50 protein-coding genes and 1 tRNA gene (1 of these 51 running past the window's edge) are annotated in these 57,125 nt (G+C 63.3%); 19 read left to right on the plus strand and 32 right to left on the minus strand.

Translation table 11 applies throughout. From position 1 onward, the window contains the following. Positions 1–139 precede the first annotated feature (139 nt). Positions 140–1,837, minus strand: coding sequence for a sensor domain-containing diguanylate cyclase (locus VKR55_RS15445; RefSeq protein WP_324404771.1), 1,698 nt, complete (start codon positions 1,835–1,837; stop codon positions 140–142). Positions 1,838–1,948: 111 nt separating this feature from the next. Here VKR55_RS15445 and VKR55_RS15450 point away from each other — a divergent pair, with 111 nt between their 5' ends. Next, entirely contained in the window at positions 1,949–2,638 is a 690-nt protein-coding gene (locus VKR55_RS15450; protein WP_324404772.1) for a YggS family pyridoxal phosphate-dependent enzyme, read from the plus strand. 165 nt (positions 2,639–2,803) lie between these two features. On the opposite strand, the gene VKR55_RS15455 is transcribed toward VKR55_RS15450, so the two are convergent. Both VKR55_RS15455 and VKR55_RS15460 read right to left on the minus strand, forming a co-directional pair. Beyond that, positions 2,804–3,589 carry a 2-keto-4-pentenoate hydratase gene (locus VKR55_RS15455; protein WP_324404773.1) on the minus strand — a complete coding sequence of 262 codons (786 nt, stop codon included), beginning with the start codon at positions 3,587–3,589 and terminating at the stop codon, positions 2,804–2,806. Positions 3,590–3,593: 4 nt separating this feature from the next. Further along, positions 3,594–4,142, minus strand: coding sequence for a L,D-transpeptidase family protein (locus VKR55_RS15460; RefSeq protein WP_324404774.1), 549 nt, complete (start codon positions 4,140–4,142; stop codon positions 3,594–3,596). A 261-nt stretch (positions 4,143–4,403) separates the two neighbouring features. Between VKR55_RS15460 and VKR55_RS15465 the strand changes: the two genes are divergently transcribed. Further along, on the plus strand, positions 4,404–5,090 hold the full coding sequence (locus VKR55_RS15465) for a response regulator transcription factor (RefSeq protein ID WP_324404775.1): 687 nt from the start codon (positions 4,404–4,406) through the stop codon (positions 5,088–5,090). A gap of 50 nt (positions 5,091–5,140) precedes the next feature. Next, positions 5,141–5,584, plus strand: coding sequence for a cyclic nucleotide-binding domain-containing protein (locus VKR55_RS15470; protein ID WP_324404776.1), 444 nt, complete (start codon positions 5,141–5,143; stop codon positions 5,582–5,584). Between the two features lie 137 nt (positions 5,585–5,721). Here VKR55_RS15470 and VKR55_RS15475 read toward each other — a convergent pair whose 3' ends face one another. The 4 genes from VKR55_RS15475 to VKR55_RS15490 all read right to left on the minus strand — a co-directional run bounded on the left by VKR55_RS15475 (position 5,722) and on the right by VKR55_RS15490 (position 11,297). Further along, positions 5,722–6,537: an exodeoxyribonuclease III gene (locus VKR55_RS15475; RefSeq protein WP_324404777.1), complete on the minus strand. Its 816-nt coding sequence runs from the start codon at positions 6,535–6,537 to the stop codon at positions 5,722–5,724. Between the two features lie 138 nt (positions 6,538–6,675). Next, positions 6,676–7,449: an outer membrane lipoprotein carrier protein LolA gene (locus VKR55_RS15480; RefSeq protein WP_324404822.1), complete on the minus strand. Its 774-nt coding sequence runs from the start codon at positions 7,447–7,449 to the stop codon at positions 6,676–6,678. A 163-nt stretch (positions 7,450–7,612) separates the two neighbouring features. Continuing rightward, positions 7,613–10,063 carry a DNA translocase FtsK gene (locus VKR55_RS15485; protein ID WP_324404778.1) on the minus strand — a complete coding sequence of 817 codons (2,451 nt, stop codon included), beginning with the start codon at positions 10,061–10,063 and terminating at the stop codon, positions 7,613–7,615. 19 nt (positions 10,064–10,082) lie between these two features. Further along, complete coding sequence (locus VKR55_RS15490; RefSeq protein WP_324404779.1) at positions 10,083–11,297, minus strand: aminotransferase class I/II-fold pyridoxal phosphate-dependent enzyme; 1,215 nt, start codon at positions 11,295–11,297, stop codon at positions 10,083–10,085. Positions 11,298–11,469: 172 nt separating this feature from the next. Between VKR55_RS15490 and VKR55_RS15495 the strand changes: the two genes are divergently transcribed. Beyond that, positions 11,470–11,703: an AbrB/MazE/SpoVT family DNA-binding domain-containing protein gene (locus VKR55_RS15495; RefSeq protein WP_414642383.1), complete on the plus strand. Its 234-nt coding sequence runs from the start codon at positions 11,470–11,472 to the stop codon at positions 11,701–11,703. Beyond that, positions 11,700–12,098 carry a type II toxin-antitoxin system VapC family toxin gene (locus tag VKR55_RS15500; protein ID WP_324404781.1) on the plus strand — a complete coding sequence of 133 codons (399 nt, stop codon included), beginning with the start codon at positions 11,700–11,702 and terminating at the stop codon, positions 12,096–12,098. The genes VKR55_RS15495 and VKR55_RS15500 overlap by 4 nt, the downstream gene beginning before the upstream one ends. Before the next feature lie 51 nt (positions 12,099–12,149). Here the strand turns inward: VKR55_RS15500 and VKR55_RS15505 are convergent, their stop codons facing one another. The 8 genes from VKR55_RS15505 to VKR55_RS15540 all read right to left on the minus strand — a co-directional run bounded on the left by VKR55_RS15505 (position 12,150) and on the right by VKR55_RS15540 (position 24,226). Continuing rightward, positions 12,150–12,737 carry a L,D-transpeptidase gene (locus VKR55_RS15505; RefSeq protein ID WP_414642384.1) on the minus strand — a complete coding sequence of 196 codons (588 nt, stop codon included), beginning with the start codon at positions 12,735–12,737 and terminating at the stop codon, positions 12,150–12,152. Positions 12,738–13,051: 314 nt separating this feature from the next. Next, entirely contained in the window at positions 13,052–13,897 is an 846-nt protein-coding gene (locus VKR55_RS15510; RefSeq protein ID WP_324404782.1) for a carbohydrate ABC transporter permease, read from the minus strand. Then, positions 13,897–14,829 carry a carbohydrate ABC transporter permease gene (locus VKR55_RS15515; protein ID WP_324404783.1) on the minus strand — a complete coding sequence of 311 codons (933 nt, stop codon included), beginning with the start codon at positions 14,827–14,829 and terminating at the stop codon, positions 13,897–13,899. Before VKR55_RS15515 ends, VKR55_RS15510 begins: the two co-directional genes overlap by 1 nt. A 3-nt stretch (positions 14,830–14,832) precedes the next feature. Further along, positions 14,833–16,134, minus strand: a complete 1,302-nt coding sequence (locus VKR55_RS15520; protein WP_324404784.1) for an ABC transporter substrate-binding protein — start codon at positions 16,132–16,134, stop codon at positions 14,833–14,835. A 316-nt stretch (positions 16,135–16,450) separates the two neighbouring features. After that, positions 16,451–19,672, minus strand: a complete 3,222-nt coding sequence (locus tag VKR55_RS15525; protein ID WP_324404824.1) for an efflux RND transporter permease subunit — start codon at positions 19,670–19,672, stop codon at positions 16,451–16,453. 181 nt (positions 19,673–19,853) lie between these two features. Continuing rightward, positions 19,854–21,614, minus strand: coding sequence for an adenylate/guanylate cyclase domain-containing protein (locus VKR55_RS15530; protein ID WP_324404785.1), 1,761 nt, complete (start codon positions 21,612–21,614; stop codon positions 19,854–19,856). 275 nt (positions 21,615–21,889) lie between these two features. Next, a complete protein-coding gene (locus VKR55_RS15535) occupies positions 21,890–22,789 on the minus strand; it encodes a polysaccharide deacetylase family protein (RefSeq protein WP_324404786.1) in 900 nt (299 codons plus the stop codon). 24 nt (positions 22,790–22,813) lie between these two features. Beyond that, positions 22,814–24,226 carry an amidase gene (locus VKR55_RS15540; RefSeq protein ID WP_324404787.1) on the minus strand — a complete coding sequence of 471 codons (1,413 nt, stop codon included), beginning with the start codon at positions 24,224–24,226 and terminating at the stop codon, positions 22,814–22,816. A 300-nt stretch (positions 24,227–24,526) separates the two neighbouring features. On the opposite strand from VKR55_RS15540, the gene VKR55_RS15545 reads away from it, so the two are divergent. Continuing rightward, complete coding sequence (locus VKR55_RS15545) at positions 24,527–25,588, plus strand: ketopantoate reductase family protein (protein WP_324404788.1); 1,062 nt, start codon at positions 24,527–24,529, stop codon at positions 25,586–25,588. A gap of 164 nt (positions 25,589–25,752) precedes the next feature. Here the strand turns inward: VKR55_RS15545 and VKR55_RS15550 are convergent, their stop codons facing one another. From VKR55_RS15550 to VKR55_RS15575, 6 genes are all read right to left on the minus strand, one after another. After that, positions 25,753–27,147, minus strand: coding sequence for a cytochrome P450 (locus tag VKR55_RS15550; RefSeq protein ID WP_324404789.1), 1,395 nt, complete (start codon positions 27,145–27,147; stop codon positions 25,753–25,755). Positions 27,148–27,499: 352 nt separating this feature from the next. After that, positions 27,500–27,901, minus strand: a complete 402-nt coding sequence (locus VKR55_RS15555) for a GFA family protein (RefSeq protein WP_324404790.1) — start codon at positions 27,899–27,901, stop codon at positions 27,500–27,502. Between the two features lie 188 nt (positions 27,902–28,089). Continuing rightward, positions 28,090–29,592 (minus strand): ammonium transporter, encoded by a 1,503-nt coding sequence (locus VKR55_RS15560; RefSeq protein ID WP_324404791.1) that lies wholly within the window; start codon positions 29,590–29,592, stop codon positions 28,090–28,092. A gap of 38 nt (positions 29,593–29,630) precedes the next feature. Continuing rightward, positions 29,631–29,969: a P-II family nitrogen regulator gene (locus VKR55_RS15565; protein WP_324404792.1), complete on the minus strand. Its 339-nt coding sequence runs from the start codon at positions 29,967–29,969 to the stop codon at positions 29,631–29,633. Between the two features lie 305 nt (positions 29,970–30,274). Continuing rightward, positions 30,275–31,582, minus strand: a complete 1,308-nt coding sequence (locus tag VKR55_RS15570) for an ammonium transporter (protein ID WP_324404793.1) — start codon at positions 31,580–31,582, stop codon at positions 30,275–30,277. An 83-nt stretch (positions 31,583–31,665) separates the two neighbouring features. Beyond that, a complete protein-coding gene (locus VKR55_RS15575) occupies positions 31,666–32,004 on the minus strand; it encodes a P-II family nitrogen regulator (RefSeq protein WP_324404794.1) in 339 nt (112 codons plus the stop codon). Positions 32,005–32,234: 230 nt separating this feature from the next. Here VKR55_RS15575 and VKR55_RS15580 point away from each other — a divergent pair, with 230 nt between their 5' ends. Further along, positions 32,235–33,143: a DUF4339 domain-containing protein gene (locus VKR55_RS15580; RefSeq protein WP_324404795.1), complete on the plus strand. Its 909-nt coding sequence runs from the start codon at positions 32,235–32,237 to the stop codon at positions 33,141–33,143. Here VKR55_RS15580 and tesB read toward each other — a convergent pair. After that, the gene (gene tesB / locus VKR55_RS15585) at positions 33,140–34,006 is read right to left on the minus strand and encodes an acyl-CoA thioesterase II (protein WP_324404796.1); all 867 of its coding nucleotides are present in this window, start codon (positions 34,004–34,006) and stop codon (positions 33,140–33,142) included. The genes VKR55_RS15580 and tesB overlap by 4 nt on opposite strands. 181 nt (positions 34,007–34,187) lie before the next feature. Here tesB and VKR55_RS15590 point away from each other — a divergent pair, with 181 nt between their 5' ends. The 5 genes from VKR55_RS15590 (at position 34,188) to VKR55_RS15610 (ending at position 39,051) form a co-directional block, all read left to right on the plus strand. Further along, positions 34,188–35,408 carry a ubiquinone biosynthesis hydroxylase gene (locus VKR55_RS15590; RefSeq protein ID WP_324404797.1) on the plus strand — a complete coding sequence of 407 codons (1,221 nt, stop codon included), beginning with the start codon at positions 34,188–34,190 and terminating at the stop codon, positions 35,406–35,408. Between the two features lie 168 nt (positions 35,409–35,576). Continuing rightward, positions 35,577–37,253: a cell envelope integrity TolA family protein gene (locus tag VKR55_RS15595; RefSeq protein WP_324404798.1), complete on the plus strand. Its 1,677-nt coding sequence runs from the start codon at positions 35,577–35,579 to the stop codon at positions 37,251–37,253. A 32-nt stretch (positions 37,254–37,285) separates the two neighbouring features. Then, positions 37,286–37,756, plus strand: a complete 471-nt coding sequence (locus VKR55_RS15600; RefSeq protein ID WP_324404799.1) for an FMN-binding protein — start codon at positions 37,286–37,288, stop codon at positions 37,754–37,756. Further along, complete coding sequence (locus VKR55_RS15605; RefSeq protein ID WP_324404800.1) at positions 37,737–38,642, plus strand: FAD:protein FMN transferase; 906 nt, start codon at positions 37,737–37,739, stop codon at positions 38,640–38,642. Before VKR55_RS15600 ends, VKR55_RS15605 begins: the two co-directional genes overlap by 20 nt. Beyond that, the gene (locus tag VKR55_RS15610; protein WP_324404801.1) at positions 38,632–39,051 is read left to right on the plus strand and encodes a hypothetical protein; all 420 of its coding nucleotides are present in this window, start codon (positions 38,632–38,634) and stop codon (positions 39,049–39,051) included. The genes VKR55_RS15605 and VKR55_RS15610 overlap by 11 nt, the downstream gene beginning before the upstream one ends. A gap of 24 nt (positions 39,052–39,075) precedes the next feature. On the opposite strand, the gene VKR55_RS15615 is transcribed toward VKR55_RS15610, so the two are convergent. Genes VKR55_RS15615 through VKR55_RS15625 form a run of 3 tightly spaced genes read right to left on the minus strand, consistent with a single transcriptional unit; the run spans position 39,076 to position 40,816 of the window. Continuing rightward, positions 39,076–40,026, minus strand: coding sequence for an alpha/beta hydrolase family protein (locus VKR55_RS15615; RefSeq protein WP_324404802.1), 951 nt, complete (start codon positions 40,024–40,026; stop codon positions 39,076–39,078). Positions 40,027–40,029: 3 nt separating this feature from the next. Further along, positions 40,030–40,218, minus strand: coding sequence for a Trm112 family protein (locus VKR55_RS15620; RefSeq protein WP_324404803.1), 189 nt, complete (start codon positions 40,216–40,218; stop codon positions 40,030–40,032). Positions 40,219–40,276: 58 nt separating this feature from the next. After that, positions 40,277–40,816 carry a TetR/AcrR family transcriptional regulator gene (locus VKR55_RS15625; RefSeq protein ID WP_324404804.1) on the minus strand — a complete coding sequence of 180 codons (540 nt, stop codon included), beginning with the start codon at positions 40,814–40,816 and terminating at the stop codon, positions 40,277–40,279. Positions 40,817–40,896: 80 nt separating this feature from the next. Between VKR55_RS15625 and VKR55_RS15630 the strand changes: the two genes are divergently transcribed. From VKR55_RS15630 to VKR55_RS15640, 3 genes are all read left to right on the plus strand, one after another. Next, entirely contained in the window at positions 40,897–41,247 is a 351-nt protein-coding gene (locus VKR55_RS15630; protein ID WP_324404805.1) for a hypothetical protein, read from the plus strand. Positions 41,248–41,276: 29 nt separating this feature from the next. After that, positions 41,277–41,585 carry a hypothetical protein gene (locus VKR55_RS15635; RefSeq protein ID WP_324404806.1) on the plus strand — a complete coding sequence of 103 codons (309 nt, stop codon included), beginning with the start codon at positions 41,277–41,279 and terminating at the stop codon, positions 41,583–41,585. A gap of 110 nt (positions 41,586–41,695) precedes the next feature. Further along, the gene (locus VKR55_RS15640) at positions 41,696–46,609 is read left to right on the plus strand and encodes an autotransporter domain-containing protein (RefSeq protein WP_324404807.1); all 4,914 of its coding nucleotides are present in this window, start codon (positions 41,696–41,698) and stop codon (positions 46,607–46,609) included. Between the two features lie 99 nt (positions 46,610–46,708). On the opposite strand, the gene VKR55_RS15645 is transcribed toward VKR55_RS15640, so the two are convergent. Together VKR55_RS15645 and trxA are read right to left on the minus strand one after the other, a co-directional pair. After that, complete coding sequence (locus tag VKR55_RS15645; protein WP_324404808.1) at positions 46,709–47,383, minus strand: LON peptidase substrate-binding domain-containing protein; 675 nt, start codon at positions 47,381–47,383, stop codon at positions 46,709–46,711. 124 nt (positions 47,384–47,507) lie between these two features. After that, positions 47,508–48,431 carry a thioredoxin gene (gene trxA, locus VKR55_RS15650; protein ID WP_324404809.1) on the minus strand — a complete coding sequence of 308 codons (924 nt, stop codon included), beginning with the start codon at positions 48,429–48,431 and terminating at the stop codon, positions 47,508–47,510. 206 nt (positions 48,432–48,637) lie between these two features. Between trxA and VKR55_RS15655 the strand changes: the two genes are divergently transcribed. From VKR55_RS15655 to VKR55_RS15665, 3 genes are all read left to right on the plus strand, one after another. Next, entirely contained in the window at positions 48,638–49,105 is a 468-nt protein-coding gene (locus tag VKR55_RS15655; protein ID WP_324404810.1) for an SRPBCC family protein, read from the plus strand. A 163-nt stretch (positions 49,106–49,268) separates the two neighbouring features. Then, a tRNA-Gly gene (locus tag VKR55_RS15660) sits at positions 49,269–49,343 on the plus strand. Between the two features lie 367 nt (positions 49,344–49,710). After that, complete coding sequence (locus VKR55_RS15665; RefSeq protein ID WP_324404811.1) at positions 49,711–50,976, plus strand: PQQ-dependent sugar dehydrogenase; 1,266 nt, start codon at positions 49,711–49,713, stop codon at positions 50,974–50,976. Positions 50,977–51,077: 101 nt separating this feature from the next. On the opposite strand, the gene panE is transcribed toward VKR55_RS15665, so the two are convergent. The 3 genes from panE to VKR55_RS15680 form a co-directional block, all read right to left on the minus strand. Beyond that, positions 51,078–52,004, minus strand: coding sequence for a 2-dehydropantoate 2-reductase (gene panE / locus VKR55_RS15670; protein WP_324404812.1), 927 nt, complete (start codon positions 52,002–52,004; stop codon positions 51,078–51,080). A 99-nt stretch (positions 52,005–52,103) separates the two neighbouring features. Next, positions 52,104–52,721, minus strand: a complete 618-nt coding sequence (locus VKR55_RS15675) for a 2-hydroxychromene-2-carboxylate isomerase (RefSeq protein WP_324404813.1) — start codon at positions 52,719–52,721, stop codon at positions 52,104–52,106. A 75-nt stretch (positions 52,722–52,796) separates the two neighbouring features. Further along, the gene (locus tag VKR55_RS15680; protein ID WP_324404814.1) at positions 52,797–53,375 is read right to left on the minus strand and encodes a DUF2239 family protein; all 579 of its coding nucleotides are present in this window, start codon (positions 53,373–53,375) and stop codon (positions 52,797–52,799) included. A gap of 162 nt (positions 53,376–53,537) precedes the next feature. Here VKR55_RS15680 and VKR55_RS15685 point away from each other — a divergent pair, with 162 nt between their 5' ends. Further along, positions 53,538–54,203: a glutathione S-transferase family protein gene (locus VKR55_RS15685; RefSeq protein ID WP_324404815.1), complete on the plus strand. Its 666-nt coding sequence runs from the start codon at positions 53,538–53,540 to the stop codon at positions 54,201–54,203. Between the two features lie 185 nt (positions 54,204–54,388). On the opposite strand, the gene VKR55_RS15690 is transcribed toward VKR55_RS15685, so the two are convergent. Next, complete coding sequence (locus tag VKR55_RS15690) at positions 54,389–55,285, minus strand: SDR family oxidoreductase (RefSeq protein WP_324404816.1); 897 nt, start codon at positions 55,283–55,285, stop codon at positions 54,389–54,391. Between the two features lie 122 nt (positions 55,286–55,407). After that, positions 55,408–57,125: the 3' portion of a gamma-glutamyltransferase gene (gene ggt / locus VKR55_RS15695; RefSeq protein ID WP_324404817.1), read on the minus strand. 22 nt of this gene lie beyond the right edge of the window; only the last 1,718 of its 1,740 coding nucleotides appear in the window; the start codon falls outside the window, past its right edge; it ends in the stop codon at positions 55,408–55,410.

Consider the following 57,125-nt stretch of genomic DNA (forward strand, 5'->3'; position numbering starts at 1 on the left):
GACATAGTCTTCTATCCGCGCAGGAAGCAGGCAGACCTGGTCCCGGCTCTCGCCGCTCTTGAATGTGTGATTCGTCATAAACCGAATCGTACATCAATTGCCGGAAATGCCGAGTTCTTGCCCAGCCTCGACGGGCAAATCAACCCACCATCGCGACCCTGCCCGCCGTGTCCGTCACGCGCACAAACCCATGCTCCACGACGGTGTTGCGGCCGCGGTGTTTGGCGGCGTAGAGGGCGGCGTCGGCGGCTTCGATCAGGTCGCCAGGCCGCAGGCTGGCGTCGGGTTTGACGCACGCGACGCCGACGGAGACGGTGACGCAGTGATGGCTCGACGTTCGATGCGGCAGCGCCAGATCCAGCACGGCCGCGCGCACCTGTTCGCCGATCTCGCGGGCGCGGTCGGCGTCGGTGTTGGGGAGCAGCAGACAGAACTCCTCGCCGCCATAGCGGGCGGCAAAGCCCATGGTGTCGGCGGCAATGCCCGACAGCGTTTCCCCGAGCCTGCTCAGGCAGGCGTCGCCCTCGGGATGGCCATAGGTGTCGTTGTAGAGCTTGAAATGATCGACATCGATCATCATCAACGACAGCTCGCAATCATATTGCTGCGCCTTCATCCATTCGAAATCGAGCCGGCTCTGGAAGCCGCGGCGGTTGGCCAGCCCCGAGAGCATATCGATCGAGGCGATCACGGTGAGGCGCTCGTTGGTCGCGACCAGCTCGGCTTCCCGCTGGGAAAGCTGCGCCGCCATCGCGTTGAAGGCACGCGCGAGCGGCACGAATTCGGACGGCAGGCCCGAGCGCACCGCGCGCGCGGTGCGGTCGCCCTGCCCGAAACGCTTGGCCATCGTCGCCATCATCTCGATCGGCTGAATAATCAGCTTCTCGGCGGCGATCAGCGCGCCGAGCAGCACGAACAGGGTGACAAAGCAAAGCTGTAAATAAGCGGTGCGGATGTCGCGGTTGATCGCCGCCGTCACGCGGTCCTCGTCGATGCTCGCGATCAGGCGCGCGCCGGTGCCGGCGATCCGCGCGAAGGACAGCGCGCGCCGCGATCCGTCGGCGGCAACGAAGTTGAGCGAGCCCTGTCGGTCGTTTGAGCTCAGCGCCTCCTCGGCGATCGCCGCGAGCAGCGGCACGGCATCGAGCGGCCTGCCGATGATGCCGGCTTGGCCTTTCGGCGCCGCCAGCACGGTGCCGTTGGCGTCGACGAGGGCTGCGGAGATACCGGGCTTGCCGCCGAGATTGTCCATCAGCTTCGACATCCAGTCGAGATTGATGGAGGCGACCACCATCGCGTCCGAATCGTGGTTGATGAGGGCGACCGGATAGGCCGCGAGAATCACGGCCGTCTTGATGGCTTCGACATAGGTGAAATCGCTGAACACCAGCGCGCCGGTCGCGCGCGCCTTCTTCATATAGCGCCGCCCGGAGAGATCGACGCCGATGAATGTGTTGTTGGTCGAGCACTGCACGTGCCCGTCGCCGCCGACGAGCAGCACGTTGCGGATCCAGGGCAGATTGCCCGGCAGGCTCGCGCGCAGCATATCGCAGGCCTGGCTCACGCCGCCGGCGGAAGCGCGGATATAGGCCGCCGATTTCAGCACGGTCTCGACGGACGAGATCACCTCGCGCTGGGTGTCGGCGGAGTGACTGGCGAGCCTGGAAAATTCCGCCGAGGCCTGCGCGACCTGCCTGGCGCGGGCATTCTCCAGCGAGCGCGCGCGGTCGAGCATCAAAGGCACGACCAGGATCACGGCCAGCAGCGCAAGCCGCGCACGTATGCCGAGAAGCCGCTTGAGTTTCGCTTTCCTGCGGTTGAAACTGACGTGAGACATCGGTGAGCCCCTACCCCGCGCGGAACGTAGAGGGAATGATTGAAGACCCCTTTTAAGGAACTCGGTAAAATTCGACTTACCACCGTAGTTTTACGACCCGCAGATGAAATGATGACCGAACACACCACTGCCGTAACCTCGCATTCACCAAACGCACTCGCGGCCGTCGAAGAGGAGATCGTGCGCGCCTGCAAGGAGGCCAGGCGCGAGCGTGCCTCGGTCACGCTGATCGCAGTCTCGAAAACCTTCGCATCTGATGCGATTGTGCCGGTAATCGAAAGCGGACAACGCGTATTCGGCGAGAATCGCGTGCAGGAAGCGAAGGCGAAGTGGCCAGCGTTAATGGCGGCTTACGGCGGGCTGAAGCTGCATCTGATCGGTCCCCTGCAATCCAACAAGGCGAAAGAAGCGGTCGCGCTGTTCGATGCGATCCATTCCGTCGACCGGCCGAGCATTTGCCAGGCATTGGCCAAGGAAATCGAAGCCCAGAAAAAGCGGCCGCAACTCTTCGTCCAGATCAATACCGGCGAGGAGCCGCAGAAGGCGGGCGTCGCGCCACAGGACGCCGATGCCTTCATCGCGGCCTGCCGCGACAAATATGGGCTCGAGATTTCAGGCTTGATGTGCATCCCGCCGGTGAACGAAGCGCCGGCGCCGCATTTCGCACTGACCGCCAAGATCGCGGCGCGCAACGGCTTGAAGCATCTCTCCATGGGCATGAGCGCCGATTACGCGATCGCGATCCAGTTCGGCGCCACGCACATCCGCGTAGGCTCGGCGATTTTCGGGCACCGGGGATAAGAAGTTCGTCATTCCGGGGCGCGCCTCTGGCGCGAGCCCGGAATCCATACCGCGCGATATCTCAAGAACGCACAATGGCGGTACCAACAGTCATCGCCCAACCCAAGACTGGGGTTATGGATTCCGGGCTCATCGCTTCGCGATGCCCCGGAATGACGACGAGGTTTACTTGAATCCCACCGACACTTTTCCGAGCACGCCGAAATCCGCTTCCATCTTCTCGCCCGACTGAATCGCGAGCGGCGGGTGGCAGGTGCCGGTGGTCACCACCTCCCCTGCCCGCAGCGTCAGCCCGAGCCCGCGCAATTCATTGGCGAGCCAGGCGAGCGCCACGCGCGGATCGCCGAGCACGTTCTTGCCGTGGCCGACATGGCGCTGGCCCCGCAGCATCGTCACCGGACGCTCCTCGATGAGATCGAGCGCGCGCCAGTTTGCTGAAGTGGCCTGGCCGAGCACGAACAGATGCGCGCAGGCATTGTCGGCGATGATCTGCGCTTCGCCGGCGGTGACGAAATCGGCAAAGCGCGAGTCCGGGATTTCGATCGCCGGATGCAACGTGTCGACGGCATCCAAAACCTCGGCAACAGAATAAGAACTTTGCCGCGGCGGCAAATCGATACGCATGCGGAAGGCGAATTCCGGCTCGCCGACGCGCATGGCGTTGCCGGTCATCGGCGCTGTGCCGCCATCCGCGATCAGCGTATCCTGAAGGATCCGCCCAGCCATGGGCCCGGCGACATTGATATGCTTCTGCCCGGCCTCGCTGGTGGCGGCGATCTTCCAGCCAAATAGCCTTGCGCTCGATGAGCGCTCGATCTCGGCCTGGATGGCATAGCCCTCGGCTCTTGTCCGGGGTCGCATCGAGTCCGCGAGGTTGCCGAGCTTGGTGCCGGCGCGCCAATGGCCGACAAGCGTGCGCGAAGCGGAGTCGATCTGGTTGAAGTCGAGCATCGTGTTATCCAATCACAATTCTGGTCTTCGGTCCAAGCTGCCGCAACAGGCGCAGCATTGCCGCTTTGGTCATCGAGACGCAGCCCGCGGTCGGTGCATAATTCTCACGCGCCAGATGCAGAAACACCGCGCTGCCACGATGGGCGATGCGGGGGCGCGTGTTGTGGTCGATCTCGACGATGAAATCGTAGAGATGATCCTTGCGCGTGAGGTGGTCGCCGCCCTCGCCGCGCGCAAGACGGATCGGCCGGTTGTAGTGGCGATCGGTCGCGTCTTCGCACCAGGCGTCCTCGCGGCGGATCGCGCGCACCGGGATGAACGTCTTCGGCCTGGCGTGACGGTCAGCGCGCCACCAGAGTTGCCGCGGGCGAAACGTGCCCCGCGGCGTGCCGCCATCGCCCTCGCGCTTGTTGGCGCGGATGCCACCGCGGCCGAGCGCCACGGGAATGGTGAGTCCGCCTGCGGTGAGCCAGCCTTGCCGGGAATTTCCGGCGCGCGCCCGAATCCTGATCATGAGGAGCGGCCGATCGGGTGCGCTTGTCTCATAAGTCATTGAATATACGTCTCTTTTTATGCACGATCGGGCTTCGATGCAACTTGCCGGCGACATTGGTGTTCATTACAGGACATTCATCAAAACGCCTCCGAAATTTGGGGTAAACTGCCGTTCGGCTTGTGAATCGGCAATGGTTCCCTACCTGAGACAAGCAAGCCGGAAACGCGCCAAGAAAAGAGCAACGACGCTACCAAACTTTGCCAACTCGCGGCCGGTGACGCATGCCCTTAACCTGCCGCGCTTCGCTAGGATGTAACCATGGCCAATGCCCGCAAAATCCTGATCGTGGATGACGATACCGATCTCCGCGACACGCTGGTGGAGCAACTGTCGCTACACGACGAGTTCGAAGCATCCGCCGTCGACACCGGCGCGAAGGGCGCGAGCGCGGCGAAGGCCAATTCGCCCGATCTGGTGCTGATGGATGTCGGCCTGCCCGACACCGATGGTCGCGAGGTGGTCCGCTCGCTTCGCAAGGGCGGCTTCAAGGCTCCGATCATCATGCTGACCGGCCATGACACCGACTCCGATACGATCCTCGGGCTCGAATCCGGCGCCAATGATTATGTCGCAAAGCCCTTCCGCTTTGCGGTGCTGCTGGCGCGGATCCGGGCGCAACTCCGCCAGCACGAGGCCAGCGAAGACGCAGTGTTTTCGGTTGGCCCCTATAGTTTCCGCCCCGGCTCGAAGATGCTGACCGGCGCCAATTCGCGAAAGGTGCGGCTGACCGAGAAGGAGACCGCGATCTTGCGCTTCCTGTACCGGGCGGGCCAGCTCCCGGTCTCGCGCGAGACCCTGCTGCAGGAAGTCTGGGGCTATAATTCGGGCGTCACCACCCACACCCTGGAAACCCATATTTACCGGCTGCGCCAGAAAATCGAGAAGGACGCCGCCAATCCCGAGATCCTGGTGACGGAAGCCGGTGGCTACAAGCTTGTGCCGTGATACGATTCGCGAAGATAGCGAATCGTGGATGAGGCTTTACTAACCACCTGATGTCGATCGATGACGATGTAGCGCTCCTGGAGCGCGTCCCGACCTTGCGTCTGCTCGGCCGCGAATCGCTGCGGATGCTGGCGATCGGCTCCGAGCAGCGCAACGTGCCGCGCGGCGACCCGCTGTTTCAGCAGGGCGAGGATGCCGATTCCGGATTCGTGGTGCAGCGCGGCGCGTTCCGGATCGATGACGGCGCGGGCGCCGAGATCACCGTGGGCCCGGGTGCGCTGCTCGGCGAGCTCGCGCTGGTGGTGGCGATGCGGCGGCCCTCGACCGCGACCGCGCTGGAATATTCCAGCGTCATCCGCATCAACCGCAGCCTGTTCCAGCGCGTGCTAGAGAGCGACCCCGCCGCGGCGCGCCGCCTGCGCGACGAATTCGCCACCCGCACCAGCCAGATCGCCAGCGACATCCTGATCGCCGGCGGGAAACTGAGCACGTAAGCGCACAACCCTCTCCATTCGTCATTCCGGGGCGCGACGAAGTCGCGAGCCCGGAATCCATAACCACCAGCCTTGAGTATGGATTCCGGGTCTGCGCCTTGCGGCGCATCCCGGAATGACGACGAGGATGGACTGAGTCAAACCTCCAGCGTCACCGTGACCGGAACATGGTCCGACGGACGTTCCCAGCCGCGCGCGTCGCGCAGGATGCGGAAGTCCGAGACCGCGTCCTTCAGCGCGCGCGACACCCAGATGTGGTCGAGCCTGCGGCCGCGGTCGCCGACGGTCCAGTCGGCGGCGCGATAGCTCCACCAGGTGTAGACCTTCTCCGACAACGGTATCCGTTCGCGCGCCACGTCGTGCCAATCACCGGCACCGAGGGCTGCAAGCAGCTTCTCGCATTCGATCGGCGTATGCGAGACAACCTTCAGAAGCTGCTTGTGCGACCAGACGTCGTTCTCATTCGGCGCCACGTTGAGATCGCCGACCAGGATGTGGCGGTCTTGCCCGCGCGGATGCAACGGCTCGCAGGCCTTCATCTCGTCCAGGAATTTCAGCTTGTGGTCGAATTTCGGATTGAGCGCGGGGTCGGGAATGTCGCCGCCGGCCGGCACATAGAAATTGTGCAGCACCAGCGGTTTTGAAAGCTGAGCCTTTTCGCCGAACGAGACCGAGATGTGGCGGGAGTCGACGATGTCGCAAAAGGTGCGGATATCGGTGTTGTCGAACGGCAGCTTCGAGATCACGGCAACGCCGTGATAGCCCTTCTGCCCGTTCAGCGCGATGTGCTCATAACCAAGCCGCTTGAATCGCTTTTTCGGAAACGCATCGTCGATGCATTTGGTTTCCTGCAGGCACAGCACGTCGGGTCGGTGCGCCTTGATGAACTTGGCGACGATATCGATGCGCAGTCGCACCGAATTGATGTTCCAGGTTGTCAGGGAAAAACGCATGGAACCAGTTATGATCGTCATTGCGAGGAGCGCAAGCGACGAAGCAATCCAGCCAACAGGAAGTTCTGGATTGCTTCCGCCTTCGCTCCTTGAGCTACGGCGGACACGTCGCGTCGCTCGCAATGACGAGAGGCGGGATCAGCCCGGCGAGGTCGGATACTTCGTGAAGTCGATCTTGAACAGGCTGGGATCGGGCTTCTTCGTGGTGTCCAGGTTATAGACGGCGACCGTGGTGTCGTAGCCCTGCGGATCGGTGACGGTCCACTGCTTGAGCTGGCCGTCCTTGGCGCCGATCATCAGCATCAGCCTCGAGGTACCGACCAGCGCCTGCTTCTCCTCGATGGTGACGCTGATGAACATATCGTCCGCGGTGACGTTGACGACGTTGGTGTCCTTCATCAGGTCGATGCGGTCGGAGAGCAGGAAGCGCAGCGGCGTCTGCGACAGCGGATAGATGTCCTGCGTCGCGAGATTGCGATCGCGCACGGCGACCGAGGAGCCGTCGGCGATGATGTCGATCGGCGACGGCGGATCGTATTCGAAGCGGACCTTGCCAGGCTTCTGGATATAGAAGTCGCCCTTGGTCTTGGTGCCGTCGGGCCCGACCTGGACGAAATTCCCGACCAGCGACTGCAGCGAGGAGAGATAGTTGCTGACCTTGGCGGCCTCGGCCTTCTGGTTGGCGTCGAAAGACGCGAAAATATTCGTCGGCACGTTGCGATGCGGATCGGGGATGATCGGATCCGGCGGCGTGGTCTGCGTCGAGCCCGTCGTCAACCGGTTGTTGGCGTCCGCGCTCATGCGCATATTGTCGCGCGCTTTGGGTGCGGGCTTTGGCAGCGGCACCTGTTGCGCAGTCGAAGGTGCGGCGGTGATCATGCTGGCGACGATCAGAAACGCGCATGCGGGCATCGCGTGGTCACGCATGCGCGCGATGGTGATTCGGGATTTCTGATTACTTTTCAACGCATAATCCTGACTGGTCAGCGGCCATTTTACCTTACCGCAGTTTCGGTGCATTGCAGTATCGTTTTTCCGTGAAAGCCAGGTTGCGGCGTTCTGCACAACCCGATTTCTAGAATCCTTCTTCCTCTTCGGCGACGAGGATCTCGCGTTTGCCGGCGTGGTTGGCCTGGCCGACAATGCCTTCCTGTTCCATGCGCTCCATCAGCGAGGCCGCGCGGTTGTAACCGATCTGCAAGCGCCGCTGGATGTAGCTGGTCGAAGCCTTGCGGTCGCGCTTGACGATCGCAACCGCCTGCGTGAACAGATCGCCGCCGCCATCGCCGCCCATGCCGGTCGCGTCGAACACGGCGCCATCCTCTTCGCTCGTCTCTTCCGCGGTGACGGCCTCGAGATATTCGGGCGCGCCCTGCGTCTTGAGATGACGCACCACCTTCTCGACTTCCTCATCCGAGGCAAATGGTCCGTGCACGCGGCTGATGCGTCCGCCGCCCGCCATATAGAGCATGTCGCCCTGGCCGAGCAGTTGCTCGGCGCCCATTTCGCCGAGGATGGTGCGGCTGTCGATCTTCGACGTCACCTGGAAGGCAATACGGGTCGGGAAGTTCGCCTTGATCGTGCCGGTGATGACGTCGACCGACGGACGTTGCGTGGCGAGGATCACATGCAGGCCCGCGGCGCGCGCCATCTGTGCGAGGCGCTGCACCGCGCCTTCGATGTCCTTGCCGGCGACCATCATCAGGTCGGCCATTTCGTCGACAATGATGACGATATAGGGCAGCGGCTCGAGATCGAGCTTCTCCTCCTCGTAGATCGCCTTGCCGGTCTCCTTGTCGAAGCCGGTATGCACCGTGCGCGTCAGCTCCTCGCCCTTGCCCTTGGCCTCGATGAGCCGCGCATTGTAACCGTCGATGTTGCGCACGCCGAGCTTGGCCATGCGCTTGTAGCGCTCCTCCATTTCGCGCACCGCCCATTTCAGCGCCACGACGGCCTTCTTCGGATCGGTCACGACGGGCGTCAGCAGATGCGGGATGCCGTCATAGACGGAGAGCTCGAGCATCTTGGGGTCGACCATGATCAGCCGGCACTGATCCGGTCTGAGCCTGTAGAGCAGGCTCAGGATCATGGTGTTGATCGCGACCGATTTGCCGGAGCCGGTGGTGCCGGCGATCAGCATATGCGGCGTGCGCGCAAGATCGATGATGACGGGATCGCCGCCGATGGTTTTGCCGAGGCAGAGCGGCAGCTTCGCAACCGACTCGGTGGCCTCCTTGGCCACCAGCAGTTCGCGCAGATAAACCTTTTCGCGATGCGCGTTCGGCAGTTCGATGCCGATCGCGTTGCGGCCGGCGACGACGGCGACGCGCGCCGACAGCGCGCTCATGGAGCGGGCGATGTCGTCGGCGAGGCCAATCACGCGCGAGGATTTGATGCCGGGCGCGGGCTCCAATTCGTACAGCGTGACCACCGGACCGGGATTGGCTTTGACGATCTCGCCGCGGACGCCGAAATCGCCAAGCACGCCTTCGAGCCGACGCGAATTGGCCTCGAGCTCCGCCTTGGAGAGCGGCTGGCGGTCGGCGGCTTTCGGTGCGGCGAGCATCGCCATCGCCGGGAATTCCCACTTTTCGGATTTCTTCGCAGGCGCCTTCGGCGCGGCTTTCTTGCGCGGGGCGCGCGCGGAAGGCCGTTCCTCCTCCTCGTCATCTTCCTCGCCTTGCTCCTCGTCGTCATCCTGTTCGGGCGCGATCGACGGCGTGGCGCGGCCGCCGAGATTGGGCTCCTGGCGCTCGAACGAAGCTTTGCGCGACGAGGCCGGGGCGCTCGACACCAGCGAACGATAGGCCGTGCCGAGGAGCCAGCCGATCCGCGCCTTTGCGCTCATCAGCGCATGGAAGATCCACCCCAAGGAAATCGAGCCGCCGTCGTCATCGTCGTCCTCGAGCAGCGCGTCGTCATCCCCCAGCGGCGCCAGTTCTTCCTCTTCCTTCGGCTGCGAGCCCAGGCCCGACGCGATCAGGAACGTCACGATGATGGCTGCGAAGTAGATGAGGCCGAGCACGAAACGATAGATCAAGCCGGGCGGGCCGAACACGACCGCCGGCGCTCGCACCAGCGCATCGCCGACGACGCCGCCAAGCCCGGTCGGCAGCGGCCAGGCTGTGTTGTGTGGCCAGCAGCTCGCAAAACCGGCCGCGATCACGGTGCACAGCACCCACGCGCCGAGCCGCAGCGCCTCCCGATCGAAATCGCGATGGGTCATCATGCGCCAGCCCCACACGGCAATCGGCAGGATCAGCATGATCGCGCCAAGGCCCAGGATCTGCATCAGGAGATCGGCGCCGATCGCGCCAGGGTAACCGACGACGTTGCGGATCGCGCGCGAGGTGGCGTGGCTCAGGCTTGGGTCCTGCACCGACCAGGTCATCAGCGCCGCCGCGATAACGCCTGCGAGCGCGATCAGGCCGAGCCCCATCAATTCGCGCAGACGGCGGGCCAGCGCCTCGCGGATCGAGGTCGGCAGATGGCCGACCAGGGGAATGACGCGTTCGATCGCCGGCATGTGCCCCAAAGCCTCGCGATTAAGCCAAAGTTTCCACCAGCCGGTGCAGTGCCTCGGCCGTCGATTCACTGTCCGACACCAGCGCAAGGCGGATAAAGCCCGCGCCGGGATTGAAGCCGTCGCTCTGCTCGCGCGCGAGGTAGCTGCCCGGAATCACGCGCACGCCGGCGTCGCGATAGAGTCTGACGGCCGCAGCTTCATCGCCGCCGTGCTTCGATACATCGAGCCACACGCAGAAGCCACCAGCCGGGCGCTTGTAGCCGTAGCGATTGCCAAGAATCTGGTCGGCAAGGTCGAACTTGATGCGGTAGAGCTTGCGGTTCTCCTCGACATGCGCCTCGTCGGCGTAAGCGGCGGCCGCGACCTGCTGCAGCGGCACCGGCACTTGCGGTGCCGCGACATTGCGCAGCTCATGGAACGCCGCGAGAAATTTCTTGTCGCCAGCCGCAAAGCCGACGCGCATGCCAGGCAGGTTCGAGCGCTTCGACAGCGACTGGAACGCCACCACGTTCCTGAAGTCGGGACCGGCGTGCTCGAGCATGCTGCCCGGCGCGTCGCGCGTGTAGATTTCCGAGTAGCACTCGTCGCTCAGAACCATGAAGCCGAAGCGATCGGCGAGCTGCTTCAGCTTGCGGAAATAGGCCGGGCTCGCGACCGCGCCTTGCGGGTTCGCGGGCGAGGCGATGTAGAACGCGACAGTGCGGGCGAGCGTTGCGTCGTCGATCGCGTCGAGGTCGGGGAGAAAACCGTTTTCGACCGTGGTCGGCAGATAGATCTGCTCGCAGCCCGAGGCCTTCGCGCCGGCGCCATAGGCCGGATAGAACGGGTTCGGCATCAGGATCGCCGGCCGGCCTTTGCGCTCGCCCACATAATCCTTGGCGGTCAGTGCAGCGAAGAACAGGCCCTCGCGGCTGCCGTTCAGCACCAGGATTTCGGTTTCGGGATCGACCGCGCGGGGCAGCTTGAACCGGGTCGAGAGCCACGCGGTGGCCGCTTTCCGGAACGGCTCGATGCCGCGCGCCAGCGGGTAACGGCCGAAATCGGCGGTAAATTGCGCGAGCACGGGCCCGACGAAGCCGGGAACCGGGTGCTGCGGTTCGCCTAATGACAGCGTAATCAAAGGCTTAGCCGGCTTATAGGGCGCCAGCAACTCGGTCGTGCGCGCAAACGGCGAACGTTCGCTTTCCTTGGGTCCGGCCCCCAGGGGAGCGCGGGATGAAGCGGTCATGGCCATACGTTAAAACGCCAGCATGTTCTGAGGCCGCCGATCGCCAAAACGAGACCGGCCGGGAAGCGACAAACCACCATAGATACGGCGAGGTTAAGACGCGATTAACCATCGACGATACTGGACAGATTGCAAGGTATTACCATATTTTGTCTGGTAATACCGGGAGTTGGATATGATGACTAAGCTCACCCGCAAGGGCCAGGTCACGATTCCGAAGCCGGTGCGCGATCACCTCGGAATCGGACCCGGCAGCGAGGTCCATTTCCGCCGCGCGGCGGATGGCAGCATCGTGATCGAGAAGGCGGACGGCACGACGAGGCCGAGCCGATTTGCGAAATTAGTCGGTTCCGCAGGGCCCGGGCCGACCACCGACGAACTCATGGAGTTACTGCGTGGCGAGCCGGAATGACGTTGATTGATTCGAACGTCTTGCTCGATGTCTTCACCAGAACGCCGATCTGGTGGGAATGGTCGCTCCGACAGCTCGAAGACGCTGCTCTCCATGGTCCGTTGCTGATCAACGACGTGATCTACGCCGAGACGTCGATTCGTTTTCAGAGCATCTCGGATTTCGACAAGGTCATGGCAGAAGCCGGCGTGACGATGAGGGCGATCCCGCGAACAGCACTGTTCCTTGCGGGAAAAGCCTTCACGAAATACCGGGACGCTGGTGGTGCTCGTTCAGGCGTCCTTCCCGATCTCTTCATCGGCGCACATGCGCAAGCCGAGCAGCTCCCGCTCCTGACCCGCGATGTCAGGCGCTACCGCAGCTATTTCCCGACGGTGAGTCTGATTGCGCCCTGACGGAATCACCGCGCCGGAGCTGAACTCGGACAATTGGAGGCGGATGCCTCATTAGCTCCGGAAGGGGCCTGTCCAACCGCTCCCACCCGGCGGCAGCACAACGACAGGCGTTCCGACCCTTACACGATCAAAGAGATCGATGACGTCCTCGTTGGTCATGCGGATGCAACCGGACGAGATGGCCTGACCGATGTATTCCGGCTGGTTGGTGCCATGGATGCGGAACAGGGTGTCCTTGTTACCTTGGTAGAGATAAAGCGCCCGGGCACCGAGTGGATTGGCCGCGCCTCCGGGAACGCGCGACGGATAGGGACCGAGCCGCGCCTGGATCTCGGGCGTCGGGATCCAATCCGGCCATTCGGACATGCGCCCAACAGTAGCGACACCCGAAAAGGCCATCGCTTCCTCCCCGACCGCCACGCCGTACCGGATCGCCTTGCCTCCCGGCAGCACGAAATAAAGAAACCGTGCGTCGGTATCGACAAGGATCGTGCCCGGCCGCTCATTGCGCTGATAGTCGACGATATGCCGGCGGTAGGTCTCCGAAATGCTGGCTCGCGCATAAGGCGGATGGGCCAGCAACTGCCGGTCTCTCGGAGTAAAGCTGGCTTGCGAGGATGGTGCCAGCGTCGCTTGCATGCAACCGCCGAGCATCAAGCCGAGCAGTCCCACGATCAATAAGATGCGCCCACGCTTCGGCACGGTCTGTCCCCCCAAAGCGTTACATGATTAGAATTTGCCTCCCGAATAGTGCTGAAATCAAGGCGCCGCAGCCTTCATGTTCTTCATGCAACAGCTCGACGTGATGTCCCTCGAGCTGACGCAGTTCAAGCGCCCGGTCAGCGCGTATCTGCACGATAACCTGCACTACACTTTCGCAGGCTTACGTCCCGCCGACATCTCTCGATCTACTGATCGAGATCGGGGGCAGTCGCACCAATTTATGCCTTGAATTATGCCTTGACCGAACCGGCGGTCAGGCCGGAGACGTAGTACTCCACGAAGAACGAGTAGATCAGCGCCACAGGGATCGAGCCAAGCAGGGCGCCAGCCATGAGCTGGCCCCAGTAGAACACATCGCCGCGGATCAGCTCGGCGATGACGCCGACCGGTACGGTCCGCACCGAAGTCTTGGTCAGAAAGATCAAGGCGTAGAGAAATTCGTTCTGCGACAGCGTGAAGGCGAAGATGCCGGCGGAGATGAACCCGGGTACGCACAACGGCAGGAAGATCTTCCATATCGTCTGAAGGCGGCTCGCGCCGTCGATCCGCGCCGCCTCCTCCAATTCCTTCGGAACGGTCTTGAAATAGCCGAGCAGCAGCCAGGCGCAGAACGGCACCAGCATGGTGGGATAGGTCAGGATCACCGATGTGAGCGTGTTGCCGAGATGGAGATGGTTGATGATGTCGGCGAGCGGGATGAACAAGAGCGGCTGCGGCACGAGGTAGATCGCCGCAATGGTCATTGCGATCAGCGACGCGCCGGCAAAGCGCATGCGCGCCAGCGGATAGGCGAGCATGGTGCCGAGGATCAGCGAAATCGCCGTCGCGACCACCGCGACCACCATCGTGTTCCACGTCCACAACAGGAAGCTCGATTTGGTCAGCAGGTCGACATAGTGCTTGAGCGTCGGCGCATGCACGATCAGCGGCATGACGTTCTTGTTGTAGAGCTCGGAGTTCGGCTTGATCGACGTAATCGCCATCCAGTAGAACGGAAACAGCGCCACCACGAGAAAGAAGCCGATCGGCAACCACACCCGGACAGCCTCTCGAATGCGCCCCTCGCCGGTGACCATCATTCCCTCCGCAGGTAGACGGTCAGCAACACGATCAGCAGCGCGAGCGCCGGCAGCATCGCCAGCGCGACCGAGGCTCCAAGCCCGAGCTGGCCTCCGTTCATCGCGATATCGAACGCGTAGGTCGCAAACAGTTGCGTGGCGTTCGCCGGCCCGCCATGGGTCAGCACGTAGACGAGCTGGAAATCGGCGAACGTGAAGATGACCGAGAACAGGGTGACGATCAGAATGATCGGCCGCAGCATCGGCAAGGTAATGAAGCGGAACCGCGCCCATCCGCCGGCGCCGTCGATCGAAGCCGCCTCGTAGAGATCTGCGGGCACCGCCTGGAGGCCGGCGAGCAGGCTGATCCCATAGAAGGGCAGCCCGCGCCAGGTGTTGATGACGATGATCGAGACCATCGCGAGCGTCGGATTGCCGAGCCACGATGGGCCGGGCCTGGGCCAGCCCAGCGCCACCATGAGCCGGTTGACGACGCTGAAAGCCGGGTCGAGCATCCATAGCCAGGCGACGGTGCTCAGCACGGTTGGCACGATGAAGGGCAGAAGCAGGACCGCCCGGACCAGGTTCTTCATCCGGAAGTGCTGGTTCATGGCGAGCGCCAGGCCGAGCCCGCCGACCATCTTCAAGAGCGTCGCGGCGCCGGTATAGATGAACGTGTTGGCCGCCACCTGCCAGAACACCGGATCATGCGCGTCGGCAACGAAATTCCTCAATCCGACGAAGGTGCCGGCATGCGCGACCGGCCGATCCTCCAGGCTCAGCAGGATGCCGTAGAAGAAGGGATAGCCGACCAGCGCTGCGAGGAAGGCGAGCGGCAGAGCCATCATCAACCAGCTGAAAACGTCCTGGCGATCGAGCAGCGCCGAGAGCGACGCGCGCCGACGCGTCGCTTGGGCAACTACAGGGAGACGCTCGGTGGCAATGGTCATGGCTCAGGCCGAGCGATAGATGTCCTTCAATTGCGCCGCGGCGTCCTTGATGACGTCCTTGGTCGACGTACCGGAACAGGCCTTGGCAAACATGTCGACCACGACGTATTTGGCGACGCTTTCGGCCATTTGCCGGCTCGCCGGAGCGGGCCAGCCCGGCAGATGGGCGTTTGCGAGCGCATCGCGATAGGGCAGGTTGCGCGGCTCGACCTTCCACATCGGCGCGTTGTCGTAGCCATGCAGCAACGGCTGGTAATAGGAATCCGCGACTGCGTACCAGCCACCGAGCTGCTTCGGGTCCATCAGCCAGCGCATGAAGGCGCGCGCCTCCTCCTTGACCGGTGAGAAGTTGAAGATCGAATGGCTGATATCGTTGAGTAGGTGGAAGCGCCCCTTCGGGCCCGCCGGGTTCATGGCCTGGTCGGTGACCTTGCCGATGTCGGGAAACTCGCGCTTGGCGAACCACAGGATGCTCTCGGCATTGTTGGTGCAGGAGATCTGCTCGGCCATCCAAGCCTTGTTGTTGCTGACGTCGGTCCAGCCGAGGGCGTCGTCGAGCATCGTGTCCTTGAAGAACTTGCGGCAAAAATCCACCGCACGCGCAGTCTCGTCCGAATCGATAGTCACGGTCTTGCCGTCGGCTGCCACCTCGGCGCCGCCATAGGACCACAGCAGAGGGTATAGCCAGCCATGGTTGTCGCCGAAGCCATGGCCGAGCTCGAAGCCGAAGGGATGATCCTTGGCTTTCAGCTTCTTGCCGACTTCATAGAGCTCGTCCCAGGTCTCGGGAAATTTCTTGACCCCGACCTCGGCGAACCAGTCGGTGCGCCAGTTCATCAACTGACCGATATTGGCGAACGGAATGGCCTTCCATTTGCCGTCCACGACAACGGCCTCTTTCCCGGCGTCGTACCAGCCGCCTTGCGCCTTGCCGACGTCGCTCGCGATGTCGTCAACGTCGAGATATTTGTTGCTGAACTGGATCACCTGGAGCAGGCCGTTCATCGAGATGTCGGCGCCCGATCCGGTCTCGGCAATCGTGCTGATCCGCGTCGGCAGGCTGCCGACGCTGGTCACCTCGTAGTTGACCTTGATGCCGGTCGCTTTCTCGTAAGCCGGCGCAAGCGTGTTCGTCACGTATTCATCGAACGGCTTGATGAACGAGCTTTCGTGCAGAATGGTGATGGTCTTCCCTTCAGCGCCCGCCGGGTTGGGCCGGCTCAACGTCGCCGCCGCGGTGCCTGCGGCCGCGAGCTTGAGGAATCCCCGCCGCGTCGTCGCGTGATCGGTTGCTGGCCCTGTCATGCCACGTCCTCCCTGACTTTGATGCCCTGCGGGGTTGACTGCCCGCTTGTACTTGGTCGTTGGAACGCAACCCTACATCAAGATCGGATTTGGCGCAGTCTTGAATCGCGATCGAGCGACGCGTTCCTTAGTAGCAGACCGCTTTGGACGGGCTGAGCCAGGGCGGTGCAGCTCCGCGCGCCGCCCACGAAGGGACAACATTGCTGACGGAAATACGATCGAGCACGCGTTGAACCTGATGTTCGCCTTTGCGAGACGAACGCAGACAGAGTGCAGCGCACTTCTCGGCCTTGGCGTTTCAGTCCGAACCCCGCGGCTACGGATGTTCGGATTCTCCCTGAGGGGGCTGCCCTTCAGGGACATGCTCCCGCCCGAGGAAGTAGCTTTGCAGAGCCGGCACCACCACGAGCAACATGATGGGCCCGATCAGCATCCCGCCCACGATGACGGTCGCGAGCGGTCGCTGCACCTGGCTGCCGATCCCGGTCGAAAGCGCTGCCGGCAGCAAGCCGATGCAGGCTGATAGGGTCATCATGAGGATGGGTCGCATCTGCTCGCTGACGGCATGGAACATCGCATCGGCTGGGGCCACAGCCGAACTGGCGACCCGATAATAGCCGTGGATGATGAGGATGCCGCTCATCACCGACACGCCGAACAGCGAGATGAATCCGATCGCGGCTGATATGCTGAAGTTCAATCCGAAAACGTACAACCCCACAATGCCGCCGGCCACCGCGAACGGAAGTCCGAGCAGCGCCAGAAGGCTGTTACGAAATGAATTGAACAGGGCGTAGAGCAGCACCATGATGAAGAGCAAAGTGATCGGGAGAATGATCGCGAGCCGCTTCTTGGCCTGTTGCAGCCATTCGAACTCGCCGGCCCAATCGATGCGATAGCCGGTCGGCAGCTTCACATTGCGCGCGATGCGCTGCTGGGCTTCCGCCACCGCGCCGGCGAGGTCGCGGCCGCGCACGCTGAACTTGATCGGCAAGAAGCGCTGGTTGCGCTCGCGGAAGATATAGGATGCGCCGGTGTCGAGGGTGATGGAGGCGAATTCGCTCAAAGGTATGTAGGCGTTGCCCGTGGGGGTCTGAACCCCGACCTTGATGTCGCGCACATTCTGGATATCGCTCCGATATTGGGGCGCCAGCCGCACCACCACGGCGAATTGGCGGTCCGCCTCCAGAAGATTGGTCGCCACCGTTCCCCCCAAGGCGGCTTGAACGACGGCATTCGCGTCGCCGACGTTCAAGCCGTAACGTGCAGCCTTTTCGCGATCGACCTTGATGTTCAGATTGGGCTGCCCGAGAACCCAGAACGCGCCAAGATCCGCAATTCCCTTCACCTTGGCCATTTCGGCCATAACTTGCTTGGCGATCTGTTCGAGCGTCGGCAGATCGGGGCCGACGATCTTGATGGAGTTGGCGCCTTTGACGCCCGACAGTCCTTCCTCGACGTTATCCTGGATGTACTGCGAGAAATTGAAGTTGATGCCGACGAATTTCTGCGAAAATTCCTTCTGGAGCTGCTCGACAAGCTTCTCCTTGGTGAGCCCTGCCGGCCACTCGTCGAACGGCTTCAGCGGCACGAAGAACTCCGCGTTGAAGAACCCCGCAGCGTCGCTGCCGTTATCGGGACGGCCATGTTGCGAGACCACCGTGATGACCTCGGGATGGCGCAGCAGAATTTCCCTGATCTCGTTCACGATCGGCATGCCCGCCTCGAGCGACAGGGTGGGCGGCATCGACGCGCGAATCCACAGGTTGCCTTCTTCGAGTGTCGGCAAGAACTCGCTGCCGAGACGCGAGCCGAGCACGCCGCTGGCCGCCAGGAAAACAAGTCCGATCGCGATCGTCGCCGGCCGGTTCCGCAGCGACCAGCGCAGCAGGGGCGTGTAGATTCGGCGCAAACCGCGCACGACGATCGTCTCGACCTCGCTGACGTGCTCCGGGAGCAGCAAGGAAGCAAGACACGGCGTCACGGTGAACGTCGCCAGCAGCGCTCCCACCAGGGCGTAGGCATAGGTTCGCGCCATCGGACCGAAGATCTGGCCTTCGACACCCTGCATGGTGAACAGCGGGATGAAGGCCGCGACGATGATCGCGGTGGAGAAGAACACTGCTCTATCGATCTGCAGCGCGCTGACCAGGATCAGTCGCAGCCGGTCGGTCCATGTCGAGTCGGTCGCTGTGGGATCGTCACCCCAGCGCTTTTCGGCCAGATGCTGCAATTGCCGTTGTTGGTCTTCAGGCGTCGCCTGAAAGTTGCGATAGATATTCTCGACCAGGATGACCGCGGCATCGACAATGATGCCGAAATCGACCGCGCCGACGGACAGCAGGTTTGCGTCTTCGCCGCGCAGGACCAGGATGATGATGCTGAAGAACAGCGCGAACGGGACGTTGGCGCCGACGATGATGGCGCTGCGCAGGTCGCCGAGGAACAGCCATTGCACCACGAAAATCAGCAAACAACCGAACAGGAGGTTGTGCAGGACGGTGCTGGTGGTGACGGCGACCAGCGTGCTGCGGTCATAGAACGGCACCAGTTTCACGCCGGGGGGAAGGCTGCCGTCGGCATTGATCTTGTTTATCTCCGCCCGGATGCGCTTGATGACGTCATTGGTGTGCAGCGTGCGATTCATGATGACGATCGCCGCAACCACGTCGTCTTCATGGTCCCGACCGGCCTTGCCGAGCCGCTGCGCATAGCCCACCGAGACCTTGGCAACATCTTTCACGAATATCGGCAGCCCGTTCGGCGCCGAAAGCATGACGTTCTCGATGTCCCGGACCTTGTAGCCCTGGGTCAAATCCTTCGCGCCGCCGCTGTCCATGAGCCCGACGCCGCGAACGTTCACCGACTGCTGCCCGACATTGATGGTGCGGCCGCCCACATTGATGTTGGCGTTGCCGATAGCGCTGATCACCTGCGGCAGCGTCACGCCGTAGGCTTCGAGTTTCTGCAGGTCGACGTCGACGTGATATTCCTTGGTCGTGCCGCCCCAGGTGTTGACCTGCACGACCCCGGGAACGGACAGGAGCCGCCGCTGCAATATCCAATCCTGGACCGTGCGGAGATTGCTCAACCCGAAATGCGGCGGTCCGACCACCTGATAGCGGTAGATTTCTCCGACCAGGCTGGTCGCCTGGATTTGCGGCGTCACCCCGTTGGGAAGGCTGACGTTCTGCTGCAGGTTGATGGCCGTCTGCGTGAGCGCGAAATAGTAGTCGACGCCATACTGGAATACGACCCGGACGAACGACAAGCCGTAGAATGAGGTCGAGCGGATGACGTCGACGCCCGGCGTCGCGGCAAGGCCGACCTCGATCGGGATCGTGTAGTAGCGCTCCATCTCCTCGGCGGACAGACCCGGAGATTGCGCCGTTATTTCCAGGATGACGGGCGCCGGATTGGGATAAGCCTCGATGTTGAGCCTGAAGAACGCAAAGATGCCGGCGCCGACAAATGCGAGCAGGCCCAACAGGACCAGCGGGCGTCGGGTCAAGCTGAATGTGAGAAGCCCCTTGAGCAGAGATTGCCCCCGAATCTGAGGATTGCGCCGCGTCCGAGAATAAAGGCTGGCACTCCCCGGGGCACTCCGCAATTGGAATGAATCGTAGACGCTTTCTATGCAAGGCGATGCCGCAGACCAGCGGCTGTTTTGCCGACTGACGCAGCAATTCCTCGAGCTCCCCGGAGGAGCGTGGTCGAGGTCAGACCGGCAGGCCCGCCTTAAGGAGGCCGGCCTCATAGCGCCGGCGGTCGACGTCATGCCTGTAGTGCTGGGTTGCCAGGTGCGCGCCGACCGAGAATTTCGATTCGCGCTTTAACACCTCTGTAGCGTGCGCGGCGGCCGCGACTGAGTTGCCCATCTGCGCGAAAGTGGCTGCGAGGAAGGCATGATGCGTGTGGTCAGGCCGTGTCATCCGCGAGAAGGCCTCCACGGCTTCGGCGTATTTCTCGGCGCAGTAGCAGGCGCGTCCGAGATGGCTCCAGAAGCGCTCCGGGTGATAAGGGTTGAGGCGCATCGCCCTCTTGATCCAGTCAATGCCCTCCTCAGGTCGCCCGAGCCATGTCAGAAGCTCGCCCTGCTGGACGACAACAAGGTCGTAGTTCGGGTTCAGTGCGAGCGCCCGTTCCTGATGGTACGCGGCTCTGTCATGATCATCGCGGTTCAGGTTCACCGCGGCGAGAATCCGGTGCACGTCGCTGTCATTGTCATCAAGCCCCAGCGCGGTCTCCAACTCCGCGATTACTTGCTGGAAGGTCGCTTCCCGATCCGCGCACCAGCCATAAACCCACGTCTGGCCCAGCACGCATGCCTTCCAGGCGTGGGCATGAGCATAGTTCGGATCGAGCGCGAGGGCGCGATCAAGCAGGCGCTGCGCTTCCGAGTTGTCAGCTTGTGTCGAGCGGTGATGCAGCACCTTCGCGGCCAGCACGTACTCATAGGCCACCATGTTGTCGGGGCGCTTGCGTTTCGCACGATCATGGGTAGCGGCCTCGAGGCGCCCGGGCAGCGTCGCGACGATCGCACGGGTCACCTCGTCCTGGATGGCAAAGATATCTTCGATCTCCCGGTCATAGCGTTCGGCCCAAATGTGCCGGTCGGTTTCTCCGTCGATAAGCTGCACGGTGGCACGGACGCGGTCCCCTATCTTCCGCACGCTCCCCTCAAGGACGTAATCGACGCCGCATTGGCGTGCGACCTCCTGTACTTTGACTGCCTTGCCCTTGTACACGAAGGTGGAATTGCGCGAGATGACGAGCAGGTCGTGGAAGCGCGACAGCTCGGTGATGATGTCTTCGGTGAGGCCGTCCGCGAAGAACTCTTGCTGGGGATCACCACTCATGTTGACGAGCGGCAGCACGGCAATGGACGGCTTCTTGGAGACTGCTATCGCGACCGCAGTGTCGTCCGCGCCGTCCGACGTGCTTTTTGAGTCCTGTTCAAGCTGGACCCGAAAGGTGTGGATAGGCCTTGCGATATTCTTGACGCTCTTTTCGCCGAGATCCTCGAATTCCACATCGTCCAGTCGCTGACCGACCTGCTCGCGCACCGCGCCAGATACACAGATGCCACCTGGCTCGGCGAGCATTTGCAGGCGCGCGGCGACGTTGACACCGTCGCCAAAGATGTCGTCATCCTCAACGATGACATCGCCCAGATTGATGCCGATGCGGAACTGCATCGACCGCGCCGACGGAACGTCCGCGTTGCGTCGCGCCATCCGGCGTTGAACCTCCACCGCACACAGCACAGCATCAACAACGCTGTGGAACTCTACCAGCATGCCGTCGCCGGTGGTCTTGATGATACGGCCGCGATTCTTGGCAATGGCCGGATCGATGAGCTCGATCCGATGGGTCTTGAGGCGCGCAACGGTCCCGGCCTCGTCGACCTCCATGAGCCGACTGAAGCCCACCATGTCAGCGGAGAGCACCGCTGCGAGCCTTCGCTCGGGGCTGGACACGTGCCTCTCTTCGGTTGATCGAATTTTAGCACATAAGACGCATCCGCCCAACCTTGTTTCGCAAACGCGGCATACCGGGCGACGTGCGACACTTTGCCAATGAGCAGCCTCGGATGGCGTAGACCAGAGATTGAGCTGGCGGACGATTACCATCCGGGCAGCGTGCGACCGGAGATGTCCCGCCGGCCTTCGGCCGCTGTTGCGGCTATTTCCCGAAGAGCGGCCTGATCGTTGCGCAACTCGAATCGCAGCAGCCACACACCAGGATCGATCCGCTAAGCCGGCGGAAATTGCTTCGTCGGCAACGCGGCGCAATGGTCGTAGATCGCCGACGGCCGGGTGAACCACACTTTTTCTTTCTCCGGATGGCTGACGATATGCTGCAACGCCTCGCGCAGCATGCGCAGCCTGTAGGGCTGGCCCACGATCATCGTGTGCAGGGCGATGCCGCAGACCAGCGGCTGTTTTGCGGATTGACGCAACAGCTCCTCGAATTGACCGATGGTGAAGTCGCGGAATTCTTCCGGCGAGTGATGCCGCACCAGAATTTGCGGGCTGTCGTTGATCTCGATCGGGTACGGAACGCTCATGATTGGACCCGAGCGCGTCTTCATCCAGAGCGGCTGATCGTCGGCCGGCCAGTCCATCAGGAAATCGAACCCGACCTCCTTCAACAGGTCCGGTGTGTGGTGCGTCGCCGCCATCCAGGGCGCCATCCAGCCCCGCGGCGGCTTTCCCGACGCGCGCGCGATCGCGTCGCGAACCTCCTGCAGGAATCGCTTCTCGTCGGCTTCCCACATATGGCTGTGACGTTCCGCGTTGGTGCGGCCGTGCCCAATGAACTCATCGCCGCGCGCCTTCAATGCGTCGACGATGCGGGGTGCATAGTCGAAAACCGCGGTGTTGATGAGGTGTGCCGCCGGCAGGTTCAATTCATCAAAGAGTTCGAGACAGCGCCAGACGCCGACCCGGTTGCCGTAGTCGCGCCACGCGAACGTTCGCGGGTCCGGCGCAGCGCCCGCGACGGTCAAGAGATGACCTTCACCCGCGCCGAACGCAAAATGCTCGATATTGAGGCCGAGATAGACCGCGAGCCGCTTTCCGTCCGGCCAGGAATAGTCCGGGCGGTCAACGATCGGCGAATAGGCATAGCGATGATGATATGGAAGCTGCATCATTGTGCTCCTGCAAAGCGCGGCTCAACGAACCGGATCGATCGGCGTCGCCAGGCCAAGCCGCGACTCGATCGCCTCCGCCGCTTCGAGGCAAAGGTCTTCGCGAAGCCTCTGCCCGGTGACGAGCACGCCGATCGGCAGTCCCGTCGCCTCGTCGCGGCCGGCCGGCACACAGGCCGAGGGCAGCCCCATCAGGTTCGCAGGCATCACCGGGCGCATCAGCTCCATGGTCGCGGCCGTTCCCTCAGGTGTCGCCGAATCGAAGCCGTGCTCGAACGGCAATTGCGTCCAGGTCGGTGAAAGCAGCAGCGGCCTGTCTGCCATGAAGGTGGACCAAGCCCGCGCGATGCCGTCACGCTCGACCATCAGGTTCGAAAATGCGGCGGCGTCGGCCAATGGCGGCACCGCCTGAATGGTGGTGTTGAGGAATGCGAGTGCGTCGGCGCCCATCATCGGCGACAGCTGGGCGAGCACCGAACCGAAGTCGCCGATGATCAGGCGGGCCCAGCAACCGATCGCGTCCTCGTAACGCGGCGGCGACGCCTCTTCGACGATATACCCGGCATCGGCCAGGGCTTTTGCCGCGCGTCGAACCGCAGCCGCCACCGCCTTGTCCGTGCTGCCGCCAGGGGGCTCGGGCATGACCGCAACGCGTATTGGACGGGCCACGGCGGGGCCCTCGAAGGGCGCATCGATGGACCAGGGATCGCGCGGATGCGCGCCCATCAGGATGCGCAAGCCGAGCCGCACATCGGCGACGCGGCGGGCCATCGGGCCCTGCACATTCATCATTTGCACCGCCAGCAGATGATCCTGCGTCGGGACATAACCCGCATCGGGCACACGTCCCGCTGAAGGCCGGATCGATGCGATGCCGCAGGCGTTGGCCGGATTGCGCAGCGAACCGCCGATGTCGTTGCCAAGTCCGATGGGGCTCATGCCGCTCGCGAGCGCGGCAGCCTCGCCGCCGCTTGATCCGCCGGCGGTGCGGCCTGGGTGCCATGGATTTCGGGTGAGCCCATGCAGCGAGCTGACGGTGTGAATGCGCAGCGCCATGTCCGGCAGATTGGTGCGGCCGATCGGGATCGCGCCGGCCGCGCGCATCCGTGCGACGACCGGAGCATCCGCCGGCACGATCGCTTGTGCCAGCGCCGGCACGCCCCAGGTGGTGGGGAGCCCGGCCATATCGATGTTCTCCTTCACCGTGAAGGGCACGCCGTGCAACGGACCAATCGCCTCGCCGGCGGCCAGCCGTTGATCAGCCTGCTTCGCCGCGGCGCGAGCCTCTTCACGCAACACTTTCACGATCGCATTCAGCGCCGGATTGACCGTCTCGATGCGATTGAGGTGCGCATTCACGACCTCCAGCGAGCTCAGCTCGCGCTTGGCGATGCGCTGCGCGAGCTCGCTCGCCGACGATTGCCAGATTTCGCTCATGGGATTTCCTTTGGAAGACAATTGGCCCAACAAGGATCAGGAGACAGTAAGCCATGACGATCCTCAGCCTGACCACCCCGAAAGGTGGGAGGACGCAAGGCGCATCAGGTCAACAATTGGAACCCGAGTCAATCGACGCCCGATGACGCAGAGACGGGCGCAGCCAAAGCTGCATATCGCTGGATTCGCTCGAGGAGCTCTGCGATTGCGGCATGAGCCCTCACTCGGCTCCCGCCATTGTGATGGGACCTTCGGCCGGGCTAGCATGGGCCAACGAAAACGAAGATGCAGGGGAGACGCATGGGCCGAAAGATCGCGATCGTGGGAGCAGGCGCCGTTGGCGGCTATACCGGCGCGCATATGGTGCAGGCCGGCGAGGACGTGACCTTCATCGATCCATGGCCCGAGCATGTCGAGCACATGCGAAAGCACGGTCTGCGCGTCACTCACGCGAAAGACGTGGCGGAATTCCAGGTGCCGGTACGCGCGCTGCACGTGACCGACGTGCAGTGCCTCGCCAGGGAGAAGCCGGTCGACATCGCCTTTGTCTGCATGAAGTCCTACGACACGGCGTGGGCGACCATGATGATCCGGCAATATCTGGCGCCGAACGGCTATGTCGTCTCGCTGCAGAACTGCATGAACGAAGAGACGATCGCCGGCGTGGTCGGCTGGGGCAAGACGCTGGGCTGCATTGCGAGCAGCATCACCGTGAACCTGCCAGCGCCCGGTCACATTCACCGCGGCGCGGGAAAGGGCGGGACCGCGCATACCGTCTTCCGGACCGGCGAGGTGCACGGCCGCATCACCGACCGCGCCGAGGAAATCCGCCGCCTGGTCGGCACCGCCGACAGCGCCATGGTCACCAGCAATCTCTGGGGCGAGCGCTGGTCGAAGCTCGTCGCCAATGTCATGGGCAACGGGCTCTCGGCCTGCACGGGGCTACCCGGCGGCGAGATGCTGCAAAACGAGCCGATCCGCCGCTTCTCCACCCGGCTCGGGAGCGAGGCGATCCGGGTCGGGCAGGCGCTCGGGTATCAGCTCGAGGAGATCCTGCACCTGCCGCCGGAGACGATCGCCCGCGCCGGCGAGGGCGATGAGGCGATGATGAAGGCGTGCGACGAGCAGCGCTTCAAGGACGGCAAGCGCGTCGCAAGTGAGCAGCGCCCGTCCATGGGCCAGGACATGCAGAAGGGCCGGCGGACCGAGATCGAGTTCATGAACGGGCTTGTGGTGCGCGAAGGCGAGAAGGTCAGCCTCACCTGCCGCGCCAACGCGGTGCTGACCGACCTCGTCACGCGCGTGGAGAAAGGCGAGCTCAAGCCGGATCCCCGTCACATCACCGAGCTTCGGCTGAACTGACGTTTGATCCGGAAAATGAATGTAGGGTGGGCAAAGCCAACGGGTCCGCGCGAACGCGCGGCCCGACGACAGGCTCCGCGTGCCCACCATTCACGATGACGCCTGTCGAGGAATGGTGGGCACGGCGCTTTGTGCCTTTGCCCACCCTACGATCTCAGGCTGAATTAACCGCGCGCTCGTTCCACGATGTCCATCGGCAATCCGTTCGCCGGCCGCAGGGTGATGCGCTGCTGCGGCCAGATTTCCGCGTTCTGCGCCAAGCGCATGTCGAAGCGGCGCACGAGCACGGCGAGTACGATGGCGGCTTCCTGCAGGGCAAATGCGGCGCCGATGCAGATTCGCGGACCGACGCCGAACGGCATGTACGCAAACCGTGGAATGCTGCCGCGAGCGTCCGGCATGAACCGCGAGGGATCGAAGATATCGGGCCGGCTCCATAGCCCTTGATGCCGATGCAGCACATACGGCGCGATCACGATCAACGATCCCCGCTTGATGTCGACCTCTCCAAGCCTGTCGCCCTTCTCGGCGCTTCGGCTGACGGCCGCGATCGGTGGATAGAGCCGCAAGGCTTCCTCAATGACCGCCTTGGTCACAACGAGCCGGTCGGGCAGGCCGTCGATCGGGCCATCCAGCTCCCGTTCGGCCTCCTCGCGCACGCGCGCCCACCATTGCGGCGACTGGGACAGCAGGTAGATCGACCATGTCAGCGCGTTGGCGGTGGTCTCGTGGCCCGCCGAGAGGAAGGTGAGGATGTTCGATTTCACCTCGGCGAGACTCAATTGGCGCCCGGTCGACGGATCGAGCGAGCGCAACAGCAGCGTCAACAGGTCGTTCGGACCCTCGCCTTCATCAAGCCGTGCGAGCCTTCGGCGCCTGATCTCGATGATGTCGTCGATGACTCCCTCGAAGTAAGCCATCGTGCGGCGCAAGCGCCGATGACCCGGCCGCGGCACGTATTGCGGCACGCCCAACAGATCCAACGCGCCGATGCGGCCGATCACGCCGAAATAGGCATTCATCGCGAGACGGAATTCCTCGAAGTCTCCGCCGATGCCGTCCGAGAAGATGGTGAAGGCGAGCGTGTTCAACGTCAGCAGCGCCATCTCGGCAGCGACATCGATGCGGGCTCCGGATCCGAGCTTGCTCCATTTGTCCGCAAACTGGCCGCCAACGGCCAACATCGCTTCGACGAAGTGAGAAACCGTGCGTCTTGAAAATAGCGGAGCGAGCGCGCGCCGCTGCGCCTCCCAGCGCGCACCCTCGACGCTCAGAAGGCCATCGGCGAGACCGGCGGCGAGAATGCGACGCTGGATCGGGTCCTTGGGGTAGTTTGTGGAATTGTCCATCAGCACGCGCTTGACGGCCGAAGGGTCGTTGATCAGGAATGCGTCGGTAAAAGGCAGTCGGACCTTTGCGATCGGCTCACGGAAAAAATCCGCGCTCCAGCATTCCAGCGGATTCCTCTTTAACCTCACAAGGAGCTTGAAGAGACCCGGCCGGACCGCCGCAGGATAGGGGGCCGGTGGGCGAAAATCGGCTTTGCTGCGATCCAGCATCAAGTGACCCGACGCAAGTAAGAATTGGCACTTAAATCGTCAGCCCAAGCAACGAAGGAAAGTGGCAACAGGTTCCTGTAGCAGAGCTTGGCCAGACCACAATAGCTCTGCTTTTCCTTCGCCAACGTGACCTTGTGCACTCTTGGTGCTTGCTTAATGCTTTCTTGGCGCCTTCAAGCCTCTGCTTGATCGAACTGCCCGGCGCCTGTCCGGCAGAAGAGGTTGGGTGCCCTCGACTTGAGGCGCGCTGACAAGCCGCCCCGAAGGGATCCCCTTACTCGCCAACCGAGAACGGATAATCAAAGCCGGCTCAACGAGCCGGCTTTTTTGTCGGTCCGGTGTTGTCAAAGCGCTAGCGCTGCGGCAACCGCTCGAACGCCGGCATGCCGTCGGGCACGTGGTGGAAGGGCTGCTTGTCGACGGTATAGATCGCGACTTGTGGCATGATCTGCGCCGGCTTGTCGAGCGTGCCGACCTTGATCACGACGAGCGGGACATTCGGGCGCGTCACCATATGGGTCCCGCATTCGGCGCAAAATTCCCGCGTTACCGGCTTCGCCAGATCCTTGCGGGCAAACTGCTTGGGCGCGCCCTTGGTGTATTTGAAGCTGTCCGGCGGCAACGCAACGAACAGATTGGGCGAACCGCCGGTGATGTACTGGCATTCGCGGCAATGGCACTGCGCCTGCATCACGGGTTCGCCCTCGGCCGCATAACGCACCGCGCCGCAATAGCATCCGCCTTCCAGTTTCATGACGTCCTCCTGGTTTTTGTTTGGAGAACAGTTTCGACGCCGTAGCGGGTGTTTGCAATCCCCGCTGCGACAAAAAGAAAGGGGCTCCAACTTGCGCTGGAGCCCCTCAACGGTCGGGGCATTTGCCGGGTATGTGCCCAAACCGAAGGTCTGGGCCTGGCCCGTTCGGACCAGGCCCAGGAAGGACTTCAGTAGTTGTAGGCGCGCTCGCCGTGGTCGGTGATGTCGAGACCCTCGCGCTCCGCTTCCACGGAGGGACGCAGCCCGACGACCAGGTCGACGACCTTGTAGAGGATCGCCGAACCCACACCCGACCAAACGAGCGTGGCCAGCACGGCCTTGCCCTGCGCGATCATCTGCGTGACGAGGTCGTAGGTGCCGGCATTGTTGCCGGTGATGTTGGTGTAGTCGGTGATGCCGACGCCACCGAGCGCCGGGTTGACCAGGATGCCCGTGCCGAGCGCGCCGACGATGCCGCCGATGCAGTGCACGCCGAACACGTCGAGCGCGTCGTCATAGCCGAAGGTGTTCTTCACGGTGGAGACGAAGAACAGGCAGACCGGCGAGACCACGAGGCCGAGCACGAGCGCACCGATCGCGCCGGCGAAGCCGGACGCCGGCGTGACCGCGACGAGGCCCGCGACCGCACCCGAGCAGATGCCGAGCAACGAGGGCTTGCCCTTGAAAGCCCATTCGAACAGCAGCCAGGACAGCGCCGCACCGGCGGTCGCAACCATGGTGTTGACGAAGGCGAGCGCGGTGGTGCCGTTGGCCTCCAGGTTCGAACCGGCGTTGAAGCCGAACCAGCCGACCCAGAGCAGCGAGGCGCCGATCATGGTCATGGTCAGCGAGTGCGGAGCCATCAGATCCTTGCCGTAGCCGACGCGCTTGCCGATGATGAGTGCGCCGACGAGACCGGCGATGCCGGCATTGATGTGCACGACGGTGCCGCCCGCGAAGTCGAGCGCGCCGGCGCCGGCGAGCCAGCCGACCGAGTTCGTGACCGCATCGAGCTTGGCTTGCGCGGCGGCCTTCGCCGCCTCGCCGCTCGCCGCAGCCAGCGCCTTGGCGGCGTTGGCGACGTCATCGGGAGCGGCGACGTACCAGACCCAGTGCGCGATCGGATAGTAGATGAAGGTCGACCACAACAGGATGAACAGCATCACCGCCGAGAACTTGATGCGCTCGGCGAATGCGCCGACGATCAGGGCCGGGGTGATCATGGCGAAGGTCATCTGGAACACGAAGTAGGCGAGCTCCGGAATGACGACGCCGTTGGAGAACGTCGCCGCCGTCGAGTTGGCGTCGACCCCGTGCATGAAGGCCTTGCTGAAGCCGCCGACATAGGCCGTCATGCTGCCGCCGTCGGAGAAGGCCATCGAGTAGCCGTAGAGGGTCCAGGTCACGCCGATCATCGAGACGATCGCAAACACCTGGGTCAGAACCGAAGCCATGTTCTTGGTGCGCACAAGGCCGCCATAGAACAGGGCGAGACCGGGAATCGACATCATCAGAACAAGCGCGCTGGAGGTGAGCATCCAGGCGACGTCGCCCTTGTTGGGAACGGGCGCAGCCGCTGCAGCAGGTGCCGCCGTCTGGGCCAGCGCGGTATCGGCGAAGCCGACGGCACAAAGCCCTGCCAGAAGCGCGAGGGCAGCCAGTCCCATGTTGCTGGGACGCTTAAACGTCATTTTCTTGTACTCCTGAGTGGTAAGGTGTGAGCGCGAAATCAGAGGGCCGCGGCATCCGCTTCGCCCGTGCGAATGCGGATCGCATGGTCGAGGTTGATGACGAAGATCTTGCCGTCGCCGATCTGGCCGGTCTTGGCCGCAGTCGTGATGGCCTCGATGGTCTTGTCGACCTGCTCGGAGGCGACCGCGACCTCGATCTTGATCTTGGGCAGGAAGCTCACCGCGTATTCGGCTCCACGGTAGATTTCCGTGTGGCCTTTTTGCCGGCCATATCCCTTGACTTCCGTCACCGTGAGACCGTGAACGCCAATGGCGGTCAGGGCATCGCGGACTTCTTCGAGTTTGAATGGCTTGATGATCGCCATAACAATTTTCATGGGTCCTATCCCCGCTTTTGCCCGGTACGGACGCGACCGGGTTCTCGACTGAGGTTCACCACGCGGAGAAAGATCACAACGCGGCGACAGCCGGGGGCGTAGAATCAAATGCCGTGCCAGATGGTTGAGGGGCCCTAACAAATTATGAACGCGGGCATTTTTGCCTTGAGCGGGGATCTCCCGACCCAGCGCAATCGGGTCGCGCCTAAAACTTGGACAGGGCTGCCTAATCCGTAATCGCGCCAGGGTTCGGACATAAAGGCTGCCCATGCGCCGCGCAGATTGGCGGTATCAAGGTAACGAGATTATTGCAGTGCCTCGCCATGCTGCGAGATATCGAGGCCCTCCAACTCCTGCCCCCGCGACACCCGGAGCGGAACGAAGAGGCCGACCAGCCTGAGCAGGGCATAGGTAACGCCGGCCGACCAGACCAGCGTGACGGCCACGCCGTAGAGCTGGATCAGCACCTGCTGGGAATGACCCTCGATCAGGCCCGCGGTCCCGCCGATGGAAGCGGTCGCGAAAACGCCGCACAGAAGCGTCCCGGTCAGACCGCCGATGCCATGCACGCCGAACACGTCGAGCGAGTCATCATATTTGAAGCGCTGCTTCAGCGAGGTGCAGGCCCAGTAGCAGACCGCGCCGGCGACGGCGCCGATGATGAGGCCATGCCAGGGCGCGACAAAGCCGGACGCTGGCGTGATGGTGCCGAGCCCCGCGACCGCGCCTGAGATCATGCCAAGCACGGAAGGCTTGCGCCGCACCCACCATTCGATGCCGGCCCATACCAGCGCGCCGGAGCACGCCGCGAGATGCGTCGCGGTGATTGCCATCACCGCGCGCGGGCTCGCTGAGAGCGCCGAGCCACCGTTGAAGCCGAACCAGCCGACCCACAACAGCCCGGTGCCGATCACGGCGAGCGAGAGATCGAACGGCGAGAGGTTTTCAGTGCCGTAGCCCTGCCGCTGACCGATCACCCGGGCCGCCACCAGTCCGCCGACGCCGGCGGAAAGATGCACGACAAGGCCGCCGGCGAAATCCAGGACGCCCATCGCGCCGAGGAAGCCGCCGCCCCAGACCCAATGCGCGAGCGGCACGTAGACAAAGATGAACCAGGCGATGGCGAACAACAGATAGGCCGAGAAGCGCATGCGGTCCGCGACCGATCCCGCCACCAGCGCCACCGTGATGATCGCGAAGGTCATCTGGTAGAGCATGAACAGCGCCTCGGGAATCGTCTTTGCCGCCGGATTAACGCTGTCCATGGTCATGCCGGCGAGAAAGGCGCGATCGAGATTGCCGATCCATGGGCCGTTGCCGACGAAGGCGAGCGAGTAGCCGAACGCGGCCCACAGGATCGAGACGATCATGACCGCGGCCAGCGACTGCGCCATGGTCGCCAGCACATTCTTTTTGCGCACCATGCCGGAATAGAACAGCGCCAGTCCCGGAATGGTCATCATCAGCACCAGCGCGGTCGCCACCATCATCCACGCGGTGTCGGCTGCATTGATCTCGGACGATGCGGCGTGTGCCGGCGTCGCCACAGCGAAAATCGCAGCAAACAGGATTGGCGCAGCGCGCAGCGCTGCACGGAACGGATGTGCCCCCATGACTTTCCCGGCAAGGTTCGTCGTTTGGTTGATCACCGCTCGGCATCGTTGGCGGCGGCGTTGTTGAAGTCTTCTTGAACGTCTTAGAGCGCGTCGCTGTCGGTCTCGCCGGTGCGGATGCGCAGCGCGTGGTCGATCGGCGTCACGAAAATCTTGCCGTCGCCGATTTGGCCGGTGCGCGCATTGGCAGTGATGACCTCTATGGCCTTGTCGGCGAGATCGCTCGCCACCGCGACCTCGATCCGCAGCTTTGGCAGGAAGTTCACGACATATTCCGCGCCGCGATAGATCTCGGTGTGGCCCTTCTGGCGGCCATATCCCTTGACTTCCGTGACCGTCATGCCGTGCACGCCGATGGCCGTCAGCGCCTGGCGGACCTCGTCCAGTTTGAAGGGTTTGATGATCGCGACGACGAGTTTCATGGTCAGGCCTTCGTTTCCCCAAGCTTTATTGCGCCGGCAGGCGTCCCGGCAAATCTGGCATCTTTTCGGGCAAATGGCACAAAAAACTTGCAAGCGCGAGCGGAAACATCCGACCTGTGTCCTTAAGGCCCTGTACAGGGCTCAGGGTCGTCCGTCAGAATGAAGTCTTTGGCGGGTCCTGCAAGGCCTGCGGGTTTAGCTGTGTTGCTTAGTCGCTTAGGGGGAGACGAATGGCCAATCGCTCGTGGTTTTTTGCGTCCAACGGTCAGCAGCAAGGTCCTTATCCCGAGCCACAGTTTCGCGACCTGATCGCGCGCGGCGCGATCAGTCCGCAGACACTGGTCTGGTCGGAGGGCATGCCCGGCTGGCAAAAGGCCGGTGAAGTGCCGGGACTGATGGCAGGCGCGATGGCGCCGCCGATGATCCCGCCGGGCGGCGGTCCCGTGATGAGCGGTGGCGGCAATAACGCCGGCGCTGCGGGCTATGGCGGCAATGGGGCGTTTTCGCTCGACGTTGGCATTTGGGCCTTGCTCGGACGGAGCCTGCTGTTTGTGATCGGCGTGCTTCTGGTGATCCCGGCCCCCTGGGTGGCAACGAGCTTTTATCGCTGGCTCGTGCAGCACATTCGCGTGCCAGGCCGGCCGAACCTCGACTTCACCGGCCAGCTCGGCGACATCTGGTGGGTGTTCGTGCTGCTCGGGCTTTGCAGCTATGGCGGCGCGACCGGGTACGCTTCCGTTCGACTCATTCTCATCCCGGTGCAGGCCTATCTGTCCTGGATGGCGGTGCGATGGGTCGTCGCAAATATCAGCTCCAACGGCGTGAAGCTGCCGCTCGAGTTCAAGGGAAGTTGGCTGGGTTATATCGGCTGGTACCTGCTGCTCATGATTTCCGCGATCACCATCGTTGGGTGGGCCTGGGTCACCTCCGCCTGGATGCGCTGGAACTGCCGCAACGTCAGCGGCACGCACCGTGAGGTCATTTTCACAGGGTCGGGATTGGAAATCCTGTGGCGCACGATCGTATTTGCCATCGGCTGCGCGTTCCTGATTCCAATTCCATGGGTGCTGCGCTGGTTCGCGAACTGGTACACGTCAAAAGTCAGCGTGGTCCCGCGCGGCGCTTACGCCAACGCTTAACTCTGCCGCCGCTGCCGCACCGAGCCTTCCTGCGCGACGGAGGCGACCAGCGTGCCGTCGACCTTGAAGATCAGGCCGCGGGTGAGCCCGCGGCCGCCCTGCGCGCTCGGCGAGTCCTGTGCGTAAAGCAGCCATTCGTCGGCGCGGAACGGGCGATGAAACCACATCGCGTGATCGAGGCTTGCCGGCATCATCCGCTTGTCGAACAGCGTGCGGCCGTAACGCGCCATGATCGCATCGAGAAGCGAGAAGTCCGAGGCGTAGGCGAGCGCGCACAGATGCAGCGCCGGATCGTCGGGTAGTTTCGCCGCGGTGCGGATCCAGACATGGATGCGGCCGTCGTCGATCTTCTGGCCGAAATAGCGGCCGAGCTCGACGGGCCGAAGCTCGATCGGGCGATCGGATTCGTAGTAGCGGCGGATGAAGTCCGGCATCTCGCGGAACATCTCCTGCTTGGAGACTTCCTCGGCGGTGAGCTTTTCCGGCGGCGGCACGTCGGGCATCTTGTCCTGGTGATCGAATGCACCCTGCTCTTCGGCGTGGAACGATACCATGATGGAGAAGATGGCATTGCCGTGCTGGATCGCGGTGACGCGTCGCGTCGTATAGCTCTTGCCGTCGCGCAGCCGCTCCACCTGGTAGATGATCGGGATCTGCGGATCGCCGGGCAGGATAAAATAGCAATGGATCGAATGCGGCAGGCGTCCTTCGACGGTGCGGCAGGCCGCAACCATCGCCTGGCCGATCACCTGGCCACCGAACACGCGCTGCCAGCTTGTCTTGGGACTGTTGCCGCGGAACAGGTTCACCTCGAGCGGCTCGAGATCGAGGATGGCGAGCAGGTCGATCAGGCTTTTGGACATGTATGACTTTCGGTCTCTCCACCGTCATTCCGGGGCGATGCGACAGCATCGATCCCGGAATCTCGAGATTCCGGGTCTGGTCCTTCGGACCATCCCGGAATGACGGCTTGGGGCTTGTTTCGCGAACCTGTTTTGCCCAGCTATAATGCGGGCGCAAGTGCGTATGAGTAAGCAGGTTCCCATGTCATCACAACGAAGCATAGTTATCGCGGGCGGATCATTTGCGGGATTGGGGCTCGCACTGGCGCTGCGACAGGGCCTCGGTGCCGAAGTCGCCGTGGTCGTGGCCGATCCGGCGCTCGGCGTGCGGCCAAGCCGCGACGGCCGCGCCACCGCCATCGTCGCCGCCTGCCGGCGGCTGTTCGAGGCGCTCGGCGTCTGGGGCGAGATTTCCTCCACCGCGCAGCCGATCCTCGACATGGTGGTGACCGATTCGAAGCTCGAGGACACGATGCGACCGGTCTTCCTCACCTTCACGGGTCAGGTGGAGCCGGGCGAGCCATTCGCGCATATGGTCGAGAACCGCCACCTCATCGACGCGCTGGTGGCGCGTGCCGAGGCACATGGCGTCGAGCTTCGCGCAACAGCCGTGTCCTCCTACGATGCGCGCGAGGACGGCATCGACGTGACCCTTGCCGACGGCGGCCTGATCGCCGCGAGCCTGCTGGTGGGAGCCGACGGTGCGCGCTCCAAGCTGCGCGAGCGCGCCGGGATCGCGACCCATGGCTGGGAGTACGATCAGTCCGGCATCGTCGTTACCGTCGGCCACGAGCGCGATCATCAGGGCCGCGCCGAAGAGCACTTCCTGCCGGCGGGCCCGTTCGCGATCCTGCCGCTGACGGGAAAGCGCTCCTCCCTGGTCTGGACCGAGAAGCGCAGTGAAGCTGCGCGCATCGTCGCGCTCGATGACGCCGCCTTCCTCGGCGAGCTCGAGCAGCGGTTTGGGCTGCACCTTGGCGAGATCACCGTGCTCGACAGGCCGCGCTCGTTTCCGCTTGGCTATTTCGTCGCACGCTCTTTCATCGCCGAGCGCCTCGCGCTGATCGGCGATGCCGCGCATGTCATCCATCCGATCGCCGGCCAGGGCCTCAATATGGGGCTGAAGGACGTCGCGGCCTTGGCGGAAGTCGTGGTCGACGCGGCGCGCCTTGGTATTGATCTCGGGCAGGCGGATGTGCTCGAGCGCTACCAGCGCTGGCGGCGCTTCGACACCATGGCGATGGGACTTGCGACCAACTCGCTCAACCTGCTGTTCTCCAACCGCTCGACGCTGCTGCGCACCGTGCGCGATATCGGGCTCGGCCTGGTCGATCGCGCGCCGCCGGTGAAGGAATTCTTCATCCGCCAGGCCGCGGGTCTATCAGGCGACGTGCCGAGGCTGCTCAAGGGCGAGGCGCTGTAGCGCGACGGCGCCATCCTCCGATGTTTTTATTCTTATTCTAAGTCTAATTCCAAAGTGGAGCGATTCTAGCGGCCCGCCACGCTTCTGATCTCAAGTGTTCGCTCAGGCAATGCTAGGTCCCCTGACTGTCGCGGACTCCATCGATGTCCGCAAAAGTTGGGGGCCACCATGTCGTCACGTCAGTTGCGGCGTTCGCCGGTCTTGCAGTCACGCCGCGATCGGTACGGTTTGTGCCGATCGGCGCTACTTGCGGCCACGGCGCTGTCTTTTCTCGGCGCCGGAAGCGCCGTTGCCGCGACCGACGGCGACAGCAACAGCAATCAGGTCCTCCTGGAAAAGCTCGATCGGATGGAAAAGCGCATCGAGACGCTTGAAGCCGAGCTGAAGCAGAAGAAAACGGCAGAGAAGAGCGCGAACAAGAGTGCGACGCCGGTCGCAAAGGACGTCGCGGCTTCCGACAAGGACGCCAAACCGCTAGGCGCGGAGACGACCGGCTCGATCAAGGACAGCAAGGCCGCGGCGATCGCCGATCAGACCAAGTCGGCGACAGCCAAGCCGGCGTCAAAGCAGGCCGATCGCGCAGCGCCTGGCGTACTTCCGGACGCCGAGGCGCCTGCCGCGGACAAGCCGATCCTCGGGCTCGAGCCCTCGCCCGTCCCGGGGCTAAGCCTCGGCGCCTATGGCGAGTTCTTCTTCGGCGCGATGCAAAATCCTGCCGCCGGTGGACAATGGCAGAACGGATTTGATGCGCGCCGGATGGTGCTGTTGCCGACCTATGCCATCACCGACAACATCATCTTCAACGCCGAGATCGAATTCGAGCATGCGGGCTCGGGCTTCGACAACGACGACAAGCTGCACGGCACAGCCGAGATCGAGCAGCTCTGGGTCGATTTCAAGATCCTCGATCAATTCAACTGGCGCGCGCCCGGCATCGATCTGGTGCCGGTCGGATACATCAACCAGCACCATGAGCCGACGCAATTCTACAGCGTCTTCCGGCCCGAGCTTTACAACGGGCTTATTCCGTCAACCTGGAAGGTGCCCGGCACGAGCGTTTACGGCACGATCAACGAGGATCTGAAATACCAGGTGATGGTCTCGGCCAGCAACGAGGATTTTGGCGACGCCTTTACTGCCCGCACGGCGGCAAAGACCGTTCCGCTTCCGGGCACGCCCTATTTCCCGGGCATCGACGGTCTCAATGCGCTCACGTTTTCAAATCCTCCGCTCGGCGATTTCCAGCAGCTCAGCGATGCCCTGGCGGTCTCCGGCCGGCTCGACATTACGCCGACGGTTCTGCCAGGCTTCGCCGGCAGCGTAAGCGCCTACTACTCGCCCAATGTCGTGCCGCGTGGCGCGCATGATGATTTCGGCAACTTCCTCGGCAAGTCGAGCATGACCATGCTGGACGCCGAATTCCGCTACCGCGTGCCCGATACCGGATTGGAATTGCGGGGTGAATCTGTGTGGGTCGAATTTGGTCACCCCGAAAACCTGCGCGCCAACAACGATACCGATCCGACCGACAACGTCGGCAAGACCATGTACGGCTATTCCGGCGAGATCGCCTATCACATCCCGATGGGCACGATCCTGAACAGCGACTGGGAAGCGGTGCCGTTCTATCGCTATACCTACGAGAACCTGCAGGCTGGCGGATTTGCCGGCACTGACCCCAACTTCCCCACCGGCCACGGCCAGGTCCAATTCCACACGGCGGGTCTTGCCATCTTCCCGTCGCCCAAGCTTGCATTGAAGCTGACCTATCAGAGGGTCATCGACAAGTCTCTCGCGGGCGCGCTATCGGACTCGTTCGTCGGCGGCGTGGGCTTCTTCTTCTGACCGAGCGCGAAAGGCACGGAGCTAGCAGACTGATGAAATGGACTCGTTACACATTGCCGGCCGCGGCGATCGCGGCGGCCGCCTCACCGGCTTATGCCGTCAAGTATCTTTCGATCGCGGAAGCCCAGAAGGCGGCCTTTCCCTCCGCCACGCATTTCACGGAAGTGCAGGCCGGCCGGGTCTGGAAGGCCGAAGCCGGCGGACACGTGGCCGGCTTCTTCGTGTTCGACCGCGTGGTCGGAAAACATCTGTTCATCGACTACGCGGTGGCGCTCACGCCGGCAGGCGCCGTGCATCGCGTCGAGATTCTGGAATACCGCGAGTCCTACGGGGGCGACGTCAGGAACCCGAGCTGGCTTGCGCAATTTGTCGGCAAGACGAGCAGCAGCCCCCTCAAGATCAACGGCGACATTCGCAATATCGCCGGCGCGACGCTGTCCTCGACGCATATCACCGAAGGGGTGAAGAGGGTGTTGGCGACCTATGGCAACCGCCTCCGCTGACATTCGCCGCGCCCGCCCGATGCTCGGCACCTTCGTGGAAATCGAGGTCGCAGCGGCAAGCCGATCGATGACTGCGATCGACGCCGCCTTCGAGGCCGTGGCGGAGGTGCACCGCTTGATGAGCTTTCATGCGTCGGACAGCGACGTCAGCCGCCTCAATCGCGAAGCCTGGCTTCTGCCGACGGTCGTGCACCCCTGGACGTTTCGTGTCCTGGAAACGGCGGTCGAAATGCATCGGCGTTCGAACGGCAGTTTTGACATCGCCGTTGCGCCGGCGCTGCAGACGATGGGGCTATTGCCTACCGTAAGCGGAAACAGCGCGATCGTCCGCGGGGCACGCCTGCCTGATGCGATCGAGCTGCTCCCGGGATACGCAGTCCGCTTTCGGCGCGCGGATATCGCCATCGACCTCGGCGGGATCGCCAAGGGTTTTGCCGTCGATCGCGCGCTCGAGGTACTTCGCGGCTTCGGCGTCGAATGCGGGCTCGTGAATGCCGGCGGCGATCTCGCCGCGTTCGGCGCAGAGCCGCAGGCGATCCATATTCGTCATCCGCGCAATCCGGGCGAGGTCGTCTGTCGCGTCGAGATCTGCAACGAGGCGCTGGCATCGACCGCCCGCCGCTTCGATCCCTTTGACACAGCGGAAACGGCAAGCTCCGCGGTGATCGATCCCTTGACGGACCAGCCGCCGCGACTCATCGACGGCACGACGGTGCGCGCGCCCTCCTGCATGATTGCCGACGCGCTGACCAAGGTGGTCATGATCAGCGGTGCCGACGCCGGCGGCCTGCTCGAGCGCTACGAGGCCGGCGCGCTGATGATCTCGCGCGACGGCGACCTTCACATCACCTCCAACTTGCATCACGTCATAAACCTTGCGGCTTAAAACCTCATTTCGCTACGCGATCTATGCGGCCTTTGCGGTGCTGTTCCTGACCGGCGCCGGCTGGTTTGTCGCAGATTGGCAGAAGGATGTTTCCAGCGACGACATCTGGCAGCAGGTCGCGGCCAACATGCTCATGGTGCATGGCGGCGCCGCCATGCTGGCGTTGATGATGCTGGGGGCCTTGATCCCGCTGCACTTCCTGCGCGCCTGGCGAGCCAGGAAAAATCGCGTGTCGGGATCGCTGATGGCCGCGTTCAACGTGGTGCTGATCGCGACCGCCTTCGGGCTCTATTATCTCGGATCCGAGACGCTGCGACCGTGGATAAGCTGGATCCACATCGCCGCCGGCCTGCTGCTGGTGCTGATGTTTCCGCTTCACATCGTGCTGGGCGGGCGGCCGAAGCAATAGCCTTGCCGACGAGACGCCGAGCGATCAGTGCTGCTCGCGCTCCGCCAGGATGAATTCCGCGACCGTCTCGATCAGCGTCGGATCGAGCGGCCGTTCGGGCTGGTTATAGGAGGCGGCGTCATCGGCCTCGTCGGTGACGTCGACCAGCACGTGATTCATATCCGGCAGCCATAGCGATTTCGCGGCGAAATCCGCTGCTCCCAGCGCGAGGAAGTCGAGCCGCGCGAGCTGGCGGTCGCGGCCGCCTGCGATGATCAGAGTCGGCCCAACGATCTTCTTCAGGGGATCGATCGGATCCTCGGTGAAGGCCGACGCGATGCCCGGCTGCATCGCCGGCGCAATCGCGAGCCCTGCCGGCGGCGGATCGACGATCTGTCCGGCCATGATGGCGTCGATGGCCTTTGCGATCGGCGCGAACTTTTCGGGCGGGAGCTGCTTTTCGAGCTGCGCCTTCAAGAGATCGCCCTGCTTGCGCGCGGCGGTGGCGAGCAGCACCAGCTTGTCGACCGGCACGCGCCGCGCGGTCAGGATCGCAACCAGCCCGCCCTCGCTGTGGCCGACCACGGCGACGCGCGAAAATTTTTGGCTGCCGCGCAGATAGTCGACCAGCGAAACCGCATCGTCGACGAAATCCTTGAAGCGGAAATCCTCAGGACGCCCGAACTCCTTTTTCCATCCGCCGGCGCCGCGCTTGTCGTAGCGAAGCGTCGCGATGTCGTGGGCGAGAAGTCCGTCCGAAAGCTTCTTCAGCGTGGCGGGCTTGAGCCGCGGCCCGCTGCCGTCATGGTCGGTCGATCCGGAGCCCGCGATCAACAGCGCCACCGGCGGCTTCTCGATGCCGGACGGAACGCTCAACCACGCATCGATGGCGCCGACCTGCACCTTGCTCTCCTCGGCTCCTGCGCTGGCAGTCGAGAGGCCGATCAAAAGCGACAACGCTGCCGCGACCGCGCGCATGGTGTCTTGATTGAGCATGCCCTAGTCGATCTTGCGCGCCTCCTCAGGCAGCATGATCGGAATGCCGTCGCGGATCGGATAGGCGAGCTTGGCCGAACGCGAGATCAACTCCTGCTTCGCCGAATCATATTCGAGCGGCCCCTTGGTCAGCGGACAGACCAGGATCTCAAGGAGCTTGGGATCGACGGTGTTTTCGGGTCGTTCTTGCATAGCGGATCTCCGGCTCTGGGCCGCGAACGCTTTAGCACATCAGCGCACGAGACGGCGATCAACATAAGGTGGCGATAGCGACCAGTTCCGCGATAACAGCCTCGGCTTGCTCCTTGGTGAGCGGCTTGTCCGACAACGCATAGCCGAGGAACGCCCAATAGAGGATTTGCGCGCGCAGTTGCGCCTTCTCGGGCGCAACGCCACGGGCGCGGATCAGGCCCTCGACATAATCGAGCCGTCGCCGGTCGATCGCCTGCACCGCGCTCCTTGCCGCGGCATCGAACGCCGCCCAGCTCCGCACCGCGCGCTCTAGCGCTAGCCTCTCCGAAAACACCCGGCGCAGCAGCAGGACAAGGGCGTTTTCGCCGTCGGCAGCCGCCTCGACGTTGGCGATGATCGCCTCGGCCGCGACCTCGCGCCAGGCTTTCAGGATTGCGGCGTGGAACGCGCCGATATCGGCGAAATGCCAGTAGAAGCTGCCGCGCGAGACGCCCATGGCTTTGGCCAGCGGCTCGGCCTTGAGCGCGGAAAAACCTTGTTTGCCAAGAGTCTTTAGGCCCTGGTCAATCCAGGCCCGCGCGGAAAGTTGATCGGTCATGTGGCAGCAACCATACACTGCTGTATTGACAGGCGCCAGCGCGTGATCTACGACCATACAGTACTGTATGGAGGACTCCGATGCGTGACATCCTGCTGCAGATTTCGGGGGTCGTGGCGATTATCGCCGCGCTGATCCATGGCGTGCTGTCGGAAGCAAAGATATTTCCGCGCGTGACTATCGAGCCGCAACGCCTGCGCACGCTGTTCCGCTTCGTCTGGCAGATCCCGACGATCGCCTGGATCGCCGGCGGCGTATTGCTGATCGCCGCGCCCTCGATGGCCTCCGAGGCGGCGAGGCACTGGATCGTCGCAACGTCGGCTGGCGTGCTGGCCTTCAGCGCCATCGGCAATGCGGTTGGCAACCGCGGCCGGCATTTCGGCTGGATGGTGCTCGGCGCCGCCGCGGTGATGGCGGTGGCGGGATATTAGCCGCACGACGAGCCAGGAGCAGATTATTCATGGCTGATCGCATCCGGCTGACCATCGACAATGGTGTCGCCGACGTCCGCTTGAATCAGGCGGACAAGATGAAGGCGCTCGATCCGGAGATGTTCAGGGCGATCGCCGAAGCCGGCGCCCGCTTGAGACGCGCCTGCTTGCTCAATCTCACGGCAGTTGCCCTGGCGATGTTGCAATTGCGCAACGCGGCGAACCATTCGTTGCGTCCACAACCGTGCGGAACTGGACCGCGCTGCGGCAGCAAAATAGGTTCCCGTTCGTCGACCGGGCGAGGCAAGGGGCGAGGTCCACGAGAAGCGTTCATTTGACCGTCGAGAACGCCGGCTAGGCTGGTGGCGTCAGATGGGGCGTCGGTTGGGGGTGTGAAGTGCGTAAGCGTGGCGGCGTTGCGTCCACGGCGAGGTTTTGCGCGCGTGTGTTGGCGGCAGCAGTGCTGGCGTTCGGCGCGTTGCTATCCACGCAAGCCAGTGCGCAGTGGGTCGAAGCCGGACCTTTTACCTCGACGAACACCGCCGCACCAACGCCTGGGATCGCGAACAGCAACACCATCGTCTACGGCATGGATGCGCAAGGCGATCCGGTCTATGGCGCGGCCAACGCCGTCCTGCAGAGCCCCACCGATCCGAACACCTATTGGGTGGCGACCGTCTCCGGCGGCATCTGGAAGACCACCAATGGCGGCGTGACCTGGACTCCGACCACCGATCATCAGCCCACGCTTGCGATCGGCGCGATCACGATCGACACCGCCGATCCGACCGGCAAGACGATGTATGCTGCTAGCGGCTATTACAGCGGCGGCGCTGTGAACGACACACCGGCGTCGACGATCCTGAAGTCGACCGACGGCGGTAACACCTGGCAGGCCATTTCGCCGACCGGTTATGGCACGGCGGAGTCCGTCAAGAACATCATCGCCATGGGCAACGTGATTGTGGTCGCGACGTGCTGCTCGGAAGGACACAATGGGGACTCCAACGCAGGCGGTCTGTTCCGCAGCACTGACGGAGGCCACATCTTCTCGGCGGTGCCGAGCTTCGGCAGCGGCGCCGAAGTCACCAACCTGATCAGCGCCAACGTCAACAACGAGAACGTGCTGATCGCCGCGCGCGGTGTGACCGATCAAACGCAAAACGCAATCCTCTATAGCGCCGACGAGGGCGCAAGCTGGACCACCCTGCTCTCGGCAGGGACAGTGGTGCAGGCGACCAACTCCCTCAACCCGAGCAATCTCGTCTTCTCCGGTGGCCCTGGCGGCAATACCCTCAACATGAAAGTGTCCGCAGGACCAGGAGGTTCGCTGTTCGTGGTGGTGGCTCAGACGGGCACCACATATGAGCCGGCCGTCGTGTTTTACACCCCACAATTCACGCCCGGCACGTCACCGGTCTGGTACAATCTTGGTGAAGCAGCCTTCACCACTCCCTCTGGAACGTGCGTAGGGCCGAACGGCTGCATTCTCTGGGCCAACAAACAGGCCAGTACGGATTTTGCGGTTATCGCCGACCCCAAGCAGCAGGGCGTCGCCTATATTGCCGGCGACGGCATCTTCCCAAGCGAAGCCACTTCAGAGGTCGCGACCCTTATCCGGGTCAACTATGATCCCACCACGAAGCTGGCGACCTACACGGCGATCAGCTTTCCGGGACTCAGCACCGCGCCTCATCCGGATACGCGATCGCTTTCCTTCAATTCGCAGGGCAATCTGCTGACCACCGATGATGGCGGCGTCTACGTCCTGAACAATCCAAATAGCCCGAATGGGACCTGGAGTGCCTTTGGCGGGGCGGCCTCCGACGGCAGCCCGATCCGCGCGATCGAGGCGTACCAGGCGGTGATGGACCCAAAGACCGGCCGGCTTGGCGTTGGCGTGCAGGACAACGGCGCTTCGGTCTCGCCGCCGAATGCCGTGATCGGACAGATCAAGACCGGCGTTGCCTGGCAAAACACGCTGCCCGGCGACGGCTTCAGCGTCGCCGTCAACTACAAGAACACGGGTCCCTCGATCCTGTATGCGACCGCCGACTATGGAAGCCTGGCGCGCGTCTTTGCCAACCAGAATCTCTCGACCGCGACGCCGCCGACGCTTCTCACCATCGACGTCGCGGGCACCGCAGGCGAGGGATTTGCAACATATGATCACACCATCAACGGCCCCGCGGTGGCGGTCAATGCAGTGGATCCGACCAAGCTCCTGTTCAGGACGACGCGGCTCTATACCTGGACTGATCCGGGCGCGGCCCTCTCCGGCAGCATCGATATCACCGATATCACGGCCGGCGCCGGTACCGTCCATCCAGTTGCAGGCAGCAATCTCTTTACCAAGACCGATTGGACCGAGAAACTCGCCTATGGCACGCAGGATGCGCCGGATGCGATCCTCGCAGGTGGGGCGCTTGCGGGAGGCGGGTACGGCGTTTTCTTGCGAACGCAGGCGCAGGCCAGCGCCGGAACTCCTATCGACGTCAACAACAATCTGCTGACATCCTACAACAATGCCGTCGTCAACAACGGAGCCGACAATCCCATCGGGGTCCTGTTCGATCCCCTGACCGAGAAGAAGTTCTTCATTACCGACATACACAATGTCTACGCGACCACTAACACCGGCAGTACGCTGCGGACGCTGACCCTGCCGGCCAATTTCGTGAACCCGGCAGGCCTCGCCTACATCGCCGACAGCTACACTGGTCAAGCCATCAACGGCGTCCGTGCGCTGGCGGTCGGCGGCGTCACCACGGACGGCTCACAAGGCTCGATCATCGAGACGGAGGCGCCGTTCGCGGCCAATGTGAACTGGATCAATCTCGGGCAGGGCCTGCCCAACGTCGTCGTCTACGGCCTGAACTATTATTCCGATGTCGATACGATGGTCGCAGCCCTCTACGGCCGCGGCGTCTATATCCTCTATGACGTCACGAGCTATTTTGCCGACGCAACCGAGCTCTGGTTCGGCAAGGCCAACAACGACTCCGCGCCTGACGCCTCACGCCTGACCGGAAGCCGCGCGCTGGAGAAGTTCGGCACGGGCACGCTGACCTTGTCGGGCGCGCCGACCTATGCCGGCGGCACCATCATCGACGCCGGCGTCGTCGCCATCACCGCGGACGCCAATCTCGGCGCGCCGCAAGGCGGCGTGACCTTCAACGGCGGCACGCTGCAGTTCAACGCGCCGGTGACCTCGGCGCGAAGCCTCGCGCTGAATGCCGCCGGTACCTTCGATGCCGAGGCAGATACGACCTGGTCGGGCGTGATCTCGGGTCCAGGTGCCCTGAACAAGAGCGGACCGGACACGCTGACGCTGACCGCCAACAACAGTTATCTCGGCGGCACCTTCATCCTGGGCGGCACGCTCGCGGTCGGTTTCGATGGCGCACTCGGCAATCCCTTGGGGCAGATCGGCATCGATGCCGGCACGTTCGCCGCCACGTCATCCTTCTCGACCGCGCGCACCGTGACGTTCGGCATCGATGGCGGCACCATCGATGTCGGCGCCAACACGCTGACCGCAAACGGACTCTGGATCGCCCAGGGCCCGGTGACCAAGATCGGCTCCGGCGTGCTCGCGCTGGAAGACACGAGCATCTTCCAGAATGTCACGGTGGGCGCAGGCACCCTTCAGGTCGATGGCGCGCTCGGCGGCACGTCGCTGCAGATCGCCACCGGCGGCATGCTGTCGGGCAACGGGCAGATCGCAGCGCCGACGACGGTGTTCGGAACGCTGTCGCCGGGCGCGCCCGGACCGGGCGTCTTGACCTTCACCTCGCCGCTGACACTGGCCTCCGGTTCTACGCTGCGGCTTGCCATCGACGGCACAGGCACCGGCGGAGGACCCGGCACCTACTCGCAAATAGTGGTTGATGGAGCGGCGCTGAACCTCGGCGGCACGCTGTCGCCCTTCTTCCGGGACATCGGCGGCAGCGCCACCAACACCTTCACGCCCGCGCTCGGCCAGCAATTTTTGATCGCTAGCGCCAGCGGCGGCGTCTCCGGCACCTTTGCCGGAGTCGATCTCAGCAACAGCGGGCTGCCGTCTGACTTGCGGATGGATACCATTTATGGATCGACCGCCGTCGATCTGGTGACGACGCCCTCCTTCTATCGCATTGCGCCGGAGGGATCGGTCTGGAGCGCCAACCAGCAGAATGTCGGTGCCGCGCTTGACGACTTGCGGCCCGCCGCCGGCACCGTCTCCACCAACACCACGCTGCAGAACGCGTTCAACGCGCTCTATCTTCTGCCGCCGGCCGAGCTCGGACCGGTGCTCACAGGGCTTTCGGCCGAGGGCGAAGCGCGCGGGGTTGCCAACGCGCTCGATACGCTCGATGCGTTTCAGACCGCGCTGCAGGATCACCTGATCGGCGGCCCGATGACGGCGGGCTTCAACAATCTCTCGCTGTCGGTGAATGGCGCCGGCCGCGACTTCTATTCGGCCTACAACAGCATCGCGAGCCCAGGCGCCGGCCCCACGACCGGCGTATCCGCCACCGCGTCCGCCGCGCCGGCGTCGCGGCCGGCGATCGAGCCCAGTCACTGGTGGAGCTCGGTGTTCTATCAGAACAACATGACCAGCACCTCGGCCGGCATCGCCGGCGGCTCGGCCAATATCACCGGCTTCATCGCCGGCTTGGAGGGCGAAGTGAAGCCCGGGCAATTGTTCGGCATCGCTGCCTCTTTTGCCCATACCGATGCCAGCGGCACCGACTCCGGCTCCGGCGATCATTATCTTGTGACGGCCTATGGCAAGCGCACCATAGGGCCGCTGCTGGCCGCGGCTTATGGCGGCGTTGCGATCTCCAGCGTCGCGCTGCATCACGATTTCCAGATGGGCAGCGGTATCGTCAACCAGGGCAGCAACGCCACCAGCCTGCTCGGCGGCGGATCGCTGGCTTACACGTTCCACTATCGCGGCCTTGATATCGCGCCGACGGCGACCGCCGCCTTCACCCATATGCTGTTCGACGGCACCAGGCTCACCTCGCCGATGGGCTTTGCCCTGAACGTGCCGCGGCAATGGGTCGATCGCTTCCGCTTCACGGTCGGCCCGACCGTCACCCGCACGGTGACGACCGACCGCGGCATGAAGCTGACGGCCAGCGTCTCCGGCGGCTTCCTCTATCAGACTGCGCCGGTCACCGCGCTTGACGCGCAGATCTTCACCGCGCCGGCTCTGGCGCAGAGCGCGCCCGCCGGCGGCGCCGGTGGCTATGCCGAGGTCGGCGTCTATGCGTCGCTGACCAACTGGCTCACAGGTTTCGTCCGCTGGCACGGCGAAGCCCGCGAGCACGCAAACAGCAACCAGGTCTCCGGCGGGCTCAGCGTGACGTTCTGATAGCTTGAACCGTCATTCCGGGGCGCGCGTAGCGCGAACCCGGAATCTCGAGATTCCGGGTCTGGTCCTTCGGACCATCCCGGAATGACGCCTGCGGCGTCACTGAAGCGGCGGGTCGCCGCTGGTGCGCTTCTTGGCGAGATCCATCTCGGTGACGGCGATCAGGATTTCGGCGCGGGTCTTCAGGTCGGGCGCTTCCAGCATCGCCTGTTTCTCGGCGGGCCCATAGGGCGACATCATTGCGAGCGCATTGACCAGCGCTTCGTTCGGCGCGCTCTCGACGCCTTCCCAATCGACCTTGAGGTCGTTGGCTTTCAGGAAATCGGTGAGCACCTCGAGCAGTGCCTCGCGGTCGACGGCATCCTCGCCCTTGCGCGCCGTGAAATCGTCGATGAACGGGAAGTAGTCGACCTTGCATTGCCTGTACGCGGTGAGCACACTCATTTCCTCGACAACCTTGAAGCGCGAGATGCCGGTGAGCTCGAGTATATAGCGGCCGTCGCCGGATTCGGCGAGCTGGGTGATGCGCCCGACGCAACCGACGTGGAACAGCACCGGCTGGGTCTCATTGGGCGAATGCGTGACGTCGGGCTGGATCATGCCGATGAGGCGATGGCCGTCACGCAGCGCGTCGTCCACCATCGCGAGATATCGGGGCTCGAAGATGTTCAGCGGCATTTGGCCGCGCGGCAGCAAGAGCGCACCAGGCAGGGGAAACACGGCAATCACCTCGGGAAGGTCGGCCGGCCCGCGATATTCGGCGTTGATCGGCATGAATGTCCCCGAAGTCAGGCTGTCCCACGCTCAAGCAATCTCAAGGCGCTCTTCCAGTCGTCAGCTTCAGCTTTTCGCATGATCTTGTCGGAAACCGCTGCACACTTTTTCCGGATCATGCGGCTCACGAAAACAGGATCGTCGACAACCGCTTGCGTCCCTCGATAGTGGCTTCATCGGCTCCGCCCCACGCCTCGAAGAACTGCACGAGCTGCTTGCGCGCGCCGTCGTCGTTCCATTTGCGGTCGCGTTTGATGATCTCAAGCAGTTGAGTCGTCGCCTCGCCGCGTTTGCCCGTCGCGTTCAGCGCAGTCGCGAGATCGAACCGCGCCTGATGATCGCGCGGGTTTGCGGCGACTTTCTGCTCAAGCTCACCGACCGGCCCGACCGACTGCGCCTGCTCGGCAAGATCGATCGCGGCCTGAACGGCCTTGACGGCCACATCGTTGCGCTTGGATTCCGGCACCATGGCCAGCGTCTTCCTGGCCTGGTCCATCGCGCCGGTCGCGACGTAGCATTTCGCCAGGCCCGCGAGCGCGGCGATATTGGTGGCGTCGTGCGCCAGCACCTCTGCATAGATCTGTGCGGCCGCAGCGGGATCGCCCTCGGCGAGCACCGCTTCGGCCTCTTGCAGGATTTCGGCGATATTGGGCTCGCCGGGCGCCGTGACGCCTTTGGTCAGCTTTTCGATGAAGGCGTTGACCTGGCTTTCCGGGATCGCGCCCATGAAGCCGTCGGCGGGCTGGCCGTTCACGAAAGCGATCACGGCCGGGATCGACTGGATGCCCATCTGGCCCGGGATCGCCGGATGATGGTCGATGTTCATCTTGACGAGCTTGACCTTGCCCTTGGCGTTCTGGACGGCCTTTTCGAGCATCGGCGTGAGCTGGCGGCACGGGCCGCACCATTCCGCCCAGAAGTCGATCAAGACCGGTTGACGCCGGGACTCCTCGATCACGTCCTTCATGAAGGTCTGGGTGGTGGTTTCCTTGATCAGATCGGGCGCCGAAGCCGGCGCCGCTCCATTGCCCTGTTCTACGATCGTCACGGGGTCCTCGTCCGCTTGTCCCTGAATTTCGGGCCCTTCTAGCATAGCCCGGGCGGCGTTTTCAGAAGTTCGGTTCCTTAAGTGGCGGTTTGGGCGGAAATTTCAATCGGCTCGGGAAGGCTCGCTCAAGTCGGAGATCGGGTGGCGGCAAGGAGCACCCTTCCGCCATGCTGTCCGGCAAACGCAGTCGAAACAAAGAGGTTTCCATGGCCAGAGCCTATTACAGCACCGTGTTCCGCGAGCCGGCCGCGGTGGTTTGGAAAATCATCCGCGATTTCAACAATTACCCGGTCTGGGTCGGTGGCGCCGGCGAAAGCGAAATCGAGGACGGCAAGACCGGCGACGCTGTCGGCGCGGTCAGGAGCGTGCATTACAAGGGCCGGCATATCCGGCAGCGGCTGCTTGCGCTGTCCGATGTCGAGCGGTCCCAAACTTACGAATTCTGCGGATCGCCCTCGCTGCCGGTCACCGGGTTTCGGGCGACATTGCAGATCAGGGAAATCGTCGATGGCAATGGCGCCTTTGCCGAATGGTGGGCGGATTTCGATGCGGAAGAGGCCTCCCGCGAGGAGCTCTGCGCCACACTCCGCGGCTGGTTCGGCCAATGGCTCGAATCCCTGCGAAGCGCGCTTGCCCGCGGGGCTGGCAGGAAGCCTATTGTCGCCCAGGCCTGACGGCCGTTCGAGTGGGGTTCCTGGCCAATTCGGCAGCTTTGGCCCTGATATCAGGCAATTTTTCCGCCTCTTGGCCGCGGCCTGACTGTTGCATTCGGGCTGCGCATTTGGCATACGACTGCGGTTGCCGGCACGGATTGTTGTCGCCAACTTTTCTTCGGATGCGGGTGTAGCTCAGTGGTAGAGCACGACCTTGCCAAGGTCGGGGTCGAGGGTTCGAGCCCCTTCGCCCGCTCCAGATTTCCCTTCCAATCCGCAGCGCAACGTCCCATCGCGGGCATTTCGCGCGAGCTCTTAGATCAGCCCGGCAATCTCCCGTTCCACGTCGAGGTGCCTGGGCTGCCAGCCCAATTCCCACCGCGCCTTTGCGCCGCTGAGCCGCTGGTCGCGCCCATAGCCACGCGCCCATTCGCCGAGCTCGGCCGCGACCTCGTCGACAGAAACGATTTGCGGCGCTTGCTTCGGTTCTCGCTCGCTCCACTTCTCTCCCGCTCGGGATGCGCTAACATTTTTATTGTCTGAAGCTGTTCAGACTCGAAGGGTTCGTCTCTCGAAACCTCCAATAATAACGCGCGCAGCCATTCGGCTGCATAGGGAGTGATGCGATGAAATCGGCTTTGCATCGATCTGTTCTTGCGCTTGCCGCCATCGGGCTGATCGCGGGCGGCAGCTATGCCGTCGCGCAGCAAAAGTCCCTGCACCACTATGAATCCGGCAACAAGCAATTCTGGAGCCACCCGCCGGATGACTGGTTCCTCGGCGATGAAACCGAAGCGCAGAAGGGGCTGGCGCCGCCGACCGGTCCGCAGACTGGTGCTTCCGACGCCGAGCTCGCGACCCTGATCAAGAAAGTCCAGGCCACGCTGCCGAAGGGCTTCAAGATCGAGGTCTGGGCGTCGGGCGTCCTGGCCGCGCGGCAGATGGCCTGGGGCGACAAGGGCACGCTGTTCGTCGGCTCCTTCGGCCTCGGCAACGTCTATGCGATCAAGGACAACAAAGGCAAGAGAGAGGTCAGGACCATCCTCAAGGGCCTCAACATGCCCACGGGTCTCACCTTCAAGGACGGCGCACTCTACGTCGTCGCGGTCGACAAGCTGATCCGCTACGACAACGCCGAGGACAATCTCGACAAGCTCGGCGAAGGCAAGGTGGTGTATGACGACATGCCGTCCTACCCCGTGTATGGCTGGAAGTATATCGCGGTCGACAAGGACGGCTGGTTCTACATTCCGTTCGGACCTCCGTTCAACATCGGCATCCCGCCGACGAGCGTCTCGCAGATCCGCCGCGTCGATCCCAGGACCGGCAACGCGGAAATCCGGGCGCTCGGCGTCCGCAACTCGGTCGGCGGCGACGTCGATCCGCGCAGCGGCAAATACTGGTTCACGGAAAATGCTCGCGACTGGCTCAGCGACGACACGCCCTCCGACAAGCTCAACATGATCGATCGGATGGGCGAGCACTTCGGCTATCCCTATTGTCACGAGGGCGACATTCCGGATCCGAAGTTCGCGATGGGCCACAAGTGCTCGGAGTTCACGCCGCCGGTCTTCAAGCTCGGCGCGCATGTGGCTCCGCTCGGCATGAAGTTCTACACCGGCAACATGTTCCCTGCCGCGTACAAGAACTCCATCCTGATCGCTGAGCACGGTTCATGGAACCGGCACAAGTACCAGGGTGGCCGCATCGTCCGCATCACGGTCGGCCCGGATGGCAAGAATCCAAAGCAGGAAGTCTTTGCGTCCGGCTGGATCGACGGCGACCAGAGCTATCTTGGCCGTCCCGACGACATCGTCCTGAACAAGGATGGTTCGATCCTCGTCGCCGACGACTGGGCCGGCGCGATCTATCGCATCAGCTACAGCAAGTAGCGCGAGCCGAAGCATGGCGGGGTTATCTCGCGCACTTGTAACTTGCGGATATTTTTTGCCGCCGTCCCTGCGTTCGCAGCGACGACGAAGCATTTGCGCCGTCAGCCGTTGGCCTCGCGCAACGTCTCATACGCCTTGAGATGCGTATAGGCCGTGCGCAGCTTCGGTACCGGAATCTTCGCATCGTCGGCGCGCGCGATCATGTCGCCTATGACGTGATCGGCCTCCACTTTCGCGCCAGCCTGGATATCGCGGAACATCGAGGCCGTCATCGGCGAGCCCTCGGCCGTGAGAAGCCCCTTGAAACGCTGGAAGGACGGCCCGCCGGGCTCGTGGCCCGCGGCTTTCGCGACCGCGGTGCATTCGTCGAGGATGCCGAGCAGGAAATCCTTGCCGCCGGGTGCGGCCACGATCGCGCCGACGGGGCCGCGCATCAGGCAGGTCGAGGCGGCGATCGAGGCCAGGAACACCCACTTCTCCCACATGTCCTGCATGATGTGCGCGCTGGCGCCGGCGCCATTGACGGACGAAAACACCTCCGCGATCGCGCGGACGCGATCACTCATCGTGCCGTCGCGCTCGCCGAAATTCAGCGACTGCATCGGTTGAAGCTGGACGACCTCGCGCTGCGCGTTGAGCGTGACCGCGATCGCACACAAGCCGCCGAGCACGCGCTCACGGCCGAATGTGCGGTCCAGCGTGTCGAGATGCAGCATGCCGTTCAGCATCGGGATGATCGAAGTCTGCGCCCCGACCGCAGGTGCGAAGGACTTGATTGCGTCGTCGAGGTCGTAGGCCTTGCAGCTCAACAGCACCACATCGAACTTGTCCTTGATCGTGCTGGCCTCAACGGTCGGCGGCTTCTTCAGCGTGACGTCGCCATTCGGGCTCCTGATCACCAGGCCCGCCGAAGCGAGTTCACTCGCGCGCTTTTCTCGCACCAGAAACGTAATGTCGCGTCCGGCCTGCAGCAGCCTGCCGCCGAAATATCCGCCAATGGCGCCGGCGCCGACGACGAGAACTCGCATGGGATGATTTCCTTTTGTTGTTATTGGATCCGCGACAGGCGAATGGCGAATGGCGAGTAGCAAATAGTATAGCGGTTATTGGTCCCTATTCGCCATTCGCTACTCGCTTCGCAATTTGCCCGATACCAGCTCCTCGACGTCGCGCAACTGCTCCTTGCCGAAAAACATCTCGTTGCCGACGAAGAAGGTCGGCGAGCCGAACGCACCGCGCTCGACCGCGGATTGGGTATTTGCGATCAACCTGGCCTTCACCTCCGCCTCCTGCGCGCGCGCCAGCAATCTTGCACCGTCGAGGCCCGACGAGTTCAGCGCTTTCACTGCGACGTCCGGATCGTCCATCTTCTTCGGCTCGCGCCACATGTGATGGAAGGCCGCCGCAACATAGTCTTCGAACACGCCTTCGAGCTCAGCCGCGATCGCCGCACGCATCAGGTTCAGCGTGTTGACGGGGAAGAAGGGGTTCCAGACATAGGGCTCGACGTGGAAGCGCTTGACGAAGCGCTCGGTCTCGAGCCTCATGAATTCCGGCTTGTTCTTCACGCCCGCGAGCGTCTCCGCCGGCGACTTGTTGTTGGTGGCCTTGAAGATGCCGCCGAGCAGGATCGGCACATATTCGAATTTGACGCCGGTCCGCTGCTCGATCGCCGGGATCGCTCCATGGCTCAGATACGCGTTGGGGCTGCCGAAATCGAACAGGAATTGCGGATTGGTGTGCACTGCGGCCTCCGGCATCGCTATTGAATATGATTGCTATCATTCAAACAAACCGATGGGGGCTGATCAAGCGATCAATTAGCCTGCACGATCGGCGTAGGCGAGCTTGACGACGTGGTCGCGGATGTCGGCCGGCCAGGACGCGATCTGGCCGACAAACTTCCGGCGGTCGTCGGCGAACAGCGCGCGCGAAGCCTCCTCGAAATTCGGCAGATTGCCGGCCATCGCCGACATGAAATGATAGGCGGCTTCGCGCGCGGCGCGCTGACGGTCGCGGTCGCCATTGGCGCGGCGCGCCTCCTCGACGAGCTTGCGCAGCGCCACCGACGCGCCGCCCGGCTGGGCGTTGAGCCACTCCCAATGCCGCGGCAACAGCGTCACCTCGCGCGCGACCACGCCGAGCTTCGGCCGGCCGCGGCCACGTGATTCGCCTGCGGTCGGTGGCTGGCTTGCGCCGGGAGCCGTGGGAAGCCGTGCCAGCACTCCTTCGTCGCTGCCGCGCAGATCGAGATCGATGGCGCGGCCGGTGGCGTCGCTGAAAATCGCGATTGGACCGCAGGCTGGCCGGGTCGTGCCTTTGATCGCCAGGGCGATCTCAGTGAGCGGACCAGAAGCAAGACGGCGCTCGCCTTCGAAGGCGGTAAAGGTCTCGGACATGGAGAAGTCTCCTTCTTTAATCCATTAATACCCGGGTATAATTACTCTGTCAATATTACCCGGGCAAATAAATCGGCCGACGGAAGCCTCTTGCCGCATCGCTAAGTGCGCAATTGGCTGTTACGGGAGCGCGCTCGAAGAAATCGCCGAGGGACAACATCCATGCTGACCGTGCATCATCTCAACAATTCGCGCTCGCAACGCGTGCTGTGGCTGCTCGAAGAGCTTGGCGCGCCTTACGAGATCGTGCGCTATCAGCGTCAGCCCGACATGCGCGCGCCAAAGGAATTGCGCGCAATCCATCCGCTCGGCAAATCGCCCGTCATCACCGACAACGGCAACACCATCGCCGAATCGGGCGCGATCATCGAATATCTCGTCGGCACCTACGGCAACGGCCGCTTCATCCCGCCGCCGAACACGCCGGAGCGGCTCCGCTACACCTATTGGCTGCATTACGCCGAGGGTTCGGCGATGCCGCCGCTGTTGATGAAGCTCCTGTTCACGCTGATGCCGAGACGCGCGCCGGCGCTGCTGCGTCCGCTGGTGCGCAAGGTGTCCAACCAGGCGCTGACCACGCTGGTCAATCCACAGCTCAAGCAGCACATGGCGTTCTGGGAAGAGGAATTGTCGAAGAGCGAATGGTTCGCCGGCAATGAATTCACGGCGGCCGACATCCAGATGAGCTTTCCCTTGGAAGCCGCTGCCGCACGCGGCGGGCTCGAGGACGGTCATCCCAAGGCGATGGCGTTCCTCGACCGCATCCATGCGCGTCCGGCCTATAAACGCGCGCTGGAGAAGGGCGGGCCGTATCAGGTGGGTAGGTAAGGAACGCCCTCGGCGTCATTGCGAGCCAACGGGTCGGCGCGAACGCGCGGCCCGATGACAAGCTCCGCGAAGCAATCCAGAGTTGTCTCCGCGGAAATAGCCTGGATTGCTTCGTCGCTTCGCTCCTCGCAATGACGGCGGGTGACTGGTCGCGGCGATTGCTCCGTTCACCGAACGGCGAGATTTTACCCCGCCTTCTCGGCGCCGCTAAGCGAGGGCAGGGGCTGCACGATGACGCCGGGCGGCGGCATGTCGTCATCGGGCACGAAGAAATCCGACATCAGCGCTACGGACGGATCGACGCGGTAGTGGTCGAAGTCGCGTACGCCGTCGGCATAGAGCAGCTTGTCGTCGATGCAGAAATGCCCGGTGAACTCGCGTGACGGCTTTGTGAAGATCGCGTAGGCGGCATCGGCCAGGATCTCGGGTGTGCGGCTCGCGCGCATCATGGCGTCGCCGCCGAGGAGATTGCCGACCGCGGCGGTCGCGATCGTCGTGCGCGGCCACAGCGCGTTGACAGCGATGCCGGCGCTCTTCAGCTCCGCCGACAGGCCCAGCACGCAGATGCTCATGCCGAATTTGGCGAGCGAATACGCAGTCGAGTTCGCGAACCATTTCGGCTTCATGTCGAGCGGCGGCGACAGCATCAGGATATGCGGGTTCTCGGCCTTCTTGAGGTGTGGCACGCAATATTTCGACACCATGAAGGTGCCGCGGGTATTGATACCCATCATCAGGTCGAACCGCTTCATGTCGGTGGCTTGCGAGTTGGTCAGGCTGATCGCGCTTGCATTGTTGACACAGATGTCGATGCCACCGAATTCGGCCACCGTCTTGTTGATCGCGGCCGTCACCTGCGCCTCGTCGCGGATGTCGCAAACGAGCGGCACCGCGTTGCCGCCGGCGGCCCTGATCTCATCGGCCGCGGTGTAGATCGTGCCTTTCAGCTTCGGATGCGGCTCGGTGGTCTTGGCCGCGATCGCGACGTTAGCGCCATCGCGCGCGGCCCGCAACGCAATGGCGAGCCCAATGCCGCGGCTCGCACCTGTGATGAACAGCGTCTTGCCCTTGAGCGAGGTCATGGGAAGCCTCCCGTGCATGTAGTCGTAGGGTGGGCAGAGCGTAGCGTGCCCACCGTCGCAGGGGGAGTCACAGATGGTGGGCGCGGCGCTCGCGCGCCTTTGCCCACCCTACAATCCGAGGCTCACTGCACCGCCGCTTCCGCGCCGCGGGTGCGCGGATCGGGCGCGCCGAGCAATCCATTCGACGTTACCATGATCGAATTGGCGGAGGAGTAGCCCATCGATTGCACGATGGTGTGGCCCCTCGCTTTCAGCCCGTCCAGAACCTCGGGAGAAAAGCCGGGCTCGACCTTTACCTCGTCCGGCAGCCATTGATGATGCAGCCTCGGTGCTGCAACGGCGGCTGCGATGTCCATGTGATAGTCGAGCACGTTGACGATCACCTGCAGGACCGTTGAGATGATACGGCTGCCGCCGGGCGAGCCGGTCACCAGCACCACCTTGCCGTCTTTCTCGACGATGGTCGGCGACATCGAGGAGAGTGGCCGCTTGCCAGGGCCCGGGAGATTAGCCTCATAGCCGACCAGGCCGAAAGCATTCGAGGCGCCCACCGCGGCGGTGAAGTCGTCGAGCTCATTGTTGAGCAGCACGCCGGTTCCTTCCGCGACCAGGCCGAGGCCATAGGAGAAGTTCAGCGTGTAGGTGTTGGCGACGGCGTTGCCCTCGCTGTCGACGACGGAAAAATGCGTGGTGTTGCTGCCTTCGTGCGGCGGTTGCGCCGCTATCACCTGCTGCGCGGGCGTCGCGTGCTCCGGATCGATTCCGGCGCGCAGTTTTGCCGCATAGTCCTTCGCCAGCAGGAGATTGACCGGCGCCTTGACGAAGGCGGGATCGCCGAGATAACGCGCGCGATCGGCATAGGCGTGCTTCATCGCTTCGATGAGAAGATGCAGCGAGGCCGGTGATCCCTGCGCGAGGTCCGAAAGGTGGAAACCTTCGAGGATGTTGAGGCTCTCCAGCAGCACCGTGCCGCCCGAGGACGGCAGCGGCATCGAGATGATGTCATAACCGCGATAGGTGCCGTGCACGGGGGCGCGGATAACGGCGGAATAGGATTTCAGATCATTCGCGGTCATGATGCCGCCGGCATCGCGAATGGCCTGCGCGAGCTTTTCCGCAACCGGCCCCTCGTAGAACCCGCGCGGCCCCCGTTCGGCGATGGCGGTGAGCGTTGCCGCGAGGTCGGTCTGCACCAACCTGTCGCCTTCGTGCAGCGAGGTACCGTCGGGCCGTCCGAAGATTTTTGCCGAGGCCGGCCATTTTGCGAGCCGCCGATACCAATCGGGCAAGGTGTCGGCCATGTCGTCGGTGAGCACAAAGCCGTCGCGCGCGAGTGCGATTGATGGCTTGAGAAGCTGCGCCAGCGTGAACCTGCCGGAACCGTATTTCGCAAGCGCCAGCGCGAGCCCGGCCACCGTGCCTGGCACGCCGATGCCGAGCGCGGAGTCGCGCGACTTGGCTGTGTTGGGCTTGCCGTCGGGTCCGAGAAAGATGTCGCGTGTGGTCGCGGCGGGCGCGGTCTCGCGATAGTCGATCGCCACGTCCTGGTTGCGATCGGCCAGGTGGATCATCATGAAACCGCCGCCGCCGAGATTGCCGGCGCGCGGATAGGTCACCGCCATGGCAAAGCCGGTCGCGATCGCGGCGTCGATGGCGTTGCCGCCTTGCCTCAGAATGTCGGCGCCGATCCTTGCTGCGATCTTCTCCTGCGCCACCACCAGGCCGTGCTCGGCGTGGACCGCGCGAACGGTATCGAGCGCCGGCGGCACATAGGCGTGCCGGGCCAGTACGCTCGCGGGAAGCACAAATGAGACTGCGAGGGCCGCCAGCAGCAGGCGAC

Source organism: Bradyrhizobium sp., from assembly GCF_035309285.1.
In the GTDB taxonomy this organism is placed as follows: Bacteria; Pseudomonadota; Alphaproteobacteria; order Rhizobiales; family Xanthobacteraceae; genus Bradyrhizobium.

Bases quoted from the DNA above. Each gene is read 5' to 3' on its own strand.
- VKR55_RS15445 (WP_324404771.1), bottom strand. From the start codon at position 1,837: ATGTCTCACGTCAGTTTCAACCGCAGGAAAGCGAAACTCAAGCGGCTT.
- VKR55_RS15450 (WP_324404772.1), top strand. From the start codon at position 1,949: ATGACCGAACACACCACTGCCGTAACCTCGCATTCACCAAACGCACTC.
- VKR55_RS15455 (WP_324404773.1), bottom strand. From the start codon at position 3,589: ATGCTCGACTTCAACCAGATCGACTCCGCTTCGCGCACGCTTGTCGGC.
- VKR55_RS15460 (WP_324404774.1), bottom strand. From the start codon at position 4,142: ATGACTTATGAGACAAGCGCACCCGATCGGCCGCTCCTCATGATCAGG.
- VKR55_RS15465 (WP_324404775.1), top strand. From the start codon at position 4,404: ATGGCCAATGCCCGCAAAATCCTGATCGTGGATGACGATACCGATCTC.
- VKR55_RS15470 (WP_324404776.1), top strand. From the start codon at position 5,141: ATGTCGATCGATGACGATGTAGCGCTCCTGGAGCGCGTCCCGACCTTG.
- VKR55_RS15475 (WP_324404777.1), bottom strand. From the start codon at position 6,537: ATGCGTTTTTCCCTGACAACCTGGAACATCAATTCGGTGCGACTGCGC.
- VKR55_RS15480 (WP_324404822.1), bottom strand. From the start codon at position 7,449: ATGCCCGCATGCGCGTTTCTGATCGTCGCCAGCATGATCACCGCCGCA.
- VKR55_RS15485 (WP_324404778.1), bottom strand. From the start codon at position 10,063: ATGCCGGCGATCGAACGCGTCATTCCCCTGGTCGGCCATCTGCCGACC.
- VKR55_RS15490 (WP_324404779.1), bottom strand. From the start codon at position 11,297: ATGGCCATGACCGCTTCATCCCGCGCTCCCCTGGGGGCCGGACCCAAG.
- VKR55_RS15495 (WP_414642383.1), top strand. From the start codon at position 11,470: ATGACTAAGCTCACCCGCAAGGGCCAGGTCACGATTCCGAAGCCGGTG.
- VKR55_RS15500 (WP_324404781.1), top strand. From the start codon at position 11,700: ATGACGTTGATTGATTCGAACGTCTTGCTCGATGTCTTCACCAGAACG.
- VKR55_RS15505 (WP_414642384.1), bottom strand. From the start codon at position 12,737: ATGCAAGCGACGCTGGCACCATCCTCGCAAGCCAGCTTTACTCCGAGA.
- VKR55_RS15510 (WP_324404782.1), bottom strand. From the start codon at position 13,897: ATGGTCACCGGCGAGGGGCGCATTCGAGAGGCTGTCCGGGTGTGGTTG.
- VKR55_RS15515 (WP_324404783.1), bottom strand. From the start codon at position 14,829: ATGACCATTGCCACCGAGCGTCTCCCTGTAGTTGCCCAAGCGACGCGT.
- VKR55_RS15520 (WP_324404784.1), bottom strand. From the start codon at position 16,134: ATGACAGGGCCAGCAACCGATCACGCGACGACGCGGCGGGGATTCCTC.
- VKR55_RS15535 (WP_324404786.1), bottom strand. From the start codon at position 22,789: ATGCAGCTTCCATATCATCATCGCTATGCCTATTCGCCGATCGTTGAC.
- VKR55_RS15540 (WP_324404787.1), bottom strand. From the start codon at position 24,226: ATGAGCGAAATCTGGCAATCGTCGGCGAGCGAGCTCGCGCAGCGCATC.
- VKR55_RS15545 (WP_324404788.1), top strand. From the start codon at position 24,527: ATGGGCCGAAAGATCGCGATCGTGGGAGCAGGCGCCGTTGGCGGCTAT.
- VKR55_RS15550 (WP_324404789.1), bottom strand. From the start codon at position 27,147: ATGCTGGATCGCAGCAAAGCCGATTTTCGCCCACCGGCCCCCTATCCT.
- VKR55_RS15555 (WP_324404790.1), bottom strand. From the start codon at position 27,901: ATGAAACTGGAAGGCGGATGCTATTGCGGCGCGGTGCGTTATGCGGCC.
- VKR55_RS15560 (WP_324404791.1), bottom strand. From the start codon at position 29,592: ATGACGTTTAAGCGTCCCAGCAACATGGGACTGGCTGCCCTCGCGCTT.
- VKR55_RS15565 (WP_324404792.1), bottom strand. From the start codon at position 29,969: ATGAAAATTGTTATGGCGATCATCAAGCCATTCAAACTCGAAGAAGTC.
- VKR55_RS15570 (WP_324404793.1), bottom strand. From the start codon at position 31,582: ATGGGGGCACATCCGTTCCGTGCAGCGCTGCGCGCTGCGCCAATCCTG.
- VKR55_RS15575 (WP_324404794.1), bottom strand. From the start codon at position 32,004: ATGAAACTCGTCGTCGCGATCATCAAACCCTTCAAACTGGACGAGGTC.
- VKR55_RS15580 (WP_324404795.1), top strand. From the start codon at position 32,235: ATGGCCAATCGCTCGTGGTTTTTTGCGTCCAACGGTCAGCAGCAAGGT.
- tesB (WP_324404796.1), bottom strand. From the start codon at position 34,006: ATGTCCAAAAGCCTGATCGACCTGCTCGCCATCCTCGATCTCGAGCCG.
- VKR55_RS15590 (WP_324404797.1), top strand. From the start codon at position 34,188: ATGTCATCACAACGAAGCATAGTTATCGCGGGCGGATCATTTGCGGGA.
- VKR55_RS15595 (WP_324404798.1), top strand. From the start codon at position 35,577: ATGTCGTCACGTCAGTTGCGGCGTTCGCCGGTCTTGCAGTCACGCCGC.
- VKR55_RS15600 (WP_324404799.1), top strand. From the start codon at position 37,286: ATGAAATGGACTCGTTACACATTGCCGGCCGCGGCGATCGCGGCGGCC.
- VKR55_RS15605 (WP_324404800.1), top strand. From the start codon at position 37,737: ATGGCAACCGCCTCCGCTGACATTCGCCGCGCCCGCCCGATGCTCGGC.
- VKR55_RS15615 (WP_324404802.1), bottom strand. From the start codon at position 40,026: ATGCTCAATCAAGACACCATGCGCGCGGTCGCGGCAGCGTTGTCGCTT.
- VKR55_RS15620 (WP_324404803.1), bottom strand. From the start codon at position 40,218: ATGCAAGAACGACCCGAAAACACCGTCGATCCCAAGCTCCTTGAGATC.
- VKR55_RS15625 (WP_324404804.1), bottom strand. From the start codon at position 40,816: ATGACCGATCAACTTTCCGCGCGGGCCTGGATTGACCAGGGCCTAAAG.
- VKR55_RS15630 (WP_324404805.1), top strand. From the start codon at position 40,897: ATGCGTGACATCCTGCTGCAGATTTCGGGGGTCGTGGCGATTATCGCC.
- VKR55_RS15635 (WP_324404806.1), top strand. From the start codon at position 41,277: ATGGCTGATCGCATCCGGCTGACCATCGACAATGGTGTCGCCGACGTC.
- VKR55_RS15645 (WP_324404808.1), bottom strand. From the start codon at position 47,383: ATGCCGATCAACGCCGAATATCGCGGGCCGGCCGACCTTCCCGAGGTG.
- VKR55_RS15655 (WP_324404810.1), top strand. From the start codon at position 48,638: ATGGCCAGAGCCTATTACAGCACCGTGTTCCGCGAGCCGGCCGCGGTG.
- VKR55_RS15665 (WP_324404811.1), top strand. From the start codon at position 49,711: ATGAAATCGGCTTTGCATCGATCTGTTCTTGCGCTTGCCGCCATCGGG.
- panE (WP_324404812.1), bottom strand. From the start codon at position 52,004: ATGCGAGTTCTCGTCGTCGGCGCCGGCGCCATTGGCGGATATTTCGGC.
- VKR55_RS15680 (WP_324404814.1), bottom strand. From the start codon at position 53,375: ATGTCCGAGACCTTTACCGCCTTCGAAGGCGAGCGCCGTCTTGCTTCT.
- VKR55_RS15685 (WP_324404815.1), top strand. From the start codon at position 53,538: ATGCTGACCGTGCATCATCTCAACAATTCGCGCTCGCAACGCGTGCTG.
- VKR55_RS15690 (WP_324404816.1), bottom strand. From the start codon at position 55,285: ATGACCTCGCTCAAGGGCAAGACGCTGTTCATCACAGGTGCGAGCCGC.